This window comes from Photobacterium makurazakiensis, assembly GCF_050336715.1.
In the GTDB taxonomy this organism is placed as follows: domain Bacteria; phylum Pseudomonadota; class Gammaproteobacteria; order Enterobacterales; family Vibrionaceae; genus Photobacterium; species Photobacterium makurazakiensis.
In genome coordinates this window covers 1-57671 of the sequence record NZ_JAKJSJ010000041.1, presented here as the reverse complement: position 1 = coordinate 57671, position 57671 = coordinate 1, and the positions used below count along the sequence as shown (strand labels likewise).

Here is a 57671-nt window from a genome sequence, read left to right as displayed (position 1 = left end):
GAACAAATGAGTTAATACTAGACATGCCAGCGATAGCAGTGGCTTGTGATAGTAATTCTTGGGTATCAATGTCTACACGGGCAGTGATACGTGGTAGTGCAGTAGCCATACAAACCTCCATTGAGTGTCAAAGTGGCACATTTAAAGTATGGCATGGTTGCTACTGATTGGCAATTGTTGTGTCACTTTGGCACGCGGATAACAATGCTATCAAGGTGATGCGTTACACTCGGCGGTTTTGGTATGGAGTCCGGTGCGCTTGGCTGCTTCAGTGGGGCACACCTAATTGCAGGCGTTATACGTTTCCCAGACATCATATTAATGCTTAAAGGATATTGTGTAGAATACGGACTCATCTAAACATCATATACGTGAATTTTAAATGGACAAAATTACAGAAAAAGCGGTCAATACGGTTGTTGAAAAATACAATCCGCATGCTGTGATTATTTATGGGTTGGCTTGTTTGTTTACGTAGTATTCTTGGGTTTCGTGTCGGGCAACTTATGGCGGCGTTAGTTAATATTAAGGTTCACACACATTTAAAGGTTGGAGGATCTATGAAAGGTAAAGGAAAGTGTCTATGTGGCTCTGTTAAGTTGGAAGTAGAGTATGCCAGTAACGAATTGGCGGCCTGTCATTGTAGTATGTGTAGAAATTGGTCTGGCGGCCCAATGTTAGCCATTGATTGCGCTGATTCAGTTAAAATATCAGGTGAATCAAATGTTGTTAGGTATCAGTCATCAGAGTGGGCGGAAAGAGGTTTCTGCGGTAAATGTGGTACACATTTATTTTACTTTTTAGTGCCAAGTAATCAGTATCACCTTCCTGTTGGGTTATTGATGTCGGAGGATGACTACAAGCTAACTTATCAAATATTCATTGATGAAAAGCCAGAATATTACGAGTTTAAAAATGAAACGAAAAATATGACTGGTGCGGAAGTTTTTGCCCACTTTGAAAGTGGAGAGTAAGCAGCTAGCAAAGCGTTAGCTGTATATAGTCATCAAGGGAGTTCCTCGCCAGTAAAGCTATAGAATTTACCTATGTCAGAAGGTTGGACTTTAGTGATTAGCTTGAATAGTTGCTGGCACACATAATCAGCGATGAATAGTTTTTCTGGGGGTACGTTCTTTTGAAAAGGCTGTGATAGGGCGTGTCAGTAGTACCGGGGTGAAATGCTAAAACACAGCAGTTAGGTAATTTGAACTTCCACTCAATACCTATGGTTTTGATTGCCATATTCAGTGCTGCTTTTGAACAACGATAGCTAATCCATCCTCCGATTTAGTTATCTTCGATACTCCCGATACTCCCGATACTCACGGACAGTGAAATAAAATAAGTTTGTTGCTTGGCCTTTAGGTGAGCTGAAAAGTGTTTTGCTAGTAATAGCGTAGCTAAGGTGTTTGAACTCAAGTTCTGGTTAAAGAACTCAGGTGTAAATTCATTGACTGACCTTTCAGGCTTATGGGCATTGTCGTGTAGAAAACCTGTCGTGTTAATCTACATGTCGAGATTCGAAACTCGACGGTTGCTAGTTGGAAACTAAGGTCAAACAAAAAGCCCAGAAACATCATTGTTTCTGGGCTTTATTATTTAAAACGGATTTAATTAAGCTTGCACTTAAGTAGCGGTTAAATCATTTTTTCAATCGGTTTCCAACGAGCAACATCGGCTGGTAGCTTAATGCCTTGCGAAGCCAGCAGGTTAATCCGAGCTAAATAAGCGGCGCCGTGCATAAGGTGTTTTGCAACATCAGCAGCTTGGCGGTTTGCATAATCATCTAAATAGCTACCTTTCGCCCATGCATTGAACGCACCAAGAGCAGGGCCCGCCCAGATTTGATAGTCCATTTCACGACCCGCTTCACCGGTGTTTGACCAACGGCTGGAAAGACCAAGATACCAACGGAAAATCAATGCCATCTTACGTTTAGGGTTGCCTTCGGCTCGAGTAATCTGCTTTGGATCGCGCTCGTTAAAGTGCGCAACTGTGCCAGCCCAAATGTCATCGAGTGTAGAGCGGAAGACCTGAGTCTCCAGCTTATGGCGCTCGTCTGCAGGGATCGATTCAATAGAATCATAGCGAGTGTAAATTTCATAAAGCTTATTCGCCCGCATAGGGAAGAGCGTACCGCGTTTAACAACTTGTAATTTAACACCCATTTCAAACATGTCGGCAGCGGGTGCCATGGTGACGTCGGCCATTTCAGTGGTCGAAAGCAGTTTACGAGTATGCTCACTCGCGCCCGCTTCAATACATGCTTGGTTGACAGAACCTGTGACAATGTAAGCTGCACCCATATTAAAGGCTGCGAGTGCCGCATCGGGTGTGCCAACACCGCCGCCAGTACCGACACGAAGCGGTGTCTTGTATTGGTATTTCGCTTGAATCTCTTCTTTTAGTGCCAAGATGGTTGGTAATAACGTCACCAGAGGGCGGTTATCGGTATGACCACCCGAATCCGCTTCAGCGGTAATATCGTCAGCCATAGGAACGAGCTGTGCTAATTCCATTTGTTCTGGTGTGATTCGACCTTCATCCACCAAACCTTGCAGCATTTTAGCAGGTGCAGGTTCCATGAATTTGCTCGCCACTTCGGTACGGCTTACTTTAGCGATAACTTTGTTAGCAATAACAATATCGCCTTTTTGATCTCGGCTTAGGCCAGCAGCGCGGTATTGTACAATTTGCGGTGTTAGGCCTAAGAACGCAGATGCCTCTACAGTACGTACTTTATGTTTTAGGAATAGCTCAACGCTGCCACGCTCAAGTGCTGGTTCGCTTGGACTGTGGATCAAGTTAAACGCGTAAGGGCCGTTAGGCAGCGCTGCTTGAATACGGTTGATCGCTTGTTCTACACGTGAAGGGATGAGCCCCGCAGCGCCAAATGAACAAAGGATGCCAGCCTGGCCGAGAGCAATGACTAGTTCCTCAGAAGAAATACCGTTTGCCATTGCACCTGCGTAGTAGGCATATTTCACGCCATGTACACGACAAAAATCACTGTCACCAAGGCTTTGTGTGCCAAGTGCTGGCGCAAATGCACTGACTGGGTGTGTACTGTTAGCGCTTGCGCTATCACCAGAGGTCAGTTCTGCCTCTTGGCTTACCCCAAGCCCTTTTTCAGGGTGATTGATGACGTAGCAGCCACGGCTCAGATCTTTTAATACTTTAGCCATTGCTTCGGTATTGAATTGAGTAGCACTTTCTTCAACTTGCCATGGCCAAGGAGAAAGCTTTTCGTTATTTAGGGTTGTTTGCGTTGTCATGTTCTAATCCTTAACTCAAGCTTCTTCGATACAAATAGCGATGTCTTTTACTTCGTAAATGCGTAGGCCGTCTTTACTCAAGTTGGCGTCACCAATAATAATGCGCTTACCGTCTTCATCTTTAATTGCTGTGATGTGTACATCGAGCGACATTTGCTTGTTCAGTGGGTTGATTTGACCACGGTATTTCCATTTCACTTCCGATTGGATTTGACCAAATTTAGGTGAGCGGAAACCAGCACCAAGATCTTTGTTTAGGGCGTAGGTCTGCATTAGCTCAATTATCGCCTCAACACCTAATGAACCTGGCATAACAGGATCTTGATGGAAGTGGAACTGGAAGAACCAATCACTTGGGTCGATAGTGCGCTCAGCGTATAAGTAACCTAAGCCTTCTTTACCGCCATCACTGGTGATTTGCACGGTATCAATGAAGTTCAAGCGACCGCCAGCAAGCTGGTAGTGCGGTTGTTTCTCACCGGTTGCAGAGGTTGGTGCGTTGAAGTAACGGCTCGTTTTATCAAGCAAGTCAATCGTCACATCTGGCGTACGATTATTATCAACATGCCAAGGGTGGGTAACTTTACCGTTATCAAGGCCAAGTTGATCTTTCAGTGCCGCGCCTTTGAAGTAACCAAATACCGCAGTACCTTGATAGAAAGGAACACCATCTGTACTTAGCTCAAAACTGAAGCTCTGAACGATGTTGGTGCCCATCATAACGGTTGAAAGCAGGCGAGAATCATTAACGATGGTTTTACCGCGTAAATCAACCTTGCGTAGCATCTTGCCGCTTCCATCAAGGTTACGGAAGAATAGCTCTTCACCAGGGAAGCCAAGGGTTGTGCCCATGTAACCAGAAATGAAGCCGTTTGGTTGCAGAGATATCTCCATCAATACCGAATAAGGCATCAATGTTTGATGGCTGTTCTCGTCAAAGTACCATGCGTTTTCAGGCACTTCGTATTCTGCAATACATGATGATGGTGTTTTGAAATCACCACGTGTGCCATTAACTTCAATAACGCGAGTTGTTAGCTGCAAATCACCACATGGAGTACGAGGTGGGATCATACCGCGGTAAATTGAGAAGTCAGGGCCGAAACACTTTTCAATATCACCCGTCGCAAATTCAAACATGTGGTACGGCGTAAACGGTACTGTGTCTGGGGTGCGATTTGGGTAATCAGGCGTAATCGGTGCTTCTACGTGTTGTAGCGGGATCACACCTTTATTGGTCGCGGTTGCTAAATCGGGGATTTGCGCCATCAACGGGGCATTCGCCGATGCTGCTTTACTCACATTCGCTTCCGGTGTGCCTGTAACTTCAACGTCAAGTGCTACTTCAACTTGTGCTGGCGAATCTTCGACAACGTAATCTGATGAGCCAAGGTAACGCGTACATTCCTCTTCTTCACGGATCATCACACCAAGATTTTGGAAGTCCACCACGACTTTGCCATCAAGCAGTATATCGATATTGGCTTTGGCATATGGGCGAGGGCTCAAACCAATTTCTGTCACTTCCATACGGTAAGTTAATACCGCAGATTGTGGCAGTACTTGACCACGGCAGCGTACTTTTTGTGGCGCGTTTTCAAGCGGCTGGAATCGACCATTTTGTACTTGGGTGTGCATACCTAGGTACATCATGTAGAACTGGAGTAATTGACCACAGCCTTCTGCCATCAATGAGCCCGCCATCACGGAATCATCTTTGAAGTGACAAGGGAAGTACCAGTGTTCAGGCTCTAGTTGTTTATGACCTTCTATCAAGCCAAGTCCCCACGCGCCACCTTGTGGTTCAACGCGGCTTACTTGCTCAATCATCATGAATTTTTCAGAACTAAAGCACAATGAAGGTTGATGGCGATCAGAGATATGACTGTCACCAAAACAACCTGCAATGTTGGCGCTTAGCAAGTTATGCAGCGTGTGGTAGTCGAACTGTGTTTTCTGGCAATGCAGTAACGGGTTAAAGTGCTGCTTCATTGCTAGGTTACGCGCTTTAATTTCGTCTTCAGTGCGGATAACGCCTTTACCGTCAGCAAGTTCTTCATCGGTAAAGAAACCTGCACAGCCGTTGTCCATTTTCAGGATCATCTTATCGCCAACAAAACATTCGTACGAGAAGAAGAACAGCAAAGTATCGCCATTACGGGCGAAGTGATTAATCGAGATGTCGTAACGTAGTGTGTCTCCACCGCGCGGTAAATCACCAAGGAAGGTCAGGGTACAATCGAGCAGGCGGTATACACGCTCGCCTTTGTTTTCAAAGTCGATACCTAAGTAGCTGATCAGCATTAAATCACACTGACCTGACTCAACGGCAACTGCCCAAGGAATTTGTCCATCAACTAAGTAAGGCGCATCGACAGGAATGTCATATTCCGTTGTCATGGTACTTGGTTTGTATTCCAGCATAGTCGCGTCAAGTTTAGTAACACGAGAAACCAAGAGGTAATCCGTGGTTGGCAGCCTTACGCGGCGTGAGTAGTTATCGATAATGGCGTAATCAGGGCCAAAGACATTAGCAATATCACCTTCAGCATATTCAACCAAATCATCGTAATCCCAAATACATGGTTTACGAATAGGTTTTACTGGTGCTGCGTAAGCGTTAACTGGCTCGACGGCTGGTGTTGTTGCATTGGCAAATGTCGATGCAGGCACGGGCTGTGGGTTATAGCCCGCTTCCATTTGTGCTGTCACTTCATTGAGCTGTGCTTTTAGTAAAGCATCAGCCATTTTCAACCCTTGCTCACGATTTTGTAAGAAGGCTTGGTGAACTTGTTGAGCCAGTTGTTGGTTCTCGATAAATGCCGCTTGCTGCGATGATGCAGGGCTGTTTGTCTGAGTGTTCTGGCTGTTATTAGCGGATAGGACGTTGGTCATATTGCTTGGAATTCCTGTAATCGGCGCTTGGCGTGTTGTGGCCAAAATCGGGGATACGGATGGTTGTGAATGCTGCTGTGTCTGCTGCTGTAGCGGCATGACTTGCTGAGGTGTTGGCTCTGGCAGCGAAGGCGCTATAGGGTTGAACACTGGCTTATGCGGTTTAATTCGCGGTGCAGTATTGGCCACTTTTTGTTGGATAGACGCTATCTCTGCGAGTTCGCCAGTGACTATGTGTTGGTAGATGTCACGGCCACCAAGTGTTACTTGCTTGATGAGCTGGCGTTTATTGTCGTTTGCCAGTTCATTGCTTAGGCGAGTGTTTAACGCTTGCGTTTCGGCTTGCGACTGCGAAACGAGCAGTTGCGAACATTGGTTTTCACTCACACTGGTAACAATGGCTGCTTTGGTCGGCTCGTGCGTTGCTGTGTGATTTAATGTAATTAAACCATGCAGTAAGCTCGCCATGCCTGAAGCGGCAAAGCTATGACCTAAACGTTGATTGGCGTATGTTGGCTTAACGGTGTGCAGTGGTAACTGTAATACCTCAGTGCTGTCTGGGGCTTGGTTAATTTCCAATACCTTGATGGCAGAGACTGGTACACCCGTCGATGTTAACAAGCGGTCAGTGACAGTGTGACTTTGACTGGTAGCACTAAAGCCTGATGCTGTGATTTCACCGTATGAGTGCGAGCCAGAGTTAGAACTTGCATCTGTCAGTACGACAGCGCCAGCACCTTCACCGACGTGCCAACCTGAATCTTGTACTGTGTTGGCAATAGGGCGAATGCTGTTTTTCAAGATCACTTGCTCAGCACTGCCACTTAAATCAACCGCGGCAATTACAACAGCATCAAGCGATTCTTGGCTCATGAGGTTTTCAGCTACATCAATACAACGCGCGACAGATTGCTCGGCAGCAGAAATGGTGAAAGCAGGGCCGTTAAAATCCCATAGGGAAGCAATACGCGACGCCATGATGTTGCCGATGAAGCTGGTGTACTGGTTCAGCTTGGCTGCATCCAACACACTGTCCATTGCAATGGCTTCAAGTGATTCATATTCTGATTCCGTCAGCGTAACGCCCATGTTCGCAAGGCTGTCAGCAAGCTGAGTATGCAGGTTTACGCGTCCACGGAACTGATGCATTTCAAGCTCAGTTTCCATTGCAACAAGTACGGCGACTTTCTGGCCAGATGCTAACTTGGCATCACGAATGGCTTCATCGGCGACTTTCATCAACAAGAGTTGTTGTGAAATTAAGCGATCATCTTCGTTTGGCGGCACTTTAAAGCGTAAGAAATCCAATTCAAACTGATCGATATAAGCGCCATGTGGGATAGTCGGTAGACCAAACTGGCTTAATAGCTCAGGGTGTTGGTCTAAACCTTTCCAGCGTTTCTTCGGTAAGGCAACAAATGCATTTTCATTATGTTGAATCGCATGGCTAAGGGCATTAATGGTTTTTAATGATCCGAAGTGCGAAGCAAGACCTGTCACTTTTAGTGCTGTTGAATGACGCGGTAATGAATTGGCTTCCGAAACTGCCGTTTTCTCCGCTGAGCCTGTTGTTGAGCGTGTTGTCGACTGTGAGTCTGAATAGGCTTCAAGTAACAGGTGAGCATTACAGCCACCAAAACCAAATACTGAAACGCCAGCACGACGTTCAGGATTGCCTGCTTTATCTGGCCAAGGTTGTACTTGGGTTGGCAGTGTTTGAGCACCAAATAAACCTTCGGGTGATGACAGAGGCTCTGACAGGTTAATACTTGGTGGGAGTACTCCTTCTTTCATTGCAAAGATCATTTTCATGATCCCCGGCATGCCAGCGGCGGTGAGTAAGTGACCTAAATTTGATTTCGCTGAACCAATCAAAGGCACTTGGCTACCGTTGAGTTTGTCAGCAAAGAAACGCTCCATTGAGGTTAACTCAACTTTGTCACCCAAAGGGGTGCCTGTTGCGTGACACTCAATCACTTCAATACTTTCTGGTGACAAGTTTGTGGCTTCATAAGCGCGCTCAAAGGCTTGTACCTGACCTTTGCTATTTGGGCTTAACACAAACTGACCACGACCATCATTCGATAGGCCAATGCCACTGACAACAGCATAAATATGGTCGCCATCGCGCTCGGCGTCTTCAAGGCGTTTCAGTACTAAAACACCAGCACCTTCACCTGCGAATAAGCCTTTACTGTTGCTATCAAAAGGAACAGAAACACCGTGATCTGGGTAGGCGTGGAAAATTGAGAAACCCATATTGATGAAAAATGGGTCAGCGCCAGAAACTGCACCCGCCAGCATCATGTCGGCTTTGCCTGTACTGAGGTAATCACAAGCCAGTTTTAAAGAATAAACTGAACTAGCACAAGCCGCATCTAGACTGAGTTGGGCACGACCAAGGCCAAGTGCATCAGCCACAATTTTTGATGCGTTGTGTGCAGCAGCACCATTGGCAGTATTTAAAACGTGCGGCTGTTCGTTTGATGGCAACAATGAAAACTGTGGGTTAGCCAGTTTGTCTTGTAGCGCTTTCTCTACGGCTGAGTGATAGAGCGGCAGGAACAAATCATTTGAATGCGTTGTCGGGAATGATAACGCCCCCATGATAACGCCAGTACGTTCAAGTACATCGGCATCAAGTGTAATGCCAGCGTCTAATAGAGCCTTACGGCTGGTATCTAGCGCCCATAAGAAGCTATCGTCTAAGCCATTGAAATAATCAGTGGGTAAACGGTAGCCATTAGGGTCAAAGGCGAAGTTTTCGATGTAGCCGCCTTTATCACAGTAAAAGCGGTCTGATTCACCTTGTTGGCCTTGATAAGCGTCTGGGTTTGCACCTAGCTTTTCAGGACGTAATGTTGTGCGCGAATCTTTTTTATCCAGCAGATTGTTCCAAAAATCCTTTGGTGTATCGGCATCGGGATACTGATTGGCGAGGCCAACAATTGCGATTTTTGCCGCCTTGTTAGCCGAATGGTGTTGAGAACTCATACTGGCTCTCCTTGTGTCTGAGCTGAAGATTGAGCATCTGAAGCGGCGAGTTGGTGGACAAGACCGTCAACTAATGGCGAAATAGATAAAGGCACCTGCTGGGTGATTAACTGAGCGATGCATTTCAATAAGGTTTGAATGTCATCACCGCCTTTAGCATTCGTTGCCACAGCAAGGCTATCTGTCACTTTATCTGCACGATTGATCTTATCGATTAAGGTGCTGGTTTGGCGGTCAGCGCCTAACTCGATGAACAAGCGCGCGCCGTGTTCACGCGATGCACGAATGAGCGAAGTAAAATCAAGCGTTGAACAAAAGGTATCGGCAATAGATGTCGCAATACTTTGTCTATCTATATTCACTGGCTGATTAGCGTTTTGTGGCAGTAACTCTGCAGCGCTAATAAAACGAATATGGTGCGGGAGCACATCGCATAACGGCTGACTATAAAAATCAGTGACTTGAGCATGCTGGCTTAAAGCCGGTGTAGTATGCATAGCCGTCACACGATTAGAGGCAATACCACGTTTACCCAGTTGCTTGAGTAGGGCACGGCAGCTTTGTTCGCAGCCCGCAAGGATGCAAGTATCACCTTGGATAATGGCAAGGTAAGCACGAGGGAACTCAGGTAACAAAGCTTCGATTGCCGCGGGTTCACTGCGGACAAGGAAGCTGTTCCATGTAATTTCTTCGTCTTGATTGAGTTGCCATACCTCACGTACTGCCGTTAATTCCCCCGATATTGCGGTGGTGAAAATCGGGCTCGTTTGGGTCATCTCAATCAAAGCATGAGGATTACGCCACACGCCTAAGCTGGCCCACATAGAGGCTTCACCTTTGGAATAACCCAGTGCAAAGTCAGGCTTGACCGAAAAAGAATCACACAGTAGTTGAGTCAGTATGTAACTGCTTCCAACACCTGCAATAGCAAGCTCACTAAGTGTCATCTCTTGGGAGGAATTCTCAGCCTTTTCATTGCTAGTCGCGTAGGTTTTATCCGCTTGCAGCATTTCCTTGAGATTACCTTCACGCTCTAAACGAGCGTAAAGCTCTGGGAAATACTGGTAAAAATCACGCAGCATGCCCGGGTAGACTGTGCCTACTCCTGGGTAAACAAAGGCGACTTTACCTCGGCTATCAGGTGCTGGCGAGAAGTAGCTACCCGCAGGGGTTTTATAGTCGGTTTGCTCTGAAATGACGTTGGGTAACACCTTTGTTAGCGCGCTGATTTCTAACAATACAGCAGCTGCTGAAGCGCCTTGCAACACAATGGTTAATTGCGATGCTGGTGGCTGTGTTGCTTTTCGTTGTGTTGCTTTTCGTTGTGTAGCTGGCGATTGTGCTTGAAAGCGTACTAAGTTTTGATGCATTAATTCAATTAAAGCGGCTGAACTTAATACTGAATCAGAGCCTAAGTTTTGGCTGAGCTCAGTGATCTTTATTGATAGTTCCGCGAGCTTGGTTGATAGCTCAGTCTCTGAATTTCCCGTAATAATGAAAAATAAACGAGATGTATCGAGCAGCGGTTTCGCTTCTTTTAAGCCTGTTGCTTGGGTTAAAACCAGGCTAGTGCTGCTTGCTTGGTTTTCAGTAAAGGAGAGGTTTTCAGCAGTAAAGCTCAAACTAGCAACCCGTGCTCTGTTTGGTTCAGTAAACCAATACTGGCAATCACCACCATCGACTTGCTTATGTCTAGGTTGCTGACGTCGTGCTGAGATGTCATCAATAAGTTGGTACAGCGCTGAAAATTGCTCCGTCGCTGTTGATGCGGTAGATGCTTGCTTGATGCTAACGTCATCAGGTTGACGACGTGATTGCTCAATGGCAAGCGGTAAACTTGCCGCTAAGCCTGATAAGTAAGCATGTGGGTGGATACGATTTTGAGCGGCGGTTAAGCCAGGCATTAACACAATCGAACGACCCGACTGAGAGGTTAATGTCACCGCTTTACCTTGGTTAACTACCTGAATAGCAGTATTCAGTGTGGCAGTAAAATCGTCAGAAAGTTTGATGTTTTCAATCATTAATGACGAAGGTAAAAGGTTGGCAGAAAGCCCAGCGCGAGGCTGGGCTAAAAGAGCGATGCGCAATGGCATCGCTTTATTAATAGAAGAGTCAGCCACTATGACAGAAGCTCCTTTTCTGATTGGTTTTTCACCAAAAATGCCTCATTGAGGGTTTTGCTGATGGTCACTTTAGCCCCTTTCATTACGGCACTTAGGCGTCCATCTTGGTGGTATAACGCAATATTGGCTTGTAACGAACGGGCAGTGCTTTTAATCACTTCCAGTTCAATCCAACCGCAGTCACCAGGCTGCATTGGTGCATACGAAACAAACTCACCAATAGCAGATGGCAGGCTTGCAGAACCATATCTCAATCTTGCCCATACCAACATCGCTTGTAGTAAGCAGTCTTCCGCGAACGGTTGACTACCACCAGCATGTTGCGTTGGAATAAACGCACCACAATCGGTATCAGAGATATCGGGTAACTGGCATTTAGCCACTAAACCGTGATCGTCAAAACGTGTTACAGATTGAATACCTTGCAAGCGAGGCCCATGAAATAGGGTGCCATTGCTGTATAAGTCATTCGCAGTGGTTACAGGTTTTGCTGAATCGGCAGTAAACGTTTTATTGCTGTTTCGTTCTGCATACTCACTATCAAGAACAAGTTGTGCCTGATACTGAGGGCGACCGTTGCAGCTAATTAACGCTTTCCACTCTTCTGTCACTTTGGCATCAGGTGAAATATTCAATGTGAGTGTTTGCACATCATCATTTTCAAAAATCACACCTTTAAGCAGCTTGTAGTTGCGAACGCTAACGTTCACCCCTAACAATTGCTGTGCTGCTTCACGCATCCATTGAATGGCACATACCGTTGGCAACACAGGGTTGCCAGCGATACAGTGATCCTTGATGAAAGGCATCGCTTTCGGGTCAAGGTCGCGTGTTACAGTGATGCTTGTATTCAGCGGACTCTGTGCTAACTGCATAGACTCCGCATTAGGCTTTTTTACAGCATTCTCCTTGTTATCAGCACCTTGCATACTTGTGCCGACAAGCAATTGAATACCTGTTTCATTTAGTAGTTGGTTGCTGAATAGATCGGCACCGGCTTGTAGTGGAATAACGTACACACCACGATCAGTGAACATCTTCTTAAGTGCTGGATTTACCATGCCACCATCCCAAGGCCCCCAGTTGAAGCTCATAACTTTCGCTTCAGGATGACGGGCAGAGAATTGCAGCGCTACTTTGTTCAAAATGTCGTTAGACATTGCGTAGTCACTTTGGCCGATATTGCCGTAGAAACTTGCCGCCGATGAGAACATAGCGACTAGTTTTAGTTTGCTGTTATCAATCGCGTTAAGTACTGCTTTTAAACCACCCACTTTGGTGCCGTAAACAAGATTTAACTCATCTAGGGTTTTATCTTGGATATGTTTATCAGCAAGCACTCCCGCGCCGTGGATCAAGCCAGTAATACCGTCGATTTTCGACAGTGTATTGGCCACAGACTCACTGTTAGATACATCAAGGCTGATGTATTCAGCACTTGCACCAACGGCTTTAAATGCAGAAAGAGCAGTGTTAATTTCGAGGCTACTTAATACTGGACGAAGTAGGGCATCGACTTTCCTTGGTGTTGGCTTATCACCTAATGATTGAAGGTGGCTAATTGCCGCTGACTTCAATTCATTGTCTTCCTTACCTTGAACCCATTCTGGCAATTCTGATGCAGTAATGTGTTTACTACGACCAGCAAGAATGAAGTGTGATTGGCATTGTTTGGCCAGTGAGAGTGCACACTCAAACGTCACGCCTTTAGCGCCACCAGTAACGAGAACTTTGTCGTTTTTGGTTAGCTTAGCCGCTGCGTTTTTGGTCGCAGCTTGGCCTGTTTCAACAGCAATCAAAGTCGAGCGAACTGTGTTTTCATCTACCAAGTTAAAGCCAACTTCTACTGCTTGAGTATTAATATCGAATAACTCAGCGTAGATAGCTTCTGCAAGGTGACGAGCATCCAATACTGGCGCTGCATCAATTGCACGGCAGAATACATTTTGCCACTCATGGCTTAGGGTTTTAGTTAAACCAGCAAGTGCCGCTTGGTTGAGTTCTGCTGTTGCTAGTTGTGCTGCATCCGCATAACCAAAACCACCATCAATACGACTTACGGTGAAGAACACGCGACGGCTTGTTGAGTTTGAATTGTTTAATTGGCTGTTAAGTAATTTGGCAAATAAGAACGCAACGTCGATATTGGCCTTTGCATCATCATTTAGGGCAATACTTGTTGTGTCATTTGCTTCTGAGTGCGGTTGAAGGTGAATAAAACCAGCAATCTCTTGCTGTTCTTTTTCGATATCAGCAATAACAGCTGTGATGCCTGCATCATCAATACTTGCTAAGTTGTAGCTTTTGATTTCAGTGCTTAGCGGTGATGCGGGAGATAGTGGACTGCGAACAACAGCGACTTGTAAGCCGTTTGCCGTTAATTTCTCTGCTAGAACACCAGCGTTGTGGCCGTCATCGGTGATCACAACACATGCATTTTGAGCGAAACAGTCTGATAGTTTATCTACCGCTGGTAACTTTTTTAGCGCTACCTCGTTATGAGGAGGAAAATCGGCGCTTGCTGTTGCAATCGATGCAGTTTCAGTCGCGACTGGTGCTGATGCGTTAGTAATAGGCGCTTCAGCCGTAAGCTTACTTTGCATATAGGTAACGATTTCACCGAGTGTACGGCACTCAGCGAGATCTTCTGGATTCAGCTCTGGCAGTGAAGGCAATTGGTCTTGCACTGTCCCTAGAATTTCAACGCGCTTGATAGAGTCGATACCAAGGTCAGCTTCCATATCCATAGCAAGGTCAAGCATTTCTGCAGGGTAACCCGTTTTATCAGCTACAACCTCTAGCATGGTGCTTTGCACGTGTGCGGCATCTAAACCGCTAGATGCGATTGTTGGAGTAGCTACTGGCGCATCAGCCGTTGTTACTGACGAAGCAGCAGGTAGTTTACTGTTCATGTAATCCACGATTTCGCCAAGCGTACGGCACTCAGCTAAATCTTCTGGATTAAGCTCTGGCAGTGTTGGCAACTGATCTTGTACTGTCCCTAGAATTTCAACGCGCTTGATAGAGTCGATACCAAGGTCAGCTTCCATGTCCATTGCAAGGTCTAGCATTTCAGTTGGGTAGCCGGTTTTATCCGCTACAACGTCAAGCATGGTTGTTTGCACTTGCGCGGCATCTAAACCGCTAGATGCGGCTACAGGAGCAACTGTTGCAGATGCTGTTGTTACCGATGAAGGACCAGAAACAGCAGGTAATTTGCTATTCATGTAATCAACGATTTCGCCAAGCGTACGGCACTCAGCTAAGTCTTCTGGATTCAGCTCTGGCAGTGAAGGCAATTGGTCTTGCACTGTCCCTAGAATTTCAACGCGCTTGATAGAGTCGATACCAAGATCTGCTTCCATGTCCATTGCAAGGTCTAGCATTTCAGTTGGGTAGCCTGTTTTATCCGCTACAACCTCTAGCATAGTGGTTTGCACTTGCGCGGCATCTAAACCGCTAGATGCGGTTGTTGAAGCGACTGTTGAAGCAGCAACTGGCGCAGCCGCAACATTTGCCACAGACACAGGAGCAGAAACAGCAGCTAGCTTACTATTCATGTAATCAACGATTTCACCAAGTGTACGACACTCAGCTAAATCTTCTGGGTTTAGCTCTGGCAGTGTTGGCAGTTGGTCTTGCACTGTTCCAAGAATTTCAACGCGCTTGATAGAGTCGATACCAAGGTCTGCTTCCATATCCATTTCTAGATCAAGCATTTCAGTTGGGTAACCGGTTTTATCCGCTACAACCTCTAGCATGGTGTTTTGTACTTGCTCGGCGCCTAAGCTGCTAGCGCTTTGAGCTGGTGCCGCTTGAACCGGCGCTGCCGTTGTAGCAGATGCTGGCATTTTGCTATTCATATAGCTAACAATTTCAGCAAGTGTGCGGCACTCAGCCAGATCTTCAGGGTTCAGTTCTGGCAGGTTAGGTAGTTCGTCTTGAACTGTGCCTAAAATCTCAACGCGCTTGATAGAATCGATGCCTAGATCGGCTTCCATATCCATTTCTAGATCAAGCATTTCAGTTGGGTAGCCCGTTTTCTCAGCAACAACATCGAGCATTACTTTTTCAGGGTTTGCAGCGGGTGCTGATACCGTGATTTGTGGTGCAGCCGCTGATTGCATGGTGGCAGATAGCGACGGTGCTTGAGCAGGTGCTACCGTTTGTTGAGCAGCAGGTTTTGGTGCTTTAGGCTTTGGCACAACTGCTTTAGGTGTTAGTGCTGCTGAAGCTGCAACTGTGTTTACTTTCGGTTCAGCTTTAACAACTGGCGCAGACGCTGCTTGTATAGAGATTGCTGGCGCTGTGATTGTCTGAGTTTGAACCACAGGCTGAGCTGTAGCGACTGCTTGTACAGGCGCTTGAGCTGGAACGCGTGCAACTGGTTGTGCTGATACCATACCTAATGCTGCATTGTTGCTGTTTGCTTGCAGTGCAAGGTAGTTAGCGTGTGCTTTTAAAGTATCTGCTTGATGCTGGTGGAAGAGTTCCATTGAGCGCTGTAGGCTCTCTGGAATGGCAATGCCGGCAGCCGCCATTTTCGCTTGCTCTGTCATGAGTGCCGCGAAGGTATCGCCGTACTGCTGAGGGATTGCAAGGAATTGCTGATGAAGCTCAGCAGCTTGTTGTTGAGCGGTGAAGAATGCCGTTAATGAGTCATCACTTGCTGAAGTAATTGCTGATGTAGTGGCAGGCGTTGTTGCTTGCTGCTGTGCTGGCATGTGTGTTGGCGGTACAGTGACAGGTGCTGAGTTTACAGCTGTATCTGCTACTGGAACAGGCACCTGCACTTCGCGGATTTCGGTTTTAATGATTTCTTTTTCCACAATCTTCTCTACCACTTTTTCAACTTCAACAATTTCAGTGAGTGGGGCAATTGCGCCAGTTTCTAACGATTTCGCCATTTTCTTGCGAGTAGCATCACTGATGTAGTTGGTTGCATGAAGCTTAATGTTCATTGGCGATGCAGCTGCTGGTGCTGCAATTTCCGCTTGGTAAGGGTCAATCGTATTTAACGAGACACCAGCAACGGCTAGTTGTACTGCGGCTAAACGTAACTGCTGATCGCTGTCACCTTTAGGGTTTGGGTTTAGGCTGATGGTGCATAGCTCATCAGACTTAGCTTGCAGTGTTTTCTCAACCAGTTTTTGCAAAATATTCTTCGGCCCGAACTCAACGAATACACGTGCACCTGCTTGATACATGGCTTCTAATTGAGTGCTGAAACGAACTGATTGCAGCATGTGCTGTTTGAAGGCTTTTTTAATCGCTTTGCCATCTTTCTTATGCAGTTCACCTGTTGCATTTGAATACAAAGGTAAAGCAGGTGCAGTGAACGATGCTTTATCGATTGCAGCTGCAAATGGCTTTTGGGCGTGAGCAACCAAAGGCGTGTGGAATGCGCCCGAAACAGGCAGTGAAATCGCTTTGAATCCTTGCTCTGTCAATGCTTTTGCTGCTTGCTGTGCGCCAACTGTTGGGCCTGCAATCACAAGCTGACTTGGTGCATTGTAGTTCGCAATGCTGACGCCTTCGAAGGTACTGATACACTTTTCAACATCGGCAAGCTTATCGGCATCAAGGATAACGGCGTACATAGTGCCGCTATCGCCTTCAGCAGGCTTAGCTGCCATCGCATTACCGCGCTCAAAAGCGAGCTTGTAGTAATCGTCTTGCGAAATAACACCTGATGCGCATAAAGCACTGAGTTCACCAAAGCTGTGGCCAGCAACCATGTCGGCTTTAAAACCTGCTTGTGTCATTAAGTCGAATTGACCCATAGACATCACACCGATTGCGCTTTGTGCGTTGGCGGTATTGGTAAGTGTCGCTTCTTGAGCTGCCACATCTTCTTTGTTGAAGGCTGGAACAGGGAATAGCACTTGAGAAAGAACGGTTTTCTTGTTCTGACCAAACACCTGATCGGCATTAGCTAACTGGTTACGCATTTCAGGGTAGTAGCATGCTAGTTCACGGCCCATATTCAGGTATTGTGAACCTTGACCGGCAAATAATGCTGCCACCTTGCCAGTTTGCTTGCCACCAACCAGTGCTGAAGCACGGTAGCTAGTACCGTTTGGCAGTTGCCATTGCGTTGTATCTTGTTTTTCTAGCTGTGATAAGGCTTGAGTCAGTAATGTTTGTAGCTCATCGACGGATTTCGCCACTAAGCCTAAACGCGCATCACCCGCTGCAATTTCACGTAGGCCATGTGTTTTAGCTAACGCAGTCAGTGCTGTGTCATCCGTTTGAACAAGTTTGATGTGTTCTTTGAGGTCAGCAATCAGGGCATCACGAGTTGGTGCATTAAACAGGAGTGTTTGAGCAACTTCACGTTGGCGGTATTGATCGTCACGTTGGTGTTCAGAAGTGTACTCTTCAAGCACGACGTGGAAGTTTGTGCCACCAAAGCCGAAAGAGCTGATACCCGCACGACGTGGTGTACCGTCAATACGTTGCATCCAAGGACGCATTTCTGTGTTGAGGTAGAAAGGCGAGTCTTCGATATTTAGTTTCGGGTTTGGCTTAGAAACATTAATTGTTGGCGGCAGTACTTTGTGGTGAAGGGCTAGGGCAGCTTTGATTAAACCCGCTGTACCTGCTGTTGATTTAGTATGACCAATTTGAGACTTCACAGAGCCTAATGCAATATGCTGCTTTTGGTCATTACCTTCACTAAAGACAGAATTCAAACCGTTGAATTCTGCAACATCACCCGCTGCTGTACCTGTTCCGTGAGCTTCTAATAAGCCCAGCGTTTGAGGTGCAAAGCCTGCATCATCGTAAGCGCGTTTCAGCGCTTTAGCTTGGCCTTCAGGGCGCGGCGCATAAATACTTTTGAATTTACCGTCAGATGATGCGCCAACACCTTTGATTACCGAGTAAATACGGTCGCCATCACGCTCTGCATCTTCAAGTCGTTTCAACGCGACCATACCGATGCCTTCACCAATCATCATACCTTTTGAATCGATATCAAAAGGTTGGATAGTTTCGTTAGTGGTGAAAGCCGGAGTTTTTGAAAAGCTCATGTACATAGTTGGTGAGTTATCGGTACACACACCACCTGTGATCATCATTTCACTGCGACCGTCAACAAGCTCACCTAACGCCATGCGAAGTGCTGCAAGCGAGCCTGCACATGCCGCATCAACCACGCAGTTAATACCACCTAAATCAAAGCGGTTCGCAATACGACCTGCAATAACGTTACCGAGCGAGCCTGGGAACGAGTTTTCTTCCCAATGGATGTACTGATCTTGGAACTTTTTGATCAGCATTTCGCTGTCTTGCTCGTTGATGCCGCTGCTAGCGAAGACTTTCTTCAGAACAGGGTATTGCAAACGTGCATTTAGGCTTTGGCTGATTTTTTGTCCGCCACCTACACCTAAAGTAATACCAATTTTATCGCGGTCGTAACCTTCAGGCAGTTTTGCATCGGCTAATACTTCTTTTGCCACAATCAGAGATAGCAGCTGTGACGTATCGGTTAGTTCGAGAATATTTGGCGGAAGACCAAACTCCATAGGGTTGAAATCGACTTCTGGGATGAAGCCGCCACGTTTACAGTAAGACTTATCTGGCGTGCTTTTGTTTGCATCGTAATAGTCTTCAGGGCGCCAGTGCGTGTCTGGAACTTCTGTAATCGCATCAATTTTTTCACTAATCAAATCCCAGAACTTATTTAAGTAACGAGAGTTAGCAAAAATGCTCGCCATGCCAACAATAGCAACAGGCATGTCTTTTAAGCGTTTATTGAGTCGCTGATTTTCTTGCGATTCAGATGTGGTTTTTTGGGGTTGGCTCATTATGAGTCTCCGCTCAGCACTGAGGTAAGCACGAAGATGCGCTTATAAAAAAATAAGTAGAGGCAGGATAGTGCCAAGATGAAGAGTGAGTAGACAACTGCATGTTAAAACGCAGGTGTTTTATCAATTTGACAAGGCAATGTTGTCTGGTAATCCATAGTGCTCGTATCCATTACTATCCTGTAGAGCAGCAGCGTTATGCACCTTGTGGAATTTAGATTCCACTGCAATGTTTATCGCTGAATCAGTCAATGGTTGAGCAGCCTACCCGAGGCGGGTAGTGGTTACAATCGCCTGAGTAAGAGGTTGGATCTCTTCAGACCAGTTCAGATTTGTTAATTCCTGTATTTTGTAATGATATTTACCCTAACTTATTAATATTAAAGCTGGTATTGAGATTTTTTAGTGTAAATGCTCGGTTTTTCATGCTTTAGTGATCTATGTAGCATTTTTTGAAGAAAAGTTTTATTGCTCCTTGTATGGTGAGGGCTTGGTGTAAAAAATTATAAATTTTATTGGTCAGTCATCTGACCTGTCTGGTGTTGGGTTGTCGGCCTGTTGCTGAGTTGTTTTGACGACACAGTGACGTATAATACATACTACAAATTTTACTTGGATTGATTGGAATTGACGTTGAAAAACACGGTGGACTTATGGTTTCTCGCATTGCCAACAATGCATAAAAATGTAGAAGCTTTTTCCTCTACTGTGGCTATTGATCATTCCTATTTGATTCATCAAGCTCGCCCTTTACTTAACGAAGAAGAGCTAGCCAAAGCGATGCGCTACCGACAGCCTTTGGCACGTATGCACGCCATTTACATACGTGCATTTCTTCGTGTAACCCTGTCTCGTTATGCTCGTATACTTCCTCACGAATGGTGTTTTGAATATGGCGAGCAAGGCAAACCGAATTTGTGTAAAACACAACGTCAGCAAACAGGCTTGGTCTTTAATTTAAGCCATAGCGGTGATCAAGTATTGCTGGCTGTTACGCAAACGGCAGATCAAGAGATAGAGCTAGGTGTTGATATCGAGTGTGAAAGAGAAGAGATGTCTATTAGCACTATCATGGAAAACTACTTTCAACCACAAGAAATAAAATCATTAATGCAGTTGGAGCTGAGCGATCAGCGCCGACGTTTTTTTGATTTATGGGTGCTTAAAGAGTCGTATATTAAAGCGACAGGACTTGGGCTTGCTCAATCGTTAAAATCATTTGGTTTTGATTTTTCTTTAAGCAATCAACAGCGGCTTTCACTTTTCGATGAAAAACCGGCGAGTCAACAATCACTCGAGATAGTGACGGGGCTTGTTGTAAATACATTGGAAGGCTGTGTGGGGGAAGGCAGTGCAGGTGAATACACATGCTTTGATTGCAGTGAGCAAGTGGGAGGGCAAGTATGGTCTATATTTTTAGGACGTTTGTCAGCAAGTTATCGTTTTGGCTTGATGGTGAAAGGACGTAAATTGGATGAGTCTTCTATTTACGCCCGTAGAGTTTCTCTAGTGAGTGTACTCAATGATTAGGTTGCTGTGCCTTCATTGCCAATCGTAAAGCAACTTGTATTTACATCTTGGCTCTAAACCATGGATGCCATGCTATCAATCAAATCTTGTGGGATCGGTTGTAGATGCTTTTGCTTGTTTAAACAGATCATTTCAATATCGCCAATCACGGCGGCGCGTGTAGCGTTAGGGCGCCATAATTCTTGTCGCCACAGAGTTTTGTATTTCCCGTCTAGCGTAACGCTGGTGCGAATATCGCAAATTTCTGCAAATTCAACACCATCTTGAAAGATCATATTGGCTTTGTACACAGCGAAACCAAGGCCATGCTCATTCCATAAGGCTGCGAGTTTATCGCTGTCGATAATGTGCTCACGAGCGCGTTCAAAATACTTCAAGAAGTTTGGGTGATAAACAACACCTGAATGATCGGTATCTTCGTAATAAATTTGTACAGGATGATGATGAATGGTTGTCATTGTTCAGGCTGTCTCGATTAAGTTGCATTTTGTGAATGCTGCCAGGCACTCTAATAAGCAAGACACTCTACATGACTGCATTTGTAAATTTAATCGGTTTTGAACTGGTCATAGCAGCGAAAGCCCTATCTGGGCATTAGGCTTGAGCAACTAGCACTCAAGGATCCAACCAATGGCAAGAGCCTGTAGGGTAACAGCCATGTTCATCACAAAGAGGTTATGGTAGCCCTAAAACGTTTCGTATTCTTAAGTTTGAAGAAGGGAGTCCATGTCATTCGTTAGGCTTCTAGGAGGTTTCTACTATGTCTGGTGAGTTAATACTGCTAAGAGGCTTATTTCGAGGTAGTTACCACTGGGGTGATTTTCCTAAGCGATTACACAGCACTTTTCCAGAATTTGTAGTTACTTGCATTGATATTCCAGGCAATGGTTATTTGTCTTCGGAAGTGTCACCAACGACTATTTCCGGAATGGTTGAAAGCGTTAGGAAACAGCGTAGTGGCAAAGGTAAAGCGTATATTTTGGCTGTTTCAATGGGCGGTATGATAGGACTAAAGTGGGCAGAGCTTTACCCAGAAGAAATTGAGTCTGTGATCTGTGTAAATACGAGCGCAAAGGGCTATAGCCCTTTCTACGAAAGGCTGTTGCCCCGAAATTACCTAAAGATTGTAAAGGCTCTAGTTTCGAGACCGTACAATCGAGAGGCGGTAATTTATCAAATGGTATCAAACCAGCCTTTCAACCTAACTACCGTAAACGAATGGGCAAACTATAGTAAAAAGTATCCGATGAACATTTCTAACTTCTGGCGACAGCTATTAGCAGCCAGTAAATTTGTAGTTGCGCGTCCTGAATGCGATATACATTTTATTTCCTCCGAAAATGATAGGCTAGTAAACACCAAAGCAACTAAAGCTATTGCAAGTGCGTGGAATGTTTCGGTCATCTCAAATGAAGTAGATGGTCATGATATAGCGCTAGACAACCCTGAATGGCTCTTGAGTATAATAGGCTCAATTTGGCTCGAAACTTAACAGGGCATTATATGATTTAAGGAGAAATCTTTGAGTAAGTGGGATGATGTTGCAGATAAAGTTGAGTTTAATCTTCAATTAATTAGCGAGTTACTTATTAATACGGTTCCTTATTCTAGCCAAGTTCTCGATTTTGGTTGTGGGTATGGAAGAGTAGCTAATGAGCTTTACAGCTTAGGTTATAAAAGTATTTGTGGTGTTGATTCTTCATTGGCAATGATTAATCGTGGGAATAATGAATTTCCTCACCTTGAACTGAGTTACTCGAAAGGTTCACGGCTTCCTTTCTTGGATGCTTCGTTTGATGCCATTGTCACGTGTGCTGTTTTTACTTGCATTCCAGAAGAGCAAATTAGGGTAAATGTTGTTTCTGAGCTATTAAGAGTTTTAAAGCCAAATGGGATCATTTATTTGGCTGAATTTTGTTCTGATGAAGGCCGATTTTTCACTTCAGGTGTTGGGGTTCCAATGTGGCACGGAACTCAGTCTGAAATCGAAAATATAGTAAATGGGTTAATAATAGAAAAATCTATGGTCGTTAATAACCAAACGATGACTGGTCATAATAGTAAAGCTTGTCACATAGTGGCTAGAAAAATCATATAATAAGTAATTAACATTATGCTTAATACACTCTGCATTCGTGGTTTGAAGTGTAATTGATTTGGCTATTATGGCGTTCAGAATGTGTTATTACGGCATTAGGTAAATGTAAGAAAGGTATTTAAGTATGGATGGTAGATACTCCGTTTTGTCGGTTTTATCAATTGAAGAGAAAGAAGAAACTTGTAAAAGTTATGTGTTTTCTACCTCTAAATGCACGAAAAATGAGATCGAGCAACAGGTGCCAGATTTGGGGTTTAGAAATTCAGTAATGCTTGAATCTTAATCGATATTACCATTTTCAATATAGCCATTTGGAAGGTGGCCTCTGAACATTATTGGTTGACTAAGCTCATAGCCATAGCAATCTATATCAGATTCGAGGATATACGTTTTTCTTATTCTCATTAAAGTCTATTCCTTTAGAAAAATATTTATCGGCTAACATATCTTAATGGTATGCAACTAATTTTATATCTTTGTGGTTTTTATTCTAAGGAAAATGCGTGATTATTTAAGCGTTAAATGTGAGTTTTGTGTCATATTTGCAACATCAGAGGCAGCCAGCTGCCTCTGATAAGTAAGACGTTAGTTCAACTAAGCTAACCTGCTTATCTAACTTTTCAAGTAATACATCACGTTTGAATGGTTTAGGCAGGTAATCATCCATACCGCTGTCGAAACACTTCTGAATATCGTCATCTAAGATCGAAGCGGTTAGGGCGATGATGTGTTTACGAGGGAGTTGGTTGTTACTTTCAAACTTACGAATGGCTTCTGTCGCCCCAAAACCATCAAGCACCGGCATCATACAGTCCATTAGGATCAAGCCGATGGCATCATGGTTGGCTTCGTAAATATCAATCGCTTCTTGGCCGTTGTTCGCGATGACATAGTCTAGCCCCATGCGCTTGAGGTTAATACAGACAACTTGTTGGTTAATTTTGTTGTCTTCGACGATTAGAATCTGGCTGCTTGTTGATGAGATTTTGCTTTGAGGCTGCTGCTCTTTGACTTCATCGGTTTGATCATTTTCATAGGCGTTTCTGAGGGTGTTGTTTAGCCGCATGCCAAATAGCGGCGCTGTAATGAACGCGACAACATGGCTTGATTCTATATCGATATTTTTGGTGTTATCACGAATGTAAACCACACGGTGGGTTGGCAGTTGCTGCTCAACCGCTTTTAATATGGCAGGTGAGTCAACTATCACCAAATCGTCTTGCTCAATATCTGCAATTAAGCAAGTGTTCCCATCTATAACTGTAAACGGGTAACCCAATCGTTTTAGCTCTGCGACTAATAACGGGTTTGTACGGGTTGTACAGTAAGCGACATTAAAGACGTTATCTTGATTAAGCGCTTGATCATCTTTGCTGAATTCGACTTCAAAATAAAATTGGCTACCTTTGCCTTTTTCCGAGCTTATCTTAACCTCTCCGTCCATTAGTTCAATCATCTTCGAGGAAATGGCAAGCCCTAACCCGGTACCGCCATATTGCGCAGAGGTGTCTGAATTCTCTTGTTTAAATTCATCAAAAATATGTGCTTGTTTATCTTCGTCGATCCCGATTCCTGTATCTGCCACAGCAAAGAAAATAACGATTGAAGAAGCTGTTTCCGAGGTTTGGCGGGCAGTGAATGTGATAGAACCTTGCTCGGTGAACTTAATCGCATTCGAGGCCAGGTTCATTAATACCTGACGCACTTTCTGTTCATCGGCTTTGATATAGTTCGGTAATTGGGGATCTAGGTCGACCACAATATCAATTTTCTTTTGCTGTGCTTTCGGGGTGATCAGTGCAGCGGTGTCGAATAGCACTTCTTTTATGGCACAGGTGTGTGGACAAATTTCTAAGTGCCCGGACTCAATTTTTGAAAGATCTAATATATCGTTAATAAGCATTAGCAGTGTTTGTGATGAAACATTAATCGTCGATAAGTAGTCTTTTTGAATAGCACTTAATTTTGAGTCAGACAAAATTTCAGTCATGCCTAATATACCGTTTAGCGGTGTTCTTATCTCATGTGACATGTTGGCTAAAAAGGCGCTTTTTGCTTTATTGGCTTGTCTTTCTTGTTCGCGTGCGGAAATGAGTTTTTTTTCCATCTCTCCAATTTTGTGTACCACATAAATGAGTACTGTAATGACGGATAAAGCGAGAACGAATGCTGCAAGTAACATATAGAATTCGTAAATATTTAGCTTCAGTTTTATTTGTACAGGGATCTCCGAAAATAGCGTGTTTAGTTTACCTTCCAAAATGTGAATGGTATTTCTTAAGTCACCATGCTTACCTGAATTATGGTCATAACCAAATTTTTCATAGGCGGTTTGTAATGCATAAAATGCCTGATGAAAATCAGTGAAGGCGTTGAGAGCAGAAGGAGAGCTTGTGGATATGATCATCTCGTTTTGCATCATATCAAGCTGGTCACTAATTTGACTTAAGGTCTCTTCGTCGAATTTGGAAAAGAACTGATAGATTAAGTCTTCTATCCTGAGCGTTCGTTGATCGAGAGAGCGACTGTTAACGTTGATAAGCTCGTTTTTCAATATCAATGATTTATCTTTTAATGCATCAACAAGCCCATCATCGCCATTGTGCCCATGGATGAGTAATACCATGGCAGCCAGTGAATCAAATTGCTGATAGTAGGCGTCAATCGAGTCTAGTGTTAATTGGCCGTTGTAGTCTGTGGCGATACCACTGACTGCAATTAAGCTGTTTATGGAGTGTAGGTTTTGCAGCGTTAATGAGTAGGCTGTTTGCATTTTTACTTGGTATTTTGGGTCGACTCGGTCGATAAAGTCTTTTTCATGTCGGCGCATCATGAGTACTTCATTTGACGCATTAAGAATTTCAATTTCAAGATTAACCAGTTGAGAGCGTTTGTTGTTAAGGTTCTGCTCGGTATAAAAGAATGCTGTGAGAAATACCAGAATAATTCCAGCGCCATAGGTGAGTAGACGCTTAATTGAATTTGTATCTTGAAGCTTTTTCATAGAGACCCATATCCTTTTGATCTGCTGGGTGTTTCGATGAGGTGTTATATGTCAAATGCATTACAAGTGTAACAAAAAATACACATAATAATTTGACGTGTTCAATATATGGGGAGATTCATCACTGAATAATGAGAATCCGTGATGTTATCCATGCTTGGTGAGGTGTAGATAGGAAGGATATCGCGAGGAAATATTTATGGCTGGGCTTTTTGTTGTATAGCGTGAGTGCGGGCAGCTGCTGCCCGCTAACGGCTATAGCAACAATAATATCTACAACTTGGCATCATAGGCTTCAGCTTGGAGAATAACAGCACGTAGCTCATTCTCAGCATCTGACACACTTAGGGGAGTTGTTCTCTTGGTGACTTTCATTAGTGCAAAGAGTGTTTTGTTGTCTTTATTGTCTTGAACTGCTTTAGCGGTAACTGTGATTTGTGGGTAAAGTTCTTCAAGCATACAAGCCCCGATTGCGGCTGTACCACTTGGTAACTCTCCCGTGGCAACCATACGAGCGGCTTCTGCTGTACCTTTTGGGATTTCGAGTTCTTGTAATTCGGTATATTGTCCTTTCCAGCGGTCAATTTGCTTTAGCGCAGCAGGGTGAGATGCTATCTGTTGCAGTGGGATACTTGCTTCCACATCACTCTTAGAACGTAGTACACACATTTCAATGGCCGTGCGAATACCTGCTTCTACTTCAACAACTTGATACTCTTGTATCGCAGCGACAGTTGCCCTTACCAAATTACCTTTAATCGTTGAGTTTTCGAGTGCGGTAAAAGCCAAAGCAGCATCATTATTTGCAGCCACAAAAGTTTGTAGCGGTGTGCCTGAAAAGACATAGCTAGGTTGAGCCAACTCTGTTTTGCTATAAAGGGTGTTAATTGCAGCGTTGTTAAAACTACCTGAACTTGCTTGAACGTATACATTGTCGTTATTAGCAAGGGCTACAGTGCTAAAAGAGGTGATAGCAATTGAGACTGAAGCGACGAGTCCTTTAGTGTGAAATACCATCTGATTACTTCCTATGTGTCATTTGGGATGGAGCACAACACCTTGGAATATTTTCTTTACGGTGTTGCTATTGGTTAAGTTATAATGTGGTATTGACATAGGTATGTAAATGGCTGATTCGTAATGAGGATTATTTTATGGATGTAAACGCTAATTATGTTCGTATGGTCACAATTATCATGTGACTTATTAATAAGTCTTATAAAAAACAGTGGAATCGCTGAAAGGGGAGGGAGTAAGTGAGAAGTAAATTATAGGCAATAAAAAAGAGCATCAATAGATGCTCTTTTTTCAAAGCTTTAACGCTTGGTGTTTAATTAAACACGCTCAACGTTAGCAGCTTGAGGACCTTTCTGACCTTGTTCGATGTCGAAAGATACTTTTTGGCCTTCAGCTAGTGATTTGAAGCCTTCACCAGAGATAGCACGGAAGTGAACGAATACGTCAGCGCCGCCGTTGTCTTGAGTGATGAAACCGAAACCTTTCTCATCGTTGAACCACTTAACGATACCAGTTGCTTTAGACATTTGATGTCTCCTGAAAAATATTTTTTGAAATCACGCTTAGCGCGTACTTAAGCCAGCATAATGTATTACTTATGGACAAAAGAATTTTGAGCTCTTCAGGACAACGGCGCTAGTGAAGCGGTGGAACGAAGTTTTCTATTTCAATTTGGCATAAATAGGTCTGCATTACAGGCCGTGAACTATTAGGCCATAAGCGTTTTGGCAGGGCAAGCAAATACTTTAATATTTAGTGATTTATGAGAAAAATGTGATCTTTTTATCACCCCCAAAGTGACATTCACATTGGGTCACAATGCTTTAGTCGTAAATCGCTCAAAATTGGTTCAATAAAGATGTATATATGGAAATGTAGGGGTTTCAGGAAGGTGAGCATAAAACAGGCAGCGTCATACAGCAGAAAGTAAAAAAGGGCTAAAGAGCCCTTTTAACTAGAAACTAAGCGGATGCAAATTAGACTTTTTCTACGTTTGCAGCTTGAAGACCTTTAGGGCCTTGCTCTGTTTCATATGCAACTTTTTGACCTTCAGCTAGTGTTTTGAAGCCGTCGCCTGTAATTGCACGGAAATGAACGAATACGTCAGCACCGCCGTTATCCTGAGTGATAAAACCAAAACCTTTCTCTTCGTTAAACCACTTAACGGTACCTGTTGCTTTAGACATGTTGTCTCCTGAATATCTTACATCTATACAAATGCCAATAACTATTTAACTCGCGTAACAATTGAATCTCTGCTCTAGTTTTACTGTTTACAGGTAATGCTAGATGGAGCGATTCGTTCACATTGTTGTATTACTGCCAAACACTACTGGTCTCTTAAAGATTAGGCAGGGTTATGCTATTTGCAAATAGAAATTTAAGGTTTTTGTGGGGATATTCACATGTTTGACTATCAGCCTGACAAAAGTTGAAGGTAAGTTAAGTTTTTAGCAGGCATTTTGTTGTTGGACTCGCATTTTATCTTAATGATACAGAAAGAACTTTTTTGCTTCACCTTCGGTGAATTAGCGATTTTAGCTGTAATAAATCAAAAGAAAGAGTGATCTTTTTTAATTGGTTGAAATGTGACTTGAGTAGCAACATCGCTTTCTGTTATAACGGGGGCAGTTAGGTTTTGTAGATTCATTTAAAGGACAAATCATGAACACTATCCTAGAGCTAGTTCGTCAAACTCGTCGTAAGAACAAACTGAAGCGCGAGATTTTAGACAACGACCGTAAAGTTCGCGATAACCGTAAGCGCGTTGAGTTACTGGAAAACCTACTTGATTATATCAAGGCTGACATGACACACGATCAAATCGTTGAGATTGTTGAGAATATGAAGGGTGATTACGAAGATCGTGTTGATGATCACATCATCATCAGCGCAGAGCTTTCTAAAGAGCGCCGTGAAGTCAGCAAGAACGTTAAAGACCTGAAGAAAGCGGAAATTGCGAGTCAGTAATTAAATTCCTAGTTTCAGTCTATAAACCCGATTTTGTTCGGGTTTTTTTATGCTTTTTTTACATCGGTTAGACAATCATTAAGATAAACTTTGATATAAAACAAAGCTATAATATGTGTTTATATTTGAAGAACGCGCTAAAATTTATTGCAACGTGTGTAAATGAGGAGCAGTTGATTGTTTAAGCCCTTGGGATGGTTGTTGTGCTGTGCGCCTGTTGTCGCTTCAGCGACAGGGAATGAACCAGAAGAAAATTTAGATGAAGGATTCATTTCGCCGTACGAGTTACGCCTTCAAAGAGACGGCGAACAGCCATGGGGTATTGCTGCTGTCTTTCGCAATGCTTCTATACCATACGCAACAGAAAGTGTTGTAGAAGATACGACAGTATCCACATTTGTCCCTATGATGTTCTATAAGGGTGAGCGCTTATACCTGAATGGAACGGAAGGCGGTATTACTTTGTACCGTGAACCAGATTGGGAAGCTAATTTTTTCACACGACTTCACTTTATTGATATCCCAAGCTCGTTCCAAAATGAGATTGGCGGTGATACTGCTGATTTTGGTTTGCAGTATAAATACCGTTGGGATGAGACAACGTACAGTAACCTAGAGTTATTATCTGACCCTGACGGTCGTATTAGCTCACAAGCGACGCTAGGGACTAAGTTTCGAGTAGATAACTGGACATTAAAGCCAGAGGCGTCGTTAATTTGGAAAGAAAGTAAATACAACAGTTATTACTATGGGCTTAATCAAGAATCGATAAACGCGGGAGTCGATGTTCGTTTTGGGGTAAATGCTGCATATCATGTTGCATCTAACTTATATTTGTTAGGGGGTGCGCATGCAAGATACTTTGATAGTAACATTCGCGATTCCGACATTGTATCGAGTGACTGGCAAGGTGAAGCTTACTTAGGCTTTGGTTTCTTTAATGATGCAAGTAAGCCACGTAAATCGTCTATCAGCACAAAACCATATTTCCGGGTGGCACATGGCTGGGCTACACCATCTAATATTGGTGAAATTTTCTCTGGTAACAGAGTGAAAGATGAGTTTAATAATCAACTGACATCTGTTTTCTATGGCCATCCATTAACGGATGAGCTGTTTGGTTTGCCACTGGATATTTATTTAACCCCAGGGGTTGCATGGCATTGGAGCTCTGATGTTCAGTCTTCAACGCAAGAATATATTATGGCGATAAAAGCCTACTACACCGTGAACTGGCCTGTGAAGTGGCGCTTTGGTGTTGCTGAAGGCTTATCGTATATTTCTGACATTTCATATATTGAACAAAGTGAAATGGATAGAAAAGGGTACGAGGCAAGTAATCTGCTGAACTATCTCGATTTCTCGTTTGATGTGAACCTTGGTGATCTTTTCAATGAAAAATCAATGGATGGCGTTTGGGTTGGTTACAGCTTGCATCACCGTTCTGCAATTTTTGAAAGTGCTTCCCAGTTTGGGCGCATAAAAGGCGGCAGTAACTATAATACTGTTTATGTTCAGTTCGATTTTTGATTCTTGATGAAATAAAGCTCCGCCTGTTTGTTGAATAAAATAGGCGGAGCTTTGTTATTTTTATTGGCTACAGAAAAATAGGGTTGTTATACCGTTAATTTTTCAAGTTCACCCTTCGCCTCTTGTAAAGCTTTAGCTGCAAGCTCTTCGCCCATAGCTAACGCTTCACTATATACAAACGTAACGTCAGTAAGCCCAACGAAACCAAGAATGGTTTTTAGGTAAGGTACCATCGTATCTGTTGCGCCATCTTTATGCATACCGCCACGTGTAGTTACAACAATGACCTTTTTATCGGTAAGTAGGCCTACAGGACCATTTTCCGTGTAGCTAAATGTCACGCCAGCTCGTGCAATTAAATCAAACCAATTTTTTAATTGAGTAGGTATTGAAAAGTTGTACATTGGTGCTGCAATAACAAGGGTGTCACTGGCATGAATTTCGTTGATCAGCTGGTCTGATAAGGCCAGTGCATCTTGTTGCTTCTGTGATAGGTTATCACCACCGCGTAACCCACCTGCAATTTCACCATCGAGAACAGGAAGAGGCTGTGCAGCAAGATCTCGCTCAATAACCGATTGTGTGTCTGTCCAAGAGGAAACAAGGTGATCAATTAGACCGTTAGACTGAGAGTAATCACCTAAAATGCTCGATTTTAGTACAAGTAAATTTGCCATTATTATTTCCTTAAGTTCTAGTGCCGTATCGCTTGATTATTACTATACAACTGGGCAGTTAGTGTTGAAAGTGGAAAAAACAGCTGAACTTGTTCGAAAAAATAGATGATAGTAATTTCGAACTTTATGCGGTTTTGAATAGGGGAGTCGTGGGGGGATTTATCAAGCTCGTGCGAATTTAAGTATCCCGTTCGAACCATTGTTAATGGGAGCAAACGGGATTGTACTTGTTCAATGCGGGTTTATTTAATCGGCTTCTTGTTCTTCACTGAGTCGTTCTCTACGTAGAGCAGCTTCTTCCATTACCGCATTTATTTCAGCCATTAATCCGTCGATGTCGGCATCGTCATCACTTTCGACGAAGTGTCCTGTGAGTTCTGACGTTGGTGTAAGCTCACCAGCTTCATACAAGGCCCACATTTCTTTGGCATATTGCTTATCAAGCAGCTCTGGAACGTATTGACCATAATAGTTAGTCATATTCATGACATCACGTTCTAACATCCATTTGGCATTGTTATTTGCAGAAGCATCAACAGCCTGAGGTAGGTCGATAATTATGGGGCCAGATTCATCAACAAGCACATTAAATTCCGACAAATCGCCGTGGATGATACCTGCACAAAGCATACGAGTGACATATTGGATGATCAGATCGTGATCTCTTAATGCTTGCTCTTTTGTCAGGGTGATATCATTTAGACGTGGGGCAACACTGCCTTCCTCGTCAGTCATCAACTCCATCAACAAGACGCCGTGAAAACAACCATAAGGTGTAGGTACGCGTACATCTGCATCAGACAAAGTGTATAAAGCATCGACTTCTGCGCGTTGCCATACTTTCTCTTGTTCATCTCGGCCGAATTTAGACCCTTTTTCCATTGCACGAGCTCGACGACTATTGCGTACCTTACGCCCTTCGCGATAGGTTACGGCTTGCTTAAAGCTGCGCTGCTCAATTTCTTTGTATACCTTCGCACAACAAATTTTGTCTTGGCTACGTACAATGTAGACTGAAGCCTCTTTGCCACTCATTAACTGAGTAAGTACTTCATCTACTAAGCCATCTTCAACCAATGGCAATAATCGTTTGGGTATTTTCATTACACCTACATTCGATAAAAAAGAGATATTTGAAACAGGCTCATCAATGGTTCAAATACAATAACACGGTATTTTAGCTACATTATCTATGTGTTAAGGCATTTAACAAGCTTTTCGGGGCAATTTTACCTTTTTGTTTCACTTTAATTTGGGATAAAGTAACTTTGATAAATTAAGTGGCAGATTTATAAGGATTATTTTTTACTCGTACTCATACATTGCTCTGTGAAATTAGGTATAAACCTTAGGTTTTGCAGGGTGGGCTGAATTTATAACATCGAAAGGAATCGATTATGCGCAATGAAAACATTAAAAGTCTACTTGGCACTGATCTTCCAATTATTCAGTCACCCATGGCTGGTGTGCAAGGAAGTGAACTGGCTATCGCTGTTTGTAAAGCGGGAGGCTTAGGCTCTTTACCTTGTGGAATGTTAAACATTGATGACATTGTAAATGAAATTGCGGTGATTAAAGAGGCAACTGACAGCCCCTATAATCTAAACTTTTTTTGTCATGATATGCCCGATTATGATGAAAATCAGCACGTAATGTGGCAAGCAGAATTAAAACCGTATTTCACTGAGTTAGGTATCGAGTGTGAAAGCCGGCCGCAGGGGGCGAATAGAACACCGTTTAATCATGATATTGCAGATGCTATAGAGCCATTTCATCCTGAATTTATTAGTTTTCATTTTGGCCTTCCCAACCAAGAATTACTTAATCGCGTTAAACGTTGGGGAACCAAAATAGTTTCTTCAGCAACAACGATTGATGAGGCGATGTGGCTTGAGTCTAAAGGGGTTGATGGCATCATTGCTCAAGGATCTGAAGCTGGTGGCCATCGAGGAATGTTTTTGTCCCGTGATATAGCGACTCAAATGACGATGTCTGATTTAGTGTCCCAAATGGCTAATAAAGTAAAAGTACCAATTATTGCGGCAGGTGGCATTTGTGATAGCCAAACAGTTAAAGCCGCTTTAATGCATGGAGCCGAAGCTGTTCAGGTAGGCACTGCGTATTTGCTTTGTACTGAAGCAAAAACGTCTCAATTACACCGCTCAGCGATCAAGAGCGAAAAATCACAGCATACAGCGCTTACCAATATTTTCTCTGGCAGGCCAGCTCGCGGCATTGTAAATCGCGTGATGAAAGAACTTGGCTATATCAATACATCGGCACCTGCGTTTCCCTACGCATCAATAGAAATGACCCAATTGCGTGCTCACTTCGAAAAACAAGGTGATGATGGTTTTTCTCCGTTATGGTGTGGAGAAAACACATCGGGTTGTAAAGAAATTAGCGCAATAGAATTAACACGCCGCCTTGTGAAAGGCATCAACAGAGCAGTATAAGATTATGACTGTCGTGATTATTACCGATATATTTGGATTATGCGATTCAACAGTTAAGCTTTCACTTTTGAATTAACTAAGTTTCTGTCTATGGATAGAGGTTTATAACGAAAAGGATTTTCAGGATGGAAACAATAGTTATCACAGGAGCAAATAGAGGGATTGGCCTCGAACTCACGAAACAGTTTCTTCACTTAGGTTGGCACGTTATTGCTACGTGTAGAGATAAGTCGAAAGCAGACCAACTGAATATGCTAACGAGCAGAGGAAAACTCAGTACTCACTTTTTAGAGCTGACTAACGAGAGCGATGTCGTTGAATTTTGTACTGCTCTTTCTGGGGTTACTGTCGATGTATTAATTAATAACGCAGGTGTACTGGGGGGAGATAACCAAAGTGCGAATAATATGGACTATAACGAGTGGTTAAAAACATTTGCAGTAAATACATTGGCACCGTTTCATCTTGCAACGTCTTTGAAGGGTAACTTGCAGCAGTCATCGCGGCCTCGAATTGTCTCTATTTCAAGTGGAATGGCATCTTTAAGCGGGCAAAGTATTGGCACTTATGCTTATCGAAGCTCAAAAGCCGCACTCAATAAAGTGATGCAAGTATTAGCGAATGAGTATAAACAAGATGGCATTATTGTCTGCCCTGTAAATCCAGGCTGGGTGAGAACAGATATGGGAGGAAAAGGGGCTGATATTTCTGTAGAAGAAAGCGCCGCGGGTTTGGTCGGTTTGATTAATGGATTGACGCTAGATCACTCTGGCCGTTTTTTGTCGTGGGACGGTGAAGAGCTTTCGTGGTAATGATTATTCGATCGTTGCTTATTATCGAATAGCAGGGATAATGACCCGCTTTGTTTATCGATCTAAAGTTGTCCTAATGCGCCTTGATAAATTTGTTTGTAAAAGCACCGAGCTATCGAAACAGGAAGCTATTCGATGGATCCAGAATGGTGAAGTGAAGGTTAATGGTGAGGTTATTGTTGATGAAAGGGCGCAGGTTCATGAAAACAATCAGGTTACGCTTAATGGCGAAAGGTTAAAATGTCGTCCTTTTCGTTATATATTAATGCACAAGCCAGCTGATACGATTTGTTCAAACATTGATGAGTTTTATCCTTCTATCTTTAACCATATCGATGTTGAAAATGTGACTGAGCTTCATGTCGCGGGTCGTTTAGATGCTGATACAACAGGGTTAGTATTGATCACCGATGATGGGCATTGGTCATTTAATATCATTACACCGACAAAGCACTGTGAAAAAGTTTACCGCGTAGGGCTATCTAAGCCTATTGCTGAGGACGCTGCGAGCAAGTTTGAAAATGGTATCAAGTTACAAGGTGAAAAACGACTGACGTTACCTGCTAAGCTCGACATTATTAGTGAAAAAGATGTTTATTTAACGATAACAGAAGGCAAGTTTCATCAGGTTAAGCGTATGTTCTCTGCTGTGGGGAATCGTGTTGTCTCGCTTCACCGTGAAAGAATAGGGGAAGTATGCCTCGATGTTAATGTTGGGCAATGGCGCTTTTTAACCGAAAGCGAAGTTCAGTCATTTTCAGGCTAACCGAGTTAGGTTAGCCAAAGAAGTTAGCCAAAAATCACGACGTTTATCTATTGAGTTGGTATCAGTAGCTTTTGCCCAGCAAAAATAATTGAGTCTGACAAGTTGTTAACTTGCTTTATCAACGAAACGGATGTGTTGTTGTTTTGTGCGAGTTCGCTTAGCGAGTCACCCGCTTGAATATCATAAACATCAAATTTTTCTTTTACATAGCGATAGCTGTTTTTATTTTCGTAAAACAGTGTCTTATTCTTCTTCGGTATTAATATTCTATTGTCGCGCTGCTTAAAGGTGTAGCCGCCAGTATATCCTGGATTAAGTTTAAAGAATGCCTTACTCGATAGCCCGGCATGACCTGCAATGTGTTTTAACTTCACACGCTGGCTAATAATCACTTCATCCATAATCGGCGCTGATTTAATCGAAGCAAAAGGTAGTTCGTTTTGTTCTCTCTCTTTTACTAACTCGACCATGGCTAATAATTTTGGCACATACATTCTGGTTTCTTTGGGTAGTTTTAACGACCAAAAGTCAGTTGATTTACCTGCCGAACGATTGCGTTTAATTGCATTTCGAACCCGGCCGCCTCCGGTATTATACGCTGCTATGGCGTGTAGCCAGTTATGATCAAATTTATCGTATAGGTATTCAAGCAAGTCTAAGGCAGCATCTGTTGAAGCGATGATATCTCGGCGACCATCATAACCACTGACAATATCAAGCCCAAATGAACGACCTGTGGGGGCTGTTATTTGCCAAAGTCCAGCAGCCCCTTTCGGTGAGTATGCAAATTGATCGAAGCTGCTCTCAATAAAGGGGAGCAATACGAGCTCAATTGGAAGATCTCTCTCATCGACTTGTTGGTAGATATAATATAAAAAAGGTTCCGCTCGCTGGGTTACGACTTTTATATGGTAAGGATTGTTGGTGAACCACCGTTTGTAATACCGAATTCGCCGATTATTTGGCACCGCCATTGTGAACTGATCGCTCAGCGTATCCCATAGTTCTATTTCACCTGTTGTATCAGATGTTGTCGTTGTACTTAGCGGCGTGCTTTCAGTGTTTGGAAACCCTGTCGCGACATAGCTGCCATCATAAAGTGTTTGATGAACATCGCAATGCTGCTTAAATGTGCTTGGAGCTATATCTATTTGTGTGACTTCTGGTTGTTCATTCTCGTCTAGCGCGGTTAAGCTCTGACACCCTGTCATTATGGCTAGAACTGAAAGCAAAAAGAGATAATGAATAATCATAATATTTTCATTTCTTAGTAATAACTTATTATCAGAGTGTCATTTTTTTGACTTCGATATTATCTTAGCAGTGAAATTTAGAGTGCAATGTCTCTAAATTGATTTTTGTACCGAAACTTGAAACTAATTTTTCTATCTAATCGATACACCAAGGACTTAACGTTTTACTACGCCGTTTGAATATGGGCGATTATTTTTTTCTGTTTTTTTTCGCGACAACTTAGACGAATAGCGATAACCAGCTAGGCTATAAGTAGATTAAGTGGTTGGTATAGGTAGAAATTATGCAAGAAAGTGTGTACCCAGCAGGAACGGTATTGAAGATTCGTTGTAGTACTTACTGGCACTATGGGCTTGCAGATGGACAGGGGAATGTAATTCATAACTCCAAAAAATGGCGGAGAGTTTCGCTTGATACAGAAACTGATTTTGCAGAAGGGCATACGATTCGGGTCAGCCGAATAGGTAGCGAGGAGCCGCATCTCGCAGTGAACCATGCTTTGGGCCAGATAGGCAGGCCGTATAATTTATTAGATCAAAACTGTGAACAATTTGTTCGAGAAGCACATGGTTTACCCATAGAGTGTACGCAGTTTCAGCGACTTGTTGTTGCCGCAGCTGGTGGCTATATCACATTGAGTGCAAGTACCCCCATCTTAAAAATCGCAGGGGTAGGCATCATGCTCGGAGCCGTTGCTTCAACCTCTGAGCGCTCTCCCTACAAAAAGGCCGTGTTAGGGGCAAAAATAGCGGTAGGATCAAGTTTATTGATCAGCACAATTGCAAGGCGATTGGCTAAACCGCTCTAAGTTGTCACGTTTTGTATGTATATTATTACTGACAACCTCAACTAAATACGAAGACTTCGATCTTGCACACAGAAACCCAATGCATTTCACAGTATGTTACAAAAAGGTAACTGAGTAAAAACACTAATGCATGGGAACATCTGTGACAATTTTAATTGAACGTCATCATGACAAACCTCATGATGACATTACGAACTTGAGTCAAAAAATTGCTGATGAGTTAGAACAAGAATACGGTCTAACGTGGAGTTGGCAAGAGAATAAACTACATATTAACCATGCTTCAGCTAGGGGGTTTCTCCATGCTCAAGAGGGTAAAATAACGATTGAGCTGCAGCTTGTTGGTTTTGCAGCCAGTTTTTTTGCTGGCAGTATTGAATCTCACATCTCTGAACGGCTTGATAAACTCTTACTCGCCAGTTAACAGCGGTTATTTGATTACCTTTGCGTAAAGGCTGCATGCTAACGAGTATAACGACTTAAATCTTATTAGGGCTCTTTTGAGCCCTTTTTTGATCGCTAACGACCTATTTACCTTACTACTTACCTTATTATTTACTTTACCTCTGAATATCTGTTTTTAGCTATTGCTTCTGTCCTTCTAGGTCTGAATGAATCTTTTAACGATAAATTGTTGTTTTAGGGAGAACATTCTAATTGAAATTCGTAAATTGTAGTTAAGCAGTCAGGCAAGAGCCAATGGCTGGCACAGTTGCAATTAGTATGGAGGGCACACTGATGGGTCTATTTAAAGAGACTGCGGCAGAATCAAAAAAAGAACAGATTCGTGACGCAATGGTATACAACATTTGGTTAGCTGGTCTAGGTGCTTATGCAAAAAGCGCAGAAGAAGTGAACCAACTTTCTGATAAAAGCAAAAGCTTGTTTGATGAGTTAATTGAGCGCGGCCGCGCTGTTGAATCAAAAACTAAAGAGAAAGTGCACACTGCACGCAGCCAAACTTCAGTTGCGATTGAAGAGCGTATGCACAACATGGTGCAAAAGTTTATTGGTGTTGATAACGAGCGTCTTGATCGTGTTGACGACAAGATTGATCAATTAACAGCGAACATTGAAGCACTTCTTGAGCGTCAGCAAGCTGAAAAGCAAACACCTGCGAAAAAAGTAACGCGCTCACGCGCAGTTAAAGCTGAAGATAAGCCAGCAGCGAAAAAGCCAAGTGTTGCTCGCCGTAAAACAGTAAAAGCAGCTGAGCCTGTTGTTGCGAAAGTTGATGAAGTGAAGAAAGAGACAGAAGCGCCGGTAAAGCCACAAACCGTAGCAGCTAAACCTGTTGCGGATGTAAAAAAAGACGTTGTAAAAACAGTTGATAGTGTGAAACCAGAAGTGGTTTAAGCGACTTACCGGTCAAAGACCAATGGTAGTAATTAGATACTTTAATCCAGCGTATTAACGCAGGGGGAAATGATTATGAGTGATAATACAGTAGTAAAAGCGGCTAAAAATGTCGTAGAAAGCGGTGAAGGCGTTGCGCGCAACATTTGGTTAGCAGGTCTAGGTCTTTACAGCCGTAGCCTTGAAGAAGCGCAACAAATTAATGAGAAATCAAACCAAGCATTTGATGACCTTGTTGAACGCGGTAAAGAAGTTGAAATCCAAGCAAAAGAATGCATTGGAAAAAACACAGAAAAAGCCACAGAAGAAGTGGAAGCAGGTATGAATGACTTGTTCTACCGCTTAAGTGGCGTAGACCGTGAAAAGCTAGAACGTATGGATGAGAAAATCGATAAGCTAACTTACGCGGTCGAGAAATTGGCAGAAGCAGAGTAACTGCCAATGCAGGGTTACGTTTATAGCCAGCCAGACGATAAGTAACCCTGTTGGCGTTGTTATCACAAATCCAGTCTGCTGATAACAATGCTTTTTAGGTTGCGCGTGGGCCATGCACGCGCAACTTTTTTGTTATATCACGAACTATTTACAAAGTGAAGAGTGAGTGTCAGCAGAATAAAACAGCAGTGTTTGTCATAATTGACAGAAATTTAAGCAGTGTTCTGAGAGATTAGTCGATCATTTAATGCCAAATATTGACCAAATGGCTTATTTAACTCTAACTTTGTAAATGATATGTAACAAAGGTGGCGTATATGGAAAGTTGGCGAAATAGGGCTTTCAACAAGGTTTTATTCCGAATAATGAGGCAGCGACTAGCAAATTGTAACTCGACAGAAGAGATGCGTGACCTCATCTTATCTGTTGATAACTATGGACCATTTATTGCCTCTCCTAAAGGTATGGAGGTTATTCCAGCGAACTTTGCTGATGTACCATGCCAATGGGTAAACATGCCTAATAGCAGTGGAAATAAAATTATTCTCTACTTTCATGGTGGAGGCTTTTGTTTTCATAGTCCCAAAATTCACAATGCCTTTCTTGCTCGCCTTGCGAATCAAACCAAATCTCGCGGCTTAATGGTGAATTATCGCCTTGCGCCCGAGCATCGTTATCCTGCCGCACCAGATGATTGTTTCGCTGTATACCGATCTTTATTGGTAAAAGGTTACCTACCGCATCAAATCTTTCTAGCTGGCGATTCTGCTGGTGGCAACCTAGCATTGACAACGATGTTGCGACTACGAGATGCGAACTTGCCGTTACCTGCAGGGGCGATACTGATGTCACCTGTTTCTGATATGGCAGTAACGGGCGAGTCAGCATTTAAAAAGTGTAAAGATGATCCCTTCTTTGACCTCAGTACCTTATTGTTAATGAGAAACAATTATATCGGCACCCAAAACCCCTGTGATCCGGATATTTCACCATACTACGCCGATCACCGTGATTTGCCGCCTGTCTTTATTACCGCTGGAACAGAAGAGCTCTTGATGGATGACTCTATTCACCTTGCTGAGCGCATGGGTGAGGCCGGCAATGATGTCACCGTTCATATCGTTAAGGGGGTACCTCATGTTTATCCGTTGTTCCAACAGCTCAGCGAAGCACGAGAAGCACGAAAGTTGATGGTGGGCTTTATTACTGAGCAATTTAAGCGAGCGAAGGGAGTTGTTAAGAAAGCGGGATAGCTAAATAGAGTCGGTAAAAAGGGGTTGTGAGCAAGCTATCGATGAATGATAGGGTATTGCTTTAAATTAATGCTTATGCATTCTACCTTGCTGTTCGAGGCGTTTATCAACCGCTTTTCGGTAACACTGGGATAATAGCTTTTTTACCAATGGAATGCTCATTAACCAGGCCAACGGGCGCAGATACCAGACTTGCTTTAGTAATAGAATATAGGCATCTAGCTCTTTATAAATAGAGCCGTTTTCATGCTGGACATGCAACTCTTTAACAGCTAAGTAAGGGTCTATTCCTAATGTCTTTAAATAGTCTTCTTTGCCTGTAATGTCACACCAGCGCACATTACTTTGCTTCCCCAGTCTTCGCTCAAACCAGTCACGATCTTTGATGCAACTCGGACAGGCACCATCATAGAAGATAGTTAACACCTCTTTTGACATGACCAAAGCCTTAGTACAGATACCTACATAAAGTGTAGTTAGCCCGGTGCCAATAAGAAAAAACCAAGGCCTAAACCTTGGTTTTTGTAAATAATTCTTGATAGGAAAAGCTAGTTAACCAGTTCATCAAGTAAGTCTTGATGGGTATAGAAAGGGGACTCGGCACTTTCTGTAAGGTACGGCTCAACCATAGAAATAAGCCTTAATACGCCCGCTCGAACAAGATCGCTTTCACTGTATTTATCATCAAGTAGCGTTTGGTAGTTTAACCAATTCAAACTGACTAACAGTAGGTTATCGGCTAATAGCGGTAAGCTGTCTTTGTCGCACTTGAGTTTTCCAAGATCGACCAAGTGGGTCAGCATGTCATGGCTTAAATGACGAAGCTTTAATATCAAGGTTTTGATTTTTCGCTTAAGCAGCGGGTTCTGGCCGTTGAGGTTATCGAGATTACGAAATAAGAACCGGTAATGGGTAAATAAGGCCATAACGGTGTGCATGAAAGGCCAGTAGTCATCAAAATCTTTGACTTGTTTTACATATTCATTACTGATTGTTGTCATAGAGTTTTGAAGTTCAGCCACTAACGTCGCTATGATCTCTTCTTTGCCTCTAAAATGGTAATACAAGTTACCTGGGCTAATCCCCATTTCTGTTGCAATAATTAATGTGCTGACTTGGGCAACACCATCACGGTTAAACAGTTCAAGACTGACCGATAAAATCCTATCTTTGGTTTTCATAGTCCTTTCCTTGTCTTTACATGATAACCGTCAATCAAACCGCTAAGCAGTTCGATTGACGGTATCAGTGATCATGCTGTTATTCTTCAGCCACAAGCTGCGGTAAAACACGACGTAAGAAATCGTATTCGCCATCCATTTGCGCTTTCATATCATTACAGATGAATGAGACAAGGGTACTACCAACAAGCGGTATTGATGATGTCACGTCCATAGACACGTTATTTTGCGTCGCGATGCCATTTCTGTCGGCAGGTTCGCTAAACATCATCTGGCCACTGATGAAGGCTGGTACACCAATAATTTCAACGTTCAGCTTACACAATAGCTGGTCGTTTTCTTGCCAATGCCAAGATTCAGATTGTTTAATAACGTTATGGCTACCAAGCAGGCTCTTTAATACACCAGGCACATTGGCTGGCATTTCACGCTGCGTTTCAACGATAAAGCCATCATCAGTTTCAGCAATCTTAGTTACACGTACATTCTTGGCGCCAAGCTGTTGGTATTTYTCAACAATCAGCTCTTCTTCACTGAAGTAACGCAGTAGAGTATCTAAGTTTTCTTTGTAATCATGAATTACGGAGACTTGCATATTCTACCCTTACATGTGAATTTCGCGCATGAGGCTGTTTAATGCCACAACATCTGCAGTTGGTTTTTTCTTTTCACTGCTATCTGATTCTTCAAGCTCTTTGCCGTGGTTAGGGTTGTAGCCCGTCGCCATGAGCAATTCACCCATTTTCGGATAGACACCGTGGATAAAGGCACCCAACAGACCCAACTTGGTCGCAATACGTTTCGGCTTTTCGATAATCGCTTTGATGATGAGATCCGCTGCTTCTTCAGGGCTCAATAGCGGAATACCACCTTCTGCTTCACGGTAATGATCAGAAATCATGCGAGTTTCAACTAACGGCATGTTAATGGTCGTAAAGTTGATCCCTTGGCTGCCTAGCTCGATACTGGCAGTACGTGTAAAGCTATCCAATGCCGATTTTGATGCAGCATAAGCTGAGAATAACGGCTGGTTAGTCAACACGGCAATCGATGAAATGTTGATAATATGGCCTTCGCCCGCTTCAATCATTTCTGGCAAATTACCTAGGATCATACGAAGTGAACCAAAGTAGTTGATCTGCATTGTGCGTTCGTAGTCATGCAAACGGTCTGTTGCTTTTTCTACGGAGCGACGGATAGAGCGGCCAGCATTGTTGATAAGGATATCGACTTTGCCGTGGTCTTTCTTTATTTGCTCAATAACCGCTTGGCTTGGTTCATCTTGACTCAAGTCACACTGGTAGATAAAGGCATTGCCACCTAAACGTTCAATATCATTACGAGTTTGCTGTAAGCGCTCTAGGTCACGAGCGATAAGTACCAAACGGGCTTTGGTGGATGCTAACTTAATCGCAGTGGTGTGGCCGATACCAGAAGAAGCACCGGTGATCACAACAACTTTGCCATTCACACGGCCTTGTAGTGTTTTTTCAATGTGTAGTTCTGGATCTAGGTTACGCTCCCAGTAATCCCAAATCTTATCCGCGTAGTCTGGTAGGCGAGGGCAAGAGATGGTGCTGTCTTCCAGAGCGGTTAATGTATTTGAGCAATCAAATTGGGTTGGGGCATTGAAGTAGCCCATTGCGTCTTTTGGCACATCCATTTCAGTACTGATGGCATCAATGAAGCGTTTCAGTACAGGGATTTGGCCCAATTGTCCCCAGAAGTGCGATGGCACCATGCGGAATACGCGCATATCAAGGCGCATTGCCATACGAGGTGCGTGACCTGCTTCGGCAAACATATTGATGACTTCGCCTGAGCGGTATGGGTCTGGGTCAACGATATGGAAGCACTGGTTATCAATGTTATCTTTATGAGAAATGTGGTCAATGGCATCAGCGACGTAGTCAACCGGAACAAGATTTAAGCGACCACCTTCAAGTCCGATAAGTGGCGCCCATTCAGGAAGCGCACGGCGGATTTTTTGAATAACTTTGAAGAAGTAATAAGGGCCGTCAACACGATCGGCTTCACCGGTTTTTGAATCACCGATCACAATGCCAGGGCGGTAAGCACGCCATGGGATCGTCGCGCTCTCTTGAACTAACTTCTCAGCATTATGCTTGGTTGAGAAATACGCATGATCAAGGCCTGTCGCCTCGTTAAGCATGTCTTCGCGGAACCAACCACGGTATTGGCCTGCAACAGCAATTGAGCTGAAGTAGTGGAAGCAGCCCGCATTGATACGTTCTGCAAATCGAAGTGTATTATCGGTACCTTCAATATTGGCACGCATCATATCTTCTTCATCAGCTTGCAAATCATAAATAGCTGCAAGGTGGAAGAATTGATCAATTTTTCCAGTCAGTGATTTTGTATCTTCAGCGGAAATACCTAGGTTCTTTTCGGTGATCGAACCCTTAATAGAATGGAATTTATTCTTAGGTAAATTGTGTTTTTCAATGAGCGCAGCCAGCCTGTCGTTTGACATTTGATCATAAGACAAGATGTAGATTTCACCAGGACGTTTTGCCAGACGTTGTAGTAACTGTGAACCGATAAATCCAGTTGCGCCGGTTATGAAATAATTCATTACCACTCCTTCGCGGTTATTATTTTAACATTCAATTGCAGAGTAATTTACTGATCGGATGACCTCTTATACTGCAGAGTAATTTACTGGTCAGACGACTAAAAATAGTGTGCACCTAGTGGCACAAATGCTCAAAGGAAAAGCCAGTAAAATGAGCGTTGGATCACTATTCTATCAGGGAATATGTTGATTTAGAGTAATTGCTCACAGAATCTACAGGCGATTTTCAGCCGTCACATCAGACCAGTGGCAAATAACGTGTTTTGTAACATACGCGATATAACAATTTGGAAACAATTTTGGCCGATTTTTCTTCTGATTGTCAGCACATGTCATTTGAAAGTACTGAAAGATATTTTTGCTGGCAAAATACTTTTGATGAGGTGTTTTATTGAATAATAAGATTGCATCTTTTGCGGCGGTGAATCATGAGGCATTTGTAAAATGAGAGCAAAGTGTGAGTGGATCACAAATAAATAAAAAAACGCGGGCATTAACCCGCGAGAATAGTTTATTAAGTATTTACACAATTGTTGTTAAGTTGATTTATAAAATGAACAACAAACTGGTTTTAGGGCATCTTAAGCTGGACACATCTTCTTACTTAGCACGCCATATTTTCATGTCTGTTTGTTCAAAATAGTAGCCATCAGGTTTAACTCGTTTTAACCTTTCACATCTAAGATAAGGTTATCTTTCCCACTATAGACTTGAAAGCGATGGCCCTTCGCTCGGGCTATCATGGTTATGCCAAGTTTCTGTGCTAAATCGAACCCCATCTGTGTCGCACCAGAGCGCGAGAGCAGCACTGGAATACCCATCTGCGCAACTTTAATGACCATCTCAGAGGTTAGACGGCCGGTGGTGTAAAAGATTTTGTCTTCACCCGTTTCGCCTTGTAACCACATTTCACCAGCAAGTGTGTCTACCGCGTTATGGCGGCCAACATCCTCAACAAACGATAAGATGTTGGTGTCTTTACAAACCGCGCAGCCATGAACAGCACCAGCAGCTTTATAGGTTTCATTATGATGGGTAAGCGATTCAAGTAAGCCATATAAGGTTGATTGTGAAATAGAGGGTTGCGGTAGAGTCACATTTTCTAATTTCTTCATTACATTGCCAAACATGGTGCCTTGACCACAGCCAGAGGTAACGGTTTTTTTCTCAAGCTGTTTAGCAAGACCGGATGTATTTTCTTTGGTAATGACGGCTGCTGAGTTGGTTTCCCAATCTATGATCAATGATTCAATGGCATCAATATTTTCAATAAACCCTTGGTTCTTTAAATAACCCAAGACGAGTGCAGAGGGGCGTTCGCCCAGTGTCATTAGCGTAACGACTTCAACCCAATTTAGATAAACCGTTAAAGGATGCTCGCAGGCAATTTCTTTTTCCATCATGTCGCCATATTCATCCATAACGTGAACGGTCATGGTTTGTTTAACCGATGAATTGGTTTTTATGATTTTTGGCAGTGTGCTCATCAAAAATTCCTGCTGTTTCAAATACAAATCGAAGGTAAGAGATTTTGTCCCGATGTTCTATAGGCAAATAGCTAAATGTTATCTCATTCTTGCGTTCGCGAACCTATAGAGTCGGTCTATTCTCAATAATGCATAAGTCATTATTCTAAATGGGTGTATGCAGGATATTAAAGCGTTAAATCAAGCATCGTTCATTTATTACTGATTGTAGGCAAAATTAATTAGTTGGTGAAAAAGATAACAGAGTACAGCTAATAAAGGCTAAAGGATTGATTTTTCATAGTTGGCCTAATGTTTGCTTTGTATGACTGAAGTCCAGTATCAGATGAGCATAACGGTTTAAGGAGAGAAAGTGCCAGAACTACATAAAGACGAATCTATTTGGCCTATTGCCTTCCGCTTGGTGTCTGAAGAAAAGCAAATTGGTCGTTGGTCGACACTATCTTGGTCTATTGAAGACGTTTGTCTTTACGACCAAGAAAAAAAAGATCAGCTCGTTCAGACTGACAACGGGCATTTGCTTGCACTAGAGCTATATCGTGATGAACGTACTGATTACCGTTTTAACTTGAGCTCGCAAGACCCGCACCTATTTTTTGTATGTGAAGAAGAGAATGAACAGCTTTCGCCACTATTAGTCACGGCGGCACAGAGTGTCGCTGGTAGCTACATGGATGGGGATTACCAAGTTCTTCACATTAAAGCACCACTACAAGTTCAGGCTTGGATGGAAGCGTTTATCGGTCGTCATGGCGAGCTTATCGAATTTCGTGGCAAGCGTTGTAAAGATAAGCGTAAAGAGAAAAAAGGGCGTTCAAGTGGCAACTAATTTTCTTCAGCGCTGGTCAACAAGGAAACTTAAGGCTAAGGAAGAAAAAGCCACAGGAAATTATGATGTTGATGCTCTATCAACAGCATCTTCTACGGATGAAGCGATAACTCAAACGGCTGAACCGCTGTGTCATAGCAACGATGAAGAGGCTGGCATTGGGCATTCTGACGATGCATCTTCAAGTACATTGGCTGTTAGTGAAGAAGGTGGCTCAAAGAACGAAGAGCCGCAACTGACATTTGCTGATGTGGCAAGAGTCAGTTTTGATTCTGGTGTGACGTCTTTTATGAAAGAAGGCGTTGAAAGGTCAGTTAAGAAGGCTGCATTACGTAAGCTATTTCATTCAGATGAATTTAACTATGTTAGCGATATGGATGATCACACTGAAGACTTTTCTAATATCCCAACACTTGATTCTAATGTCACTAAACAACTTCGTCATTGGGTAAATGAAGCGGCAGAAAAAGTCGATGAACTGCTAACAGACGCAAGCAGTACTGAACGAGCAGTAGCAAATTATGACATTGATCAGATTGAATCAGGTGTTGAATTACCTGATACGTTAACGCATTACGATGATGATAAATACAAAATGGTTGAGGCATCGCTATTCGGTAATGATATGGATGCACTCGCTATAACACAGGCTAACTCGTCATCGAGTGCTGCACTGACAACAAATGATAATTGAGACAAAAAGGGAATAATACCCTTAAAAATCATCGGGACAAATTGGCGCAATATACAGCAATGTGTGGGACAAATTGTCGCTTTCAGTGTTAGCCAAGTTGTCTCTTTCTGACTTTAGCGCCTTATAGGTCATTTTATTCCGTGAAAAGTTGGATCGGTTATTGCTCTAACCTATGAGCATGAAGTGAATTGTCTTAAAAAGCATATAGGAACAATGACCTTCAATCGGCACTGACTAGCGGTGACGAATAGACAGGAATAAGAATGTTAAATAGTACACTCGAAGCATTATCTGATAGTAAGTTTACTTGTAATAATGGAAAAGCACGTCTAGCGGCAATTAATGGCACGGTTGAGCTGTCTAATTTAATTCCCCCTACGGTTTCTTATGAGAGCCGGGGTAACGTTGTCATTATTGGGGCGGAAGATACGATTACCTCAATGGCATCTCAGTTTTCTGCATTGAATTCGGTAACCCTACTTGCCACTGAAAAAGCAGAATTACCTCAAACATGTGCGAATCTATATTACACGCAGACTGTGACAGTTAAAGGTTACCTCGGGGCTTTTTATGTGACATGTGCTGTTGATGGGAATGCACTTTCAACAGCGAACCTCGCAAAAGTTGCCATTGGTGCTGACTGTTTTGATCTTGTGGTAGATATGACAGTAGAGGGTGTGATTGCCGTTGAAATTCCTGCTCCGGGTTATTATGCCGTTGGTGCAGGCAAAGCAACACTCGCAGATGTGATTGAAGAATTGCCTGATATGTTAGGTACCTTCGATAAACCAAAGTACTTTCGTTTAAATCCTGATTTATGTGCCCATTCATCTCGTGGCATTAGTGGGTGTGATCGTTGTGTTGATGCATGTCCAGCAGGTGCTTTATCAAGCACTGGGCATTCTATTGAAATCAATCCTTACCTTTGTCAGGGCGTTGGTACTTGTGCAACTGCCTGTCCGACAGAAGCGATTAGTTACGCATTACCTGATCCTGATAATACTCAGCATTTTGTTTATCGCCTATTAACACGTTATTTCGAGGAAGGAGGCGAGGCTCCAACTTTGCTTCTATTTGGAAATCGTGATGAAACTGCGGTTGCTAATGCTTTGCCTCTATTACCGACAACGGTTATTCCGGTTGCATTGGAAGAGCTAGCGACAGTTGGAATTGATACTTGGTTTAGTGCCTTAGCATATGGTGCGCATCAAGTTCTTTTAGCGACAAATACTGCTTATATTCCCGACACGATAGATCGCGTACTTAGCGATGAAATTACCATTGCGCAGACATTTTTATCCGAATTGGGTTACGAAGCTGATCGTATTACCTTATTTGATATTGCCGATGCGGAACAATTTAACGGTTTTGATGCTGCTTTATTAGCTCGTCATGAACGCTTAGAAGGCACGAAAAGAGAAAAACTCTTTAGCGTACTTGATGACCTTTATGCGCAAGCACCAACGAAACCAAAATTTTCCAATATTACTGAGAATGCGCCTTACGGTTCTGTCGAATGTCAAACGGATGATTGCACATTATGTATGAGTTGTGTGGCTGTTTGTCCAACACGGGCATTGCATGCCATTGGTGATCGCCCAGGATTATTATTTATTGAGCAAGATTGTGTTCAATGTGGCATGTGTGAAAAGGCTTGTCCTGAAAAAGTGATTTCACTTAAGCCTGGTTTAACTTGGGAAAGTGAAGCTCGACAAACTGCACGTGTTGTTCATGAAGAAGAAGCGGCTTGTTGCACAAGTTGCGGGAAACCATTTGCCCCTGCATCTATGGTGAAAATGTTAACTGAAAAGTTACAAGGTCACTCTCATTTTCAGGGTGATGCGATTCGTCGTTTATCAATGTGTGAAGATTGTCGAGTTAAAGATATTTTCACCACTATTACCGACGATCCTGAAAGTCAGTTGAAGGTGTAGGGCGAAAAAATGGAACAAAAAATGAAGACTCAGCAAGCCGAAATGTCAGCACAACAAGACACACTTCGCGTGGATATTTACGCAATGCTTGCCACACTTTTACGTCAAGCTCCGGATCAATCAATTCTTGATTGGCTTTCTGACCTTGACGTTGGTGTGCAAACCGCCGTTCACAATACCACGACAATAGCAGCGGCTTGGCCTGTGCTTAAGTTGGCGGCACAGAAGACCACACTTTTAGCGGTAGAAGATGAATATCAAGATTTATTCATTGGTATTGGTCGCGGTGAAATTGTGCCTTTTGGATCTTGGTACTTAACCGGGTCTTTAATGGAAATGCCGCTTGCCCATCTTCGTCGTGATTTAGCTCAGTTGGGCTTCCAACGTGATGAGTCAGTGAAAGAGCCTGAAGATCATATTGCGGCATTGCTTGAGGTGATGGCTATGCTGGTGGAAGACGGTGACTTGCATTTGCAGCGCTCCTTCTTTAATCGCCATATCGCACCATGGTTTGAACGGTTTTGTTTTGATTTGAAATCAGCGAAGAATGCTGTGTTTTATAGTGCTGTGGGTGAATTGCTATTGCAATTCATGACGATCGAAAAAACGCGTTTTGTGGAAGTGAACTAAAATCTTCCTAATTGATTTTTTGTGACGACGTAACCCTATACAGCCCTTTACAAGGCTTGTTGCGTTCTAACAATCGAAAAACTTAGCAAAATAATAGACTTCCGACTGTTAAGTAACCTAAGCAGATCTGGAAGCAACATGATAAAGGAGCAAGCTTTTATGAGTGAGCACAAAAAACCTGATCAAAGCCGACGTCAGTTATTAAAAAATATTGGCCTGACGGTGGCTGCTGGTGCTGTTGCAGCTGGTACAACAACGGCGGTTCAAGCTGGTGTTGATAAGCCGGAAGAGAAGAATGAAAACTCAACAGGATATCGTGAAACGAAACATATTCGCGATTATTACGAAACCTTGTAAGGCGGAGCCATAAATGAAACTGACAAAACGTTCCGACAACGTGAGCAAGGACGAAAACCAGCTTGGTATATCCCGTCGTTCCTTTATCCGTAATACATCACTGGCTGCGGCTGGTGGTGTTGCTGGTGCCTCCATGTTTGCACCGAGCATGATGAAAAAAGCGCAAGCTAAAATTGTTGACCCGAAAGCACCTGTAGACGTTAAGCGTACTATTTGTTCTCACTGCTCTGTGGGCTGTGGTATTTACGCAGAAGTACAAGAAGGTGTCTGGACTGGTCAAGAACCCGCTTTCGATCACCCTTTTAATGCTGGTGGACACTGTGCAAAAGGTGCTGCGCTTCGCGAACATGGTCATGGTGAGCGTCGCATCAAATACCCTATGAAACTTGTCGATGGCAAGTGGAAGAAATTAAGCTGGGAGCAAGCACTAGATGAAGTGAGCCAGCAGGTTTTAAAAATTCGTGAAGAGTCAGGCCCAGACTCGGTTTACTGGCTTGGTTCGGCGAAGCACAATAACGAACAGGCTTATCTGTTCCGTAAGATGGCATCACTTTGGGGGACCAACAATGTTGACCACCAAGCACGGATTTGTCACTCAACCACAGTAGCTGGCGTTGCCAACACTTGGGGTTACGGTGCCATGACCAACTCACTAAACGACATGCATAATTGCAAGTCGATCTTATTTATTGGTTCAAATCCTGCCGAAGCTCACCCTGTGGCCATGCAGCACATCCTGATCGCAAAAGAGAAGAACAGCTGTAAGATCGTGGTTGCCGATCCTCGCCGCACACGTACCGCTGCGAAATCAGATCACTACGTGTCATTGCGCCCAGGTTCAGACGTAGCCTTCGTTTGGGGTGTTCTATACCACATATTCAAAAACGGCTGGGAAGATAAAGAATTCATTCGCCAGCGTGTTTGGGGTATGGATGACGTTCGCACTGAAGTTGAAAAGTGGAATCCGGCTGAAGTTGAACGTGTATCTGGTGTACCAGAAGCTGATGTTTATCAAACGGCGAAACTACTTTCAGAAAACCGTCCTGGTTGTGTTGTTTGGTGTATGGGTGGTACTCAGCACACCACTGGTAATAATAATACGCGTGCCTACTGTATTCTTGAGTTAGCGCTTGGCAACATGGGTAAATCGGGTGGTGGTGCGAACATTTTCCGTGGTCACGATAATGTACAGGGTGCCACTGACTTTGGTGTACTGTCTGATAACCTTCCTGGTTACTACGGTCTGTCTGAAGGTGCGTGGAAGCACTGGGCAAAGGTATGGGATGTTGATTATGAATGGCTAAAAGGCCGTTTTGATCAGGCTGACTATCGCGGCAAAAAACCAATGAACAATGCCGGTATTCCAGTATCACGTTGGATAGATGGTGTTCTTGAAGACAAAGGTAATATCGAACAGAACGATAATGTTCGGGCTATGTTCTATTGGGGGCATGCGGTTAACTCACAAACGCGTGGTCCAGAAATGCGTACTGCAATGGGTAAGCTGGATATGATGGTGATTGTTGACCCATACCCAGGTGTTGCTGCAGTTATGAATGGCCGTAAAGATAATGTCTACCTGCTACCTGCGACCACACAGTTTGAAACAACGGGTTCGGTGACGGCGACTAACCGTTCAGTGCAATGGCGCGATAAGGTTATCGAGCCTCTGTTCGAATCTAAAACTGACCACGAAATCATGTACTTGCTTTCACAAAAGCTAGGTTTAGCAGAGCAGCTATTCAAAAACATTAAGGTTGAGAATAACGAGCCTGTTATTGAAGACATTACTCGTGAATATAACAAAGGTATGTGGACAATCGGCTATACAGGTCAGAGCCCTGAGCGATTGAAAGCTCACCAGCAAAATTGGCATACCTTCCATAAAACGAGTCTTGAAGCTGAAGGCGGTGTGGCAGACGGTGAGACTTACGGCTTGCCTTGGCCATGCTGGGGTACAGCAGAAATGAAGCACCCTGGTACACATATTCTTTACGATACCTCGAAAACCGTTGCGCAGGGTGGTGGTAATTTCCGTGCTCGTTTTGGTGTTGAACGTAATGGTGAAAGCCTATTGGCTGATGGCAGCTATTCACTGGGTTGTGAGCTAGAAGACGGTTATCCAGAATTCAGCGACAAAATGCTCAAGCAACTGGGTTGGTGGGATGATCTAACCGCAGAAGAAAAAGCTCAGGCTGAAGGGAAAAACTGGAAAACCGATTTGTCAGGCGGTATCCAGCGTGTCGCTATCAAACATGGTTGTATTCCGTTTGGTAACGCAAAAGCACGTACTGTGGTATGGACATTCCCTGATGCCGTACCGTTGCACCGTGAACCGCTATATACGCCTCGTCGTGACCTTGTAACAGACTATCCAACGTGGAATGACAGTGAGGCAATGTTCCGTCTACCAACGTTATACAAATCAATTCAAGACAAAGACATGTCAGGTGAATACCCAATTGTACTGACCTCTGGTCGCTTGGTTGAATACGAAGGCGGTGGCGATGAGACTCGTTCAAACCCATGGTTGGCAGAGCTTCAACAAGAAATGTTTGTGGAAGTGAACCCGAAAGATGCGAATGACCTAGGTTTCCGTGATGGTGACATGGTGTGGGTTGAAGGTGCAGAAAAAGGTCGAATTCATGTTAAGGCAATGGTGACACGTCGAGTGAAACCGGGTTTGGCATTTATTCCATTCCACTTTGGCGGTAAGTTCCAGGGCGAAGATTTGCGTCCTAACTACCCTGAAGGTTGTGCACCATATGTATCTGGTGAGTCGGCAAACATTGCAACTACCTATGGTTATGATCCTGTTACTCAAATGCAGGAAACGAAAGTAACCCTTTGTAAGATTTCGAAAGCGTAAGGAGTCATTCAGATGGCACGTATGAAATTTCTTTGTGACTCTAAACGTTGTATCGAGTGCAACGGTTGTGTGACAGCTTGTAAGAACGAAAACGATGATGCGCTAGAGTGGGGTATTCAACGTCGTCGCGTTGTCACGCTAAACGATGGTGAGCCAAACGAGAACTCAATATCAGTTGCTTGTATGCACTGTAGTGATGCGCCTTGCATGGCGGTTTGCCCTGCTGATTGTTTCGTACAAACAGAAGATGGCATTGTTCTTCATGATAAAGACTTGTGTATTGGTTGTGGCTACTGCTTATTCGCTTGTCCGTTTGGTGCGCCGCAGTTTCCTAAGCAAACAGCATTTGCTGAGCGTGGCAAGATGGACAAATGTACATTCTGTGCTGGCGGTCCTGGTGTAGAACCTGGCTCAGTTGAAGAGAAGCAGAAGTACGGTGCTAACCGTATTGCTGAAGGGAAGTTACCAATGTGTGCATCGCTTTGTTCAACCAAAGCCTTGCTTGCAGGAGATGCAGCCAAAATCTCTGATATTTATCGTGAGCGTGTGGTTGCACGTGGTGCAAAAGAGGCAGGCTGGGCAAACGTTGATGCAGACGATCTTGCTTATGACGCAGCTAAAGAACGCAAGGCTTAAGCTTTGCAAACACTAGGGGCTAGCTAATCGCAGGCTAGTGTCTAAAAGTTTGGCTTGTTGTGGTGAACGGTATGTCTGCCATGACAAGCTGAATGCTAGATTGAGTGAAACTGTTAATAAACAGTCGGGAGTTTTATGACTAAGCGAATTCAACATTGGTTTGGCATGCTGGTAACCGTATTAATGCTGACATTATCTTTATCAGCATTTGCCAGTAATGAAGCCAATGATAACTCTAATACGGAGCGCTTGGGTGAGTCTGTGGTGAGTAAAGAGATCGTAGCTTTTGCTGGTGCAGATTATTGGCGCATGGTCAAAGATGGTCAGGAGGGTACCACCACCTCACAGTCACCGGAACACGGTGTACTTATCAGTGTTCCGGGGCAAACATGGTACATTTTGAAAGAAAAGTGGATGTCTCCGTTAGGGGCACTCGCTATCTTTGGTAGCTTAGTAATGGTCGCTTTAGCTTATTTGGTTGTTGGCCCTCTTAAATTAAGCAAGCCTAAGACGGGACGTAAGATTAAGCGTTGGACTCGGATGGATCGTGCGCTTCATTGGAGCATGGCATTTACGTTTTTAACATTGGCATTTAGTGGTTTAACGCTTGTATATGGTAAGCACTTTATCAAGCCTGTCGTACCGACAGAGCTGTGGGGCTGGGTTATTTACACCGCGAAGCAGTATCATAACTACATTGGTCCAATTTTTGGCATTCTCTTGTTGGCTGTACTATTGAAGTGGTGGCGTAAGAGCGTGTTCAATATGGTCGATATGAAATGGTTTATGAAAATGGGTGGTATGGTCGGAAAGCATAAAGGCTCACACCCTTCGGCTGGCTTTTCTAATGGTGGAGAAAAGGTGATCTTCTGGTTGTTGATTTTCTTTGGCCTGTTTATCACTGTCAGTGGGTTTGTGTTAGATTTCCCCATTTTTGGTCAAACCCGTCGTGATATGGAACTGTCAAACCTTGTTCATATGTTCTCAGCACTTATTTTGATTTGTGGTTTCATCTTCCATATCTACATAGGTTTGTTTGGTATGGAGGCGGGGCTGGATGGCATGATCACTGGTGAAGTCGATGAAACATGGGCGAAAGAGCACCATGATCTATGGTTTGATGAGGTAAAAGACCTTCCTGAAAATCAACCAGACTACGATGCTAAAATTGATGCAGACAAGAAGGGCAGCTCCGCACAAGATAATGTGTAGCTATTAACTCTTTTATATCGAAAGCCGACTTTTTGTTAAAGGTCGGCTTTTTATTTGCCGTATAAGCTTAAATACAGCTAGTTAACTAGCTGTATTTATTAAACAAAAACAAGAGTCATGTTAGTATTACTGGAGGATGGTAAAGAGCTTACTTTTATAAAGAGAAGTCATCAAATCACACCTAACGCACTATAACTTTATATTTAACAAAGAATATTAGACTAATGTATTAGGCAATATACTTATAACCTTATGAAAACAATGGTATAAAGTCTTTATAGATAATAAAGTTAAGGGTGCAGTTATGCTTTTTCCGTATCGAAATATTGTTATTCTCACTGGGGCTGGTATTTCGGCTGAATCGGGCATCCGTACATTCCGTGATCAGGATGGGTTGTGGGAAAAACACCGGATTGAAGATGTCGCAACCCCTGAGGGTTACCATCGTGATCCTGCTTTAGTTCAAAACTTTTATAATCAACGTCGTAAACAATTAGAGAGTGGTACGGTTTCTCCTAATGCCGCTCATCAAGCACTTTCACGGCTGGAAAAAGAGCTCGACGGTAAAGTAACTGTTGTTACGCAAAATATTGATAATCTGCATGAAGCTGCGGGCAGTAAAAATATTATTCACATGCATGGTGAATTACTCAAAGCTCAATGTAGCCAAACAGGTCAAACGGTTGAGTGGCAGGGTGATATTGCATTAAACGATCATTGTCACTGTTGTCAAATGCCATCACCAATGCGTCCAAATGTGGTTTGGTTCGGTGAAATGCCCATCGGTATGGACAGAATTCACGATGCGTTGCTAGAGGCTGATCTATTTATCTCAATTGGTACTTCAGGTGCTGTATATCCTGCTGCAGGTTTTGTACATGAAGCCGCGATGCATGGTGCTCATACAATCGAGCTGAACTTAGAACCTAGTGAAGTTGAAAGTGAGTTTGCTGAAAAACGTTACGGACCAGCCTCGGTGCTTGTACCGGAGTTTGTAAAAGAAATTCTGAGTTAATCATTACCCTATTTCAGAGCCAAAAGCCCACTTAGTAATTGCTAAGTGAGCTTTTTTATAAGTGCTGTATCTAGGTGCCTTTATTTCATTAGTGTGGTCTGGGAATACCATTTCCAGAGAAGCTCACTTTGACATTCTCGACTTGTGTTAGATCGATATTTTGCCAATTGTTTAGCTTAACCGTCCAAGAGCTGAATGGTGTGGGCATGAAATAGTTTAAGGCATAATCGGAAGCAATAGCACCACTCGTTATAAATCTAACTTGTGAGGTTTCGCTATCTTCTAAGTTGTAAATAACCTTACGTAATAATGGTGTTGCACTAAAAGAAAAAACGTCATCATTTCTTCTGTCCTGATAACTGCCACTAGAAAGCAAATCGATATTATATTGCCCTAAAGGCAGCTCTGTACCTTCAAAAATGACACTGATTTCATCTAACCTGACACGCTCGAAATCGGAAAAAATCTGAGCATCTAGATCTAGAGTAAAGTGTAAAACGCCATTTTCAATAAAATCGAGCAGCTTATCTGGGTTGTTAATGTTGTGAATAATTGAAAGAAAGTTTTGTGGGCGAGGGTAGAAGCGATCTAGGCTTGCTGACTCTTGCTCTCTCATAAATGCAAGATCTCTTGCATACTCTTCAAACGATTTGTTGAGTGCTGCAGAGACCGTACTTTCTTCTAGTGACCAATAATTATATGCAGCTTGATAATTCGCTATTGCAACAAACATAGGTTTTTTAAGATTGTTTAGCGCTCGATAAAAGGCATCTTCTAATGCATTAGCTGCTAAAGAGTCGTTTTCGATTGAAGTAATAAGCTCACCTATACGATCGACGCTACTGAGATTAACTTGTGATGATATTCTTAGATCTATTTGTCTTGATAGCTCTTGAGCGAGATTGATTTCTGTTGCAGTGATCGCTTTAGCTTGGGCTGCTAATCGCTCTAATTCTGCTAGGTACTCAACAGAGCCGCCTACACCAACTTTAATGAGAAAATTGAAATCAGCTCTAGCATCAATTAAGAACTCGTCCCAGACTAGGTTTGCCGCTTCTAAGTTAGGTACTGTATGTTGAAGGTTATTATAGAATTTAGCTATGTCTTCAACGGTAGTAATGTATTGAACATCTCGCGCAAACACATCTATTTCAGCCATGGCATCGTTAATCTGAGACTGCATCTTTGCAATTTTGTCTAACCTCTTTTTCAGTAAAACTAAATCTGTACCTAAGTCGGGTAGGGTGGCGACAAACTTGATTAATCCACTAGGGTCACCTCCCGCTGACCCTGCAATCGCAGTAGCACCATTTGCTATGGCACTCACGACATCAAATACAGCTTTAATAACGGCTCTGTCTTCATAAGTCTCTAGACCGGCTCTGAAAGCAATTTGTGCTTTTACGATATTAAGGTCTTGACCACGGTAATTCTCTAATTGTAAGTCGAGGGACTCTCTTAGTTGATGAACTTGGTTAACTGACCTATCAATAATTGCATATTCTGCATCGCTCGCAGCTTGTAGGTCTTGAAGCATGAACTCTGCAATTTGCTTTCGGTCAGAAAGTATAAGGCCTCTATCGATATAGTTTTGATATTTGTCTTCATAAGCTGCCATTGCATTAAGGTAACCAGAGTAGGTATATTCATAAAGATCATGACTTAACCCAGGTACGAATCCAGGGTTATTATAAGATAGCTGGAAAAATTGTTTCAAGTTAGACACTTGCAAATATAGTGGAACTAACTCCTGATTGTCATTTATTGTTTGAGGTAGAAATCGTAATACGCGTTCGATCCAGTTTAGCATGGTCAAACTTAGTTCAGGGGCAGTGTCATAGATTGAAGCTGCCATATCAAATGTATTACTGAATACATCGATATAGGGTTCGCTTTCGACTTGTATAAAGCTGTCTATATCTTCATTGATGATGAGCTTATTATAAGCACCATTATTTACCACATAAACCTCACCGAAACCAACGTTGACTGGTTCTACGATATCAAACTCGTAGCCAAGTGGCAGTAAAGTGATGATATTTATATTGGCTTCCACATTTTCAGTAAAAACACCAAGTGATACAGTGTTTGCGCTTCTTGCATCAATATTTAATGTGGCAATAGCATCACCAATAATATTTCTAGCAAAAATAAATACTCTCT

General features: G+C 43.2%; 42 protein-coding genes (1 of these 42 running past the window's edge). 23 read left to right on the top strand and 19 right to left on the bottom strand.

Annotated elements, in window-relative coordinates; all coding sequences use genetic code 11:
- Positions 1-109: the beginning of a type II toxin-antitoxin system TacA family antitoxin gene (locus L4D09_RS18300; RefSeq protein ID WP_428458956.1), read on the bottom strand. Its footprint begins 161 nt before the window's first position; only the first 109 of its 270 coding nucleotides appear in the window; the start codon lies at positions 107-109; its stop codon lies beyond the left edge, outside the window.
- 451 nt (positions 110-560) lie between these two features.
- Here L4D09_RS18300 and L4D09_RS18295 point away from each other — a divergent pair, with 451 nt between their 5' ends.
- Positions 561-974: a GFA family protein gene (locus L4D09_RS18295; protein ID WP_428458955.1), complete on the top strand. Its 414-nt coding sequence runs from the start codon at positions 561-563 to the stop codon at positions 972-974.
- Between the two features lie 663 nt (positions 975-1637).
- On the opposite strand, the gene pfaD is transcribed toward L4D09_RS18295, so the two are convergent.
- Genes pfaD through L4D09_RS18275 form a run of 4 tightly spaced genes read right to left on the bottom strand, consistent with a single transcriptional unit; the run spans position 1638 to position 19101 of the window.
- The gene (gene pfaD / locus L4D09_RS18290) at positions 1638-3275 is read right to left on the bottom strand and encodes an eicosapentaenoate synthase subunit PfaD (protein ID WP_428458954.1); all 1638 of its coding nucleotides are present in this window, start codon (positions 3273-3275) and stop codon (positions 1638-1640) included.
- A 15-nt stretch (positions 3276-3290) separates the two neighbouring features.
- Complete coding sequence (locus tag L4D09_RS18285) at positions 3291-9164, bottom strand: hotdog fold thioesterase (protein ID WP_428458953.1); 5874 nt, start codon at positions 9162-9164, stop codon at positions 3291-3293.
- Entirely contained in the window at positions 9161-11260 is a 2100-nt protein-coding gene (locus tag L4D09_RS18280; protein WP_428458964.1) for a PfaB family protein, read from the bottom strand. Before L4D09_RS18280 ends, L4D09_RS18285 begins: the two co-directional genes overlap by 4 nt.
- A 26-nt stretch (positions 11261-11286) precedes the next feature.
- Entirely contained in the window at positions 11287-19101 is a 7815-nt protein-coding gene (locus L4D09_RS18275; protein WP_428458952.1) for a phosphopantetheine-binding protein, read from the bottom strand.
- 633 nt (positions 19102-19734) lie between these two features.
- Here L4D09_RS18275 and L4D09_RS18270 point away from each other — a divergent pair.
- On the top strand, positions 19735-20631 hold the full coding sequence (locus tag L4D09_RS18270; protein WP_428458951.1) for a 4'-phosphopantetheinyl transferase family protein: 897 nt from the start codon (positions 19735-19737) through the stop codon (positions 20629-20631).
- A gap of 53 nt (positions 20632-20684) precedes the next feature.
- Here L4D09_RS18270 and L4D09_RS18265 read toward each other — a convergent pair whose 3' ends face one another.
- Positions 20685-21089: a thioesterase family protein gene (locus L4D09_RS18265; protein WP_428458950.1), complete on the bottom strand. Its 405-nt coding sequence runs from the start codon at positions 21087-21089 to the stop codon at positions 20685-20687.
- A gap of 302 nt (positions 21090-21391) precedes the next feature.
- On the opposite strand from L4D09_RS18265, the gene L4D09_RS18260 reads away from it, so the two are divergent.
- Together L4D09_RS18260 and L4D09_RS18255 are read left to right on the top strand one after the other, a co-directional pair.
- A complete protein-coding gene (locus tag L4D09_RS18260) occupies positions 21392-22123 on the top strand; it encodes an alpha/beta fold hydrolase (RefSeq protein ID WP_428458949.1) in 732 nt (243 codons plus the stop codon).
- A gap of 30 nt (positions 22124-22153) precedes the next feature.
- Positions 22154-22729, top strand: coding sequence for a class I SAM-dependent methyltransferase (locus L4D09_RS18255; protein WP_428458948.1), 576 nt, complete (start codon positions 22154-22156; stop codon positions 22727-22729).
- Positions 22730-23279: 550 nt separating this feature from the next.
- Here L4D09_RS18255 and L4D09_RS18250 read toward each other — a convergent pair.
- The 4 genes from L4D09_RS18250 to cspE (L4D09_RS18235) form a co-directional block, all read right to left on the bottom strand.
- Positions 23280-25733 (bottom strand): hybrid sensor histidine kinase/response regulator, encoded by a 2454-nt coding sequence (locus L4D09_RS18250; RefSeq protein ID WP_428458947.1) that lies wholly within the window; start codon positions 25731-25733, stop codon positions 23280-23282.
- Positions 25734-26006: 273 nt separating this feature from the next.
- Positions 26007-26750, bottom strand: coding sequence for a prephenate dehydratase domain-containing protein (locus L4D09_RS18245; RefSeq protein WP_428458946.1), 744 nt, complete (start codon positions 26748-26750; stop codon positions 26007-26009).
- 317 nt (positions 26751-27067) lie between these two features.
- On the bottom strand, positions 27068-27277 hold the full coding sequence (cspE, locus tag L4D09_RS18240) for a transcription antiterminator/RNA stability regulator CspE (RefSeq protein WP_428458945.1): 210 nt from the start codon (positions 27275-27277) through the stop codon (positions 27068-27070).
- A gap of 450 nt (positions 27278-27727) precedes the next feature.
- Positions 27728-27937: a transcription antiterminator/RNA stability regulator CspE gene (cspE, locus tag L4D09_RS18235; protein ID WP_068327593.1), complete on the bottom strand. Its 210-nt coding sequence runs from the start codon at positions 27935-27937 to the stop codon at positions 27728-27730.
- 478 nt (positions 27938-28415) lie between these two features.
- On the opposite strand from cspE (L4D09_RS18235), the gene L4D09_RS18230 reads away from it, so the two are divergent.
- A complete protein-coding gene (locus L4D09_RS18230; RefSeq protein WP_428458944.1) occupies positions 28416-28721 on the top strand; it encodes a DUF496 family protein in 306 nt (101 codons plus the stop codon).
- 270 nt (positions 28722-28991) lie between these two features.
- Positions 28992-30251, top strand: coding sequence for a MipA/OmpV family protein (locus tag L4D09_RS18225; RefSeq protein ID WP_428458963.1), 1260 nt, complete (start codon positions 28992-28994; stop codon positions 30249-30251).
- Between the two features lie 86 nt (positions 30252-30337).
- Here the strand turns inward: L4D09_RS18225 and L4D09_RS18220 are convergent, their stop codons facing one another.
- Positions 30338-30928, bottom strand: coding sequence for an FMN-dependent NADH-azoreductase (locus tag L4D09_RS18220; protein WP_428458943.1), 591 nt, complete (start codon positions 30926-30928; stop codon positions 30338-30340).
- A gap of 246 nt (positions 30929-31174) precedes the next feature.
- The gene (locus tag L4D09_RS18215; protein WP_428458942.1) at positions 31175-32032 is read right to left on the bottom strand and encodes a PA4780 family RIO1-like protein kinase; all 858 of its coding nucleotides are present in this window, start codon (positions 32030-32032) and stop codon (positions 31175-31177) included.
- Between the two features lie 293 nt (positions 32033-32325).
- Between L4D09_RS18215 and L4D09_RS18210 the strand changes: the two genes are divergently transcribed.
- The 3 genes from L4D09_RS18210 to L4D09_RS18200 all read left to right on the top strand — a co-directional run bounded on the left by L4D09_RS18210 (position 32326) and on the right by L4D09_RS18200 (position 34962).
- The gene (locus tag L4D09_RS18210) at positions 32326-33384 is read left to right on the top strand and encodes an NAD(P)H-dependent flavin oxidoreductase (protein ID WP_428458941.1); all 1059 of its coding nucleotides are present in this window, start codon (positions 32326-32328) and stop codon (positions 33382-33384) included.
- Positions 33385-33509: 125 nt separating this feature from the next.
- The gene (locus tag L4D09_RS18205) at positions 33510-34196 is read left to right on the top strand and encodes an SDR family oxidoreductase (RefSeq protein WP_428458940.1); all 687 of its coding nucleotides are present in this window, start codon (positions 33510-33512) and stop codon (positions 34194-34196) included.
- Between the two features lie 76 nt (positions 34197-34272).
- On the top strand, positions 34273-34962 hold the full coding sequence (locus L4D09_RS18200; RefSeq protein ID WP_428458962.1) for a pseudouridine synthase: 690 nt from the start codon (positions 34273-34275) through the stop codon (positions 34960-34962).
- A gap of 47 nt (positions 34963-35009) precedes the next feature.
- Here L4D09_RS18200 and L4D09_RS18195 read toward each other — a convergent pair whose 3' ends face one another.
- Entirely contained in the window at positions 35010-36215 is a 1206-nt protein-coding gene (locus L4D09_RS18195; RefSeq protein WP_428458939.1) for a transglycosylase SLT domain-containing protein, read from the bottom strand.
- A gap of 284 nt (positions 36216-36499) precedes the next feature.
- Between L4D09_RS18195 and L4D09_RS18190 the strand changes: the two genes are divergently transcribed.
- From L4D09_RS18190 to L4D09_RS18170, 5 genes are all read left to right on the top strand, one after another.
- Positions 36500-37024: a lecithin retinol acyltransferase family protein gene (locus L4D09_RS18190; protein ID WP_428458938.1), complete on the top strand. Its 525-nt coding sequence runs from the start codon at positions 36500-36502 to the stop codon at positions 37022-37024.
- A gap of 142 nt (positions 37025-37166) precedes the next feature.
- Positions 37167-37448 (top strand): polyhydroxyalkanoic acid system family protein, encoded by a 282-nt coding sequence (locus L4D09_RS18185; RefSeq protein ID WP_428458937.1) that lies wholly within the window; start codon positions 37167-37169, stop codon positions 37446-37448.
- 275 nt (positions 37449-37723) lie between these two features.
- A complete protein-coding gene (locus tag L4D09_RS18180) occupies positions 37724-38380 on the top strand; it encodes a phasin-related domain-containing protein (RefSeq protein WP_428458936.1) in 657 nt (218 codons plus the stop codon).
- Between the two features lie 75 nt (positions 38381-38455).
- Positions 38456-38815 carry a phasin family protein gene (locus tag L4D09_RS18175; protein WP_428458935.1) on the top strand — a complete coding sequence of 120 codons (360 nt, stop codon included), beginning with the start codon at positions 38456-38458 and terminating at the stop codon, positions 38813-38815.
- A gap of 317 nt (positions 38816-39132) precedes the next feature.
- A complete protein-coding gene (locus L4D09_RS18170) occupies positions 39133-40068 on the top strand; it encodes an alpha/beta hydrolase (protein ID WP_428458934.1) in 936 nt (311 codons plus the stop codon).
- 66 nt (positions 40069-40134) lie between these two features.
- On the opposite strand, the gene L4D09_RS18165 is transcribed toward L4D09_RS18170, so the two are convergent.
- The 5 genes from L4D09_RS18165 to fdhD all read right to left on the bottom strand — a co-directional run bounded on the left by L4D09_RS18165 (position 40135) and on the right by fdhD (position 45332).
- Positions 40135-40506, bottom strand: coding sequence for a thiol-disulfide oxidoreductase DCC family protein (locus L4D09_RS18165; RefSeq protein WP_428458933.1), 372 nt, complete (start codon positions 40504-40506; stop codon positions 40135-40137).
- 110 nt (positions 40507-40616) lie between these two features.
- On the bottom strand, positions 40617-41249 hold the full coding sequence (locus L4D09_RS18160; RefSeq protein ID WP_428458932.1) for a TetR/AcrR family transcriptional regulator: 633 nt from the start codon (positions 41247-41249) through the stop codon (positions 40617-40619).
- 79 nt (positions 41250-41328) lie between these two features.
- Positions 41329-41844 (bottom strand): DUF2505 domain-containing protein, encoded by a 516-nt coding sequence (locus L4D09_RS18155; RefSeq protein WP_428458931.1) that lies wholly within the window; start codon positions 41842-41844, stop codon positions 41329-41331.
- Positions 41845-41853: 9 nt separating this feature from the next.
- Positions 41854-43845: an SDR family oxidoreductase gene (locus L4D09_RS18150; RefSeq protein WP_428458930.1), complete on the bottom strand. Its 1992-nt coding sequence runs from the start codon at positions 43843-43845 to the stop codon at positions 41854-41856.
- 665 nt (positions 43846-44510) lie between these two features.
- Entirely contained in the window at positions 44511-45332 is an 822-nt protein-coding gene (fdhD, locus tag L4D09_RS18145) for a formate dehydrogenase accessory sulfurtransferase FdhD (protein WP_428458929.1), read from the bottom strand.
- 352 nt (positions 45333-45684) lie between these two features.
- On the opposite strand from fdhD, the gene L4D09_RS18140 reads away from it, so the two are divergent.
- The 9 genes from L4D09_RS18140 to cobB all read left to right on the top strand — a co-directional run bounded on the left by L4D09_RS18140 (position 45685) and on the right by cobB (position 55508).
- Entirely contained in the window at positions 45685-46161 is a 477-nt protein-coding gene (locus L4D09_RS18140) for a DUF3305 domain-containing protein (protein ID WP_428458928.1), read from the top strand.
- Entirely contained in the window at positions 46151-46855 is a 705-nt protein-coding gene (locus L4D09_RS18135) for a DUF3306 domain-containing protein (protein ID WP_428458927.1), read from the top strand. Before L4D09_RS18140 ends, L4D09_RS18135 begins: the two co-directional genes overlap by 11 nt.
- A gap of 263 nt (positions 46856-47118) precedes the next feature.
- Entirely contained in the window at positions 47119-48789 is a 1671-nt protein-coding gene (locus tag L4D09_RS18130) for a 4Fe-4S binding protein (protein ID WP_428458926.1), read from the top strand.
- Positions 48790-48810: 21 nt separating this feature from the next.
- Positions 48811-49419: a TorD/DmsD family molecular chaperone gene (locus tag L4D09_RS18125; RefSeq protein ID WP_428458925.1), complete on the top strand. Its 609-nt coding sequence runs from the start codon at positions 48811-48813 to the stop codon at positions 49417-49419.
- Positions 49420-49578: 159 nt separating this feature from the next.
- Positions 49579-49776 carry a twin-arginine translocation signal domain-containing protein gene (locus tag L4D09_RS18120; protein WP_428458924.1) on the top strand — a complete coding sequence of 66 codons (198 nt, stop codon included), beginning with the start codon at positions 49579-49581 and terminating at the stop codon, positions 49774-49776.
- A gap of 13 nt (positions 49777-49789) precedes the next feature.
- Complete coding sequence (locus tag L4D09_RS18115; protein ID WP_428458923.1) at positions 49790-52645, top strand: formate dehydrogenase subunit alpha; 2856 nt, start codon at positions 49790-49792, stop codon at positions 52643-52645.
- Between the two features lie 12 nt (positions 52646-52657).
- Positions 52658-53281: a formate dehydrogenase FDH3 subunit beta gene (fdh3B, locus tag L4D09_RS18110; protein ID WP_428458922.1), complete on the top strand. Its 624-nt coding sequence runs from the start codon at positions 52658-52660 to the stop codon at positions 53279-53281.
- Positions 53282-53464: 183 nt separating this feature from the next.
- On the top strand, positions 53465-54493 hold the full coding sequence (locus L4D09_RS18105) for a formate dehydrogenase subunit gamma (protein ID WP_428458961.1): 1029 nt from the start codon (positions 53465-53467) through the stop codon (positions 54491-54493).
- 277 nt (positions 54494-54770) lie between these two features.
- On the top strand, positions 54771-55508 hold the full coding sequence (cobB, locus tag L4D09_RS18100; RefSeq protein WP_428458960.1) for a Sir2 family NAD+-dependent deacetylase: 738 nt from the start codon (positions 54771-54773) through the stop codon (positions 55506-55508).
- Between the two features lie 88 nt (positions 55509-55596).
- On the opposite strand, the gene L4D09_RS18095 is transcribed toward cobB, so the two are convergent.
- Positions 55597-57671: hypothetical protein (locus L4D09_RS18095; RefSeq protein WP_428458921.1), on the bottom strand; the 2075-nt coding region annotated here is incomplete at its 5' end.

Coding starts and splice junctions, on each gene's coding strand:
- L4D09_RS18175 (WP_428458935.1), top strand. CDS start 38,456: ATGAGTGATAATACAGTAGTAAAAGCGGCTAAAAATGTCGTAGAAAGC.
- L4D09_RS18260 (WP_428458949.1), top strand. CDS start 21,392: ATGTCTGGTGAGTTAATACTGCTAAGAGGCTTATTTCGAGGTAGTTAC.
- L4D09_RS18200 (WP_428458962.1), top strand. CDS start 34,273: ATGCGCCTTGATAAATTTGTTTGTAAAAGCACCGAGCTATCGAAACAG.
- fdh3B (WP_428458922.1), top strand. CDS start 52,658: ATGGCACGTATGAAATTTCTTTGTGACTCTAAACGTTGTATCGAGTGC.
- fdhD (WP_428458929.1), bottom strand. CDS start 45,332: ATGAGCACACTGCCAAAAATCATAAAAACCAATTCATCGGTTAAACAA.
- L4D09_RS18115 (WP_428458923.1), top strand. CDS start 49,790: ATGAAACTGACAAAACGTTCCGACAACGTGAGCAAGGACGAAAACCAG.
- L4D09_RS18130 (WP_428458926.1), top strand. CDS start 47,119: ATGTTAAATAGTACACTCGAAGCATTATCTGATAGTAAGTTTACTTGT.
- L4D09_RS18125 (WP_428458925.1), top strand. CDS start 48,811: ATGAAGACTCAGCAAGCCGAAATGTCAGCACAACAAGACACACTTCGC.
- L4D09_RS18180 (WP_428458936.1), top strand. CDS start 37,724: ATGGCTGGCACAGTTGCAATTAGTATGGAGGGCACACTGATGGGTCTA.
- L4D09_RS18215 (WP_428458942.1), bottom strand. CDS start 32,032: ATGAAAATACCCAAACGATTATTGCCATTGGTTGAAGATGGCTTAGTA.
- L4D09_RS18195 (WP_428458939.1), bottom strand. CDS start 36,215: ATGATTATTCATTATCTCTTTTTGCTTTCAGTTCTAGCCATAATGACA.
- cspE (WP_428458945.1), bottom strand. CDS start 27,277: ATGTCTAAAGCAACTGGTATCGTTAAGTGGTTCAACGATGAGAAAGGT.
- L4D09_RS18220 (WP_428458943.1), bottom strand. CDS start 30,928: ATGGCAAATTTACTTGTACTAAAATCGAGCATTTTAGGTGATTACTCT.
- L4D09_RS18275 (WP_428458952.1), bottom strand. CDS start 19,101: ATGAGCCAACCCCAAAAAACCACATCTGAATCGCAAGAAAATCAGCGA.
- pfaD (WP_428458954.1), bottom strand. CDS start 3,275: ATGACAACGCAAACAACCCTAAATAACGAAAAGCTTTCTCCTTGGCCA.
- L4D09_RS18295 (WP_428458955.1), top strand. CDS start 561: ATGAAAGGTAAAGGAAAGTGTCTATGTGGCTCTGTTAAGTTGGAAGTA.
- L4D09_RS18105 (WP_428458961.1), top strand. CDS start 53,465: ATGCTGACATTATCTTTATCAGCATTTGCCAGTAATGAAGCCAATGAT.
- L4D09_RS18285 (WP_428458953.1), bottom strand. CDS start 9,164: ATGAGTTCTCAACACCATTCGGCTAACAAGGCGGCAAAAATCGCAATT.
- L4D09_RS18205 (WP_428458940.1), top strand. CDS start 33,510: ATGGAAACAATAGTTATCACAGGAGCAAATAGAGGGATTGGCCTCGAA.
- L4D09_RS18280 (WP_428458964.1), bottom strand. CDS start 11,260: ATGCCATTGCGCATCGCTCTTTTAGCCCAGCCTCGCGCTGGGCTTTCT.
- L4D09_RS18165 (WP_428458933.1), bottom strand. CDS start 40,506: ATGTCAAAAGAGGTGTTAACTATCTTCTATGATGGTGCCTGTCCGAGT.
- L4D09_RS18190 (WP_428458938.1), top strand. CDS start 36,500: ATGCAAGAAAGTGTGTACCCAGCAGGAACGGTATTGAAGATTCGTTGT.
- cspE (WP_068327593.1), bottom strand. CDS start 27,937: ATGTCTAAAGCAACAGGTACCGTTAAGTGGTTTAACGAAGAGAAAGGT.
- L4D09_RS18230 (WP_428458944.1), top strand. CDS start 28,416: ATGAACACTATCCTAGAGCTAGTTCGTCAAACTCGTCGTAAGAACAAA.
- L4D09_RS18245 (WP_428458946.1), bottom strand. CDS start 26,750: ATGGTATTTCACACTAAAGGACTCGTCGCTTCAGTCTCAATTGCTATC.
- L4D09_RS18120 (WP_428458924.1), top strand. CDS start 49,579: ATGAGTGAGCACAAAAAACCTGATCAAAGCCGACGTCAGTTATTAAAA.
- L4D09_RS18170 (WP_428458934.1), top strand. CDS start 39,133: ATGGAAAGTTGGCGAAATAGGGCTTTCAACAAGGTTTTATTCCGAATA.
- L4D09_RS18250 (WP_428458947.1), bottom strand. CDS start 25,733: ATGAAAAAGCTTCAAGATACAAATTCAATTAAGCGTCTACTCACCTAT.
- L4D09_RS18160 (WP_428458932.1), bottom strand. CDS start 41,249: ATGAAAACCAAAGATAGGATTTTATCGGTCAGTCTTGAACTGTTTAAC.
- L4D09_RS18150 (WP_428458930.1), bottom strand. CDS start 43,845: ATGAATTATTTCATAACCGGCGCAACTGGATTTATCGGTTCACAGTTA.
- L4D09_RS18210 (WP_428458941.1), top strand. CDS start 32,326: ATGCGCAATGAAAACATTAAAAGTCTACTTGGCACTGATCTTCCAATT.
- L4D09_RS18265 (WP_428458950.1), bottom strand. CDS start 21,089: ATGACAACCATTCATCATCATCCTGTACAAATTTATTACGAAGATACC.